A 42,468-nucleotide genomic window follows, 5' to 3' on the forward strand; every position below is an offset into this window, starting at 1 on the left:
CTCATGGAAGAAATCCAGAACCTCCGCGAAAAGGGCAAGATCAAGTGGCTCCGCCCGGATGCCAAGTCCCAGGTCACCGTGGAATACGACGAAAACGACAAGCCGGTGCGCGTCGACACCGTCGTCATCTCCACCCAGCACGACGACAAGGTGAACGGCAAGGAACTCAAGCATTCCCAGATCGAAAAGGAAATCATCGAGAAGCTCATCAAGAAGGTCATCCCGGCCAAGCTCCTCGACAAGAAGACCCGTTACCTCGTGAACCCGACCGGCAAGTTCGTTGTCGGCGGCCCGCACGGCGACTGCGGCCTCACCGGCCGTAAGATCATCGTCGACACCTACGGCGGCATGGGTCGCCATGGTGGTGGCGCATTCAGCGGCAAGGACCCCTCCAAGGTCGACCGCAGTGCAGCATACGCTGCCCGCTACGTGGCCAAGAACATCGTGGCTGCCGGCCTCGCCTATCGCTGCGAAGTCCAGCTCGCCTACGCCATCGGTTACTCCAAGCCCGTGTCCGTGCTCGTGAATACCTTCGGTACCGGCAAGATCGACGACCGCAAGATCGAAGAAATCGTCGCGAAAAACTTCGACCTCTCCCCGGCCGGCATCGAGAAGATGCTCGACCTGAGGAAGCCCGGCTACGTGCAGACCGCCGCTCTCGGCCACTTCGGCCGCACGGGTGCTCGCTTCACGTGGGAAAAGACCGACAAGGCTGATGCTTTGAAGAAAGCTGCGAAGATCTAGAAAATTTCGCGGGAATTGAACTGCGACAACAATTCAGTATAGAAAAGCGCCCGGCAGGTTATGCCGGGCGCTTTGTTAGGTAGTATGAAGAACTCATTTAACGACGACGAAGGAACGGCGGTCCACGCCGGGAGCCTTCACGCGCATCACATAGACCCCTGCGGGTAAGCTCCGCGTAATCCAAGCCGTATTGCCCATTTTCGCAGGCAAGACATCGACACGGCGAACTAACGCACCCTTCGTATTAAAGAGGCTCACGCGGTAAAGGCCCAGCACAGGGACATCAGCAATTTTTAGAACTATACGATTCGAAGATGTATCCTCCGGGGTCGAATCGCGGACAACAGAATCTTGTGGAATGGAATCGCTTGCAGCGGTATCACGAGATGCCGTATCTTGAACTACGGTGTCTCGAGTTGTCGTGTCCTGGGTTGTCGAATCTTGCTTGGCCGTATCTGCCACGGTCGTATCTTCGGTAGCGCTGTAACATTCGGCAATATTTTCAAGGTTGGCTCCGGCACCGGCTTTCACCGCAGCTTCCACTTCGCTCGCCTTGAGCATGAAACTTTCGTATTCATACGGCGGCATAAAGGATTTTCCCGTTCCCTTCGTATTGCCCGAGCAGTTCGTGAAGATGTTGTCGATAGTCTCGTTCACGCCCGTACCGTTCGCGTTGCCGGTATAAATCGGGTTCGATTCGTTGATGAACACGTTCCTTTCGGTACGGACCGTACACATGTGACCCGCCGAAACGCCCAGCACGTCCGTCCCGTTCGTGATGCTTGCGTCGCCAGTCAGGAGGTTGTTCACCACGTGCACGTTCCCGTAACGACAGCGCGGTTTGCGCTGGTTCGCAGCCTGCCACCAGTTGAACATGTAGGTCACGTTCAGCTTACCCTCGCTTACAGGCTCGTTGTCGGAACTGCCAATGAGGTTCGAAAGGTTGTGCGTGCTCTTTTTCTTGTAGCCGAAAATGCACCACGTAAACGTTACGTTGTCCGCACCCTTCACCACGTCGGCATTGCCGTCCTGGCCGTCCCAGAATTCGCAGTGGTCAATCCAGATGTTCTTCGCCTCGCCCTCGATGGTGAGGTTGTCCCACGCCTGGTCGGCATTGCTGCCCGGCCCCTGGATGACAATGTTACGCACGATGATGTTCGAAGCCTTGTTCGTGATATGGATGGGAGCCTTCAAAAGCGTCCCCGGTTTGAGACCGATAATCGTCTTGTTCGAAGCCGTAATGTTCAGGCGGCTGCCAGAAGTACCGCTCCAGCCATCCCCGAGAGTCCCATCAATATAGATGATACGCGGAGAAGAATCCTTCGCGTACTTTTGCAAGTCAGAAAAAGTCCTAACGGTATCGGGAACGGCATTTCCGCCACCCGTCACATTGAATTCGCCACCGGTACGCCCTTCACGGGTCGCCCAGCCAATCGGCTGACAGACATCCATGGCGGCAAGCGCATATACGGGTAAAAAAGAAAGCAATAATGCTAGCTTCAACTTCATATCAAACATCCTCACCTTGAATCTATATAGTTTTTGAGGATATGACATTAAAAAACGCAAAAAAGCATTTACGAATTGTCTATAAACAGCCCAAATTTACAGCGAATATGATTTAAATCACAAAAAGAGCTAGAGCGACAATCAATCCGGCAAAGAGCACGAATATGGGCAAGAGCAAAAGCATGCAGCGGAACGCAATTTTCGCATCGTAAAAGAACAGGCGACGGCGGCCCTTCTTGGTCTTTTCCATTTCGGCACGACACTCGGGGCAAATGTTCCCGACCCTATTGCGTACACGGATAGCCATGTTGCTTTGCATCGGGGACATTCCGACCTTGTCGTTAAATAACTTATTGCATTTGGAACAGGTAGCTTGCATATCGAGGAATATAGTAAATAGTGGTTACGGGGTGAGTAGGAAGTAGACAGTAGGAAGTGGTTAGGGATTAGGATCTAGAATCTAGGGGCTAGGGAGAAATATCACGGCTTCGCCGTCTTATATTGACGCACGAAGTGCGTGATTCTTTTCACTAGCCTCTATTCTCTAGTCTCTCAAAGACTCACTGCTCACCGCTCACGGCTCATGGCTCATAGCTCATAGCTCATCGCTCGTGCCTCGAGCCTGGAGCCTCCCTACTCATTTCCTCTTGGCCGCGATGAGTACGACAGAGCCAAGAATCAGAATAATGCCCGCGACAAGCCTGCCTGTGAGGATTTCGCCAAAGACAAGCACTCCGATTGCCACGGCCGTCACGGGCTCGAGCGCACCGAGAATCGCCGTGGGCGTCGACCCGATAATCTTCACCGCCTTCACCATGAATATGAGCGAAAGCACCGTCGGCACAAGGCCCAGCATGAAGCCCCAACCCCAAGAACTCGCCTGCGTAAAGAGCGGAGGCAGCCCCGAGCCGAACGTCACGGAATAGAGCAACAAAAAGACCAAGCAAAAACAAATGGCGTAAAAAGTCATCTTCACGGAGCCCATCTGCAAGTTGATACGGTTCGCCATCACCATGTAAATCGCGTACGAAAGTGACGAGGCAAACACGAGCACAAGGCCTGCGGTGCTCAGAGGCACTCCGTCATCGCCACGGTACAACAGAGCGACCCCCGACATCGAAACGGCAATGGAAACGACCATCCAGGCTTTAATCTTCTCCTTGAAGAATATCGCCATCAAAACCGAGACTTCGAGCGGATAGAGGAAGAGGAGCGTCGAGGCAAGCCCTGCATCCATGTACTTGAACGAGGCATAATACGTGAGCGAACTGACCGCAAACAAAAAACCAAAGGCGACGAGCGCCCCAAATTCCTTGAGCGTAATCTTAAAATGCGAACCTTTCGCGAGAATCACCGCAAAAAGAAGTAGCGCCGCCGTGAAAAAACGGTAAAAAAGGACGTTTTCGGGAGAATAGCCCTGGGAATAGAGGTTCAGCGCCCCCAGAGGGTTCGTGCCATAACAGATGGCGGAAAGAGCAGCAAAAATAAAGCCTTTTATCATAGTAGGAAGTCGGAAGTAGGAAGTAGGAAGTTACTGTCTACTGTCTACTTCCTACTGTCTACTAAATTAAATTGCGAACTTGGTGGCGTCGGCAAGCTGCACGCTCGCGATGCGGGAAATACCCTTGATTTCCTGCGTCACACCGTAAAGCATGTCGGCTTCGGCCATGGTACGCTTGTTATGCGTCACCACGATGAACAAGGTCTGCTTGCTGAATTCGCGGAGGAGCGCCATGAAGCGGCCCACGTTCGCATCGTCCAGCGGGCCGTCGACTTCGTCCAGCACGCAGTACGGCGAGGGCTTTTCCATGTAGATGGCAAACAGCAAGGCCGTTGCGGTCAAAGCGTGTTCACCACCGGAAAGCGCCTTGATTCCGCGCATCTTCTTGCCGGTCGGGCGGACGTTGATTTCGATGTCGGCATCCAGGATGTCCATGGGCTTGCCCATTTCGTCGAGTTTTTCGACAAGGCTCATCTTGGTTTCACCGTTCAGGAACAGTTTGCTGAACACGAACTGGAAGTTCTTCTGGATACGGGCAAACGTGTCGAGGTAGCGCTGGCGGGCAATATCGTCGAGCTTAGTGATGGTGCGGTCGAGCGAGGCGCGGGCACGGTCTAGGTCGTCGAACTGCTTCTCGACTTCTTCCAGGCGCTTCTTTTCGCCCTCGTAGTCGTCCATCACGTTGACGTTGATGGGGCCGAGTTCCTTGATCTTGCCACGGAGTTCACGGATTTCGCGGTCGGCGTCGGGCTGGCTGTATTCCACACGTTCGACACCTTCCGGGTTGTCCACGTCGACGGACCAGTCGTTGGAAATGCGTTCGCGGAGGCGGTCCACGTTGTTCTGCAGGGATTCCTGGCGACGTCCGACGTCGTTCAATTCCTTCATCCGGTCGATCATCTCGTCGCGGAGGCGGTTGCTTTCGTCTTGCCAGGCGCCAAGGTCGCCGCTCACCACGTCGTAACGTTCGCGGGCAATGTCGCGAGCCTGTTCGAGTTCGCGGAGCACGGCATCCTTTTCTTGCGCCTGGTCGGCGAGTTTCGTGCCGTCTTCCTCGAGCTTTGCAATATTGACGGTATTCTTTTCGATATCATCACGGCGGGCACGGATGGTGCTCTCGAGGAATTCTATCTGGTCGGCGATAGCGCGGAGCCTGTTCTCGTTCTGGGCAAGCCTGGAATTCTTGTCTTGAGTGGAGCGTTCCAGCTCGCGGACGTCCTCTTCCTTTTCGCGGAGCATCGTCTCGTGTTCCGCAAGCTGATCGGAGACGGCCTGGTACTGGGTTTCCACTTTTTCGACACAGGATTCGGCCTCGGCAAGTTCCGCATCCGCATTTTTTGACTCAGCGGCAGCCGAAATACGGCCCATAGCGGTGTTGCAGTCCGTTTGTAGTTGCTGGATGCGCCTTTCAAAGGCGGCCAAATCGTTACGGCGGATGCTTATGGCAGTGTCGTTTCCGCGCAAAGAGTCGCGTTTCGCCAAAATTTCGCCATTTACCGATTCAAGCATACGGGATTCTTCGTCGACAATCCCCTGCAAACGTTCAAAATCTTGTTCTTTCTGTGCGATATCGGCGACAACACCCTCCAAAAGCGCAGTCGCCTCGGCAATTTCATTCTTACGGGAAAGGGCTCCCGAAGTGGCCGCGCCAAAACTTACGAGGCCATTCGTGCGGACAATCGCGTCGGGAGCGACAAAACTCAGGTTTTCCCCGCGGAACTCCCCGGCCAACTCGATCGCGGTCTGGAGCGAATTGACTATAAAGTAACGGGAAAGGATGCCCGAAAGCCAGGCAGATACTTTGTCATCATCGCTTTTCACGAATCCGGCAAGCGAGCCGACAACACCCGGGCGTTCAATAGCTTTGCCGTAGGCAGGCGAAGGAGCAGCAACCAAGGCGAGCAGGGCCTTGCCCACGTTCTCGTTCTTTGCCGATTCCACAATATCGCCGATAGAGGCGTCGGCATGCACAACGGCCGCATCCAAAATGTCGCCCAATGCAGTTTCTACGTAAGCAGCGTATTCTGGAGCCGCTTCGATGCGTTCGGAAACAATACCGCCGATAAGGTCGGCTTTTTTCTCACAAAGCCAGCGGCTTGCGTCGGTGCCTTCGTCGGCAACGCTCTGTAAAACGTCAATTCTCGATTGCAGGCGGGCTTCTTCGTTCTTTAAACCTTGGAGCTTTTGAGTCGCCTCGGCCAGTTCAGCCCTTGCAGATTCAAGGCGTTCTTCGCGGACGGATTTTTGCTCCTCGAGGTTCTCGATTTCGCGGTTGGCTTCCTCGATTTGAGCCAAAATTCCGTTCACAGCGGCTTCGGCCTCGCCCTTTTGCGCATTGAGATTTTCAATTTCGCCCTTCCACTTCTCGATGTTGCCCTGCAACATCTGCGATTCGGCATCGAGGCGTTCGAAACGGCTACGGAGGCTGTTGGCCCGGTTATTGGCCTGCACACGCTCGTTCGCGAGCTCGCGGGACTGGCCACGCAGGTCGTCCACCTTATCGCGCATGACCTGGAGCGTTTCTTGTTCCCGTTCCAGGAGGGCGTTCATTTCTTCGACATCGTTGTCGGATTGGAGAACCTGGTTTTCCTCTTCGAGGCGGGCCTTTTCTTCGGAAATTTCGTTCAACTTGGCCTCGGAACGGGTAATTTCGTCCTGAGCCTTTTCGCTTGCCGCCACAATCGACGATATGGAGTCGCGTGTACGGCCAATGTTGTTGTTGATGTCGTTCAAGGCAATCGTCGCGGCCTGGACCTGGCGTTCCAGGTCTCGGAAGGCGTTTTCGTCTTCGCTGATAGCGAGGCGCTTTTCCTCGATTTTCGCCTGGAGTTCCGTTGCCTTGGTCTTGGCCGACTCCACTTCGTGGTTCATGCGCTTGGAGGTGGAATCCAAGGTCGCCAGACCGTCCTTGAAATCTTCGTACTTGTCCAAACTAACCGAAAGGTCCAACTCACGGAGCCGGTTGTTCAAACGTTTATACTCATTGACCTTCTCGGCCTGGGTCTCGTAAAGCCTCACGGAGCGGCGAACGCTCCTCAAGTTGTCCTCGACGCGCTCCATGTCCAGCTGGACCCTTTCCAACTGGCGGCGGGTTTCCTTGCGCTGCTGCTTGTACTTGCTCACCCCAGCGGCTTCCTCGAACAGGATGCGGCGGTCGTCTGCCTTGTCGCTCAAAACGGACTTGATCATGTCGGCGTTCATCTGCGAGTAGGTGCTGGACCCGAGGCCGGAGTCGAACAGCAATGCATGGACATCGCGCAGGCGGCATTCCTGGTTGTTAATCAGGTATTCGCCGGAACCGTCGCGATGTACGCGGCGGGTCACGATGACTTCGGAATATTCAGAATTGAGGGAACCATCACTATTATCAATAACGATGGAGACTTCGGCAAGGCTCATGGCGGCACGTTCTTCGGTACCGCTGAAAATCACATCCTGCATCTTGCTCATACGGAGCGACGCAGCTTTCTGTTCGCCCAAAACCCAGCGGATGGCATCCGTGATGTTGGACTTGCCACAGCCGTTCGGTCCCACCACGGCAGTCAGGCCTTTCGTGGGGAAGTTGATTTCGGTCCTCTGGGCGAAGGACTTGAATCCAAAAATCTTTAACTTCGTAATCTGCACAACGAGGAAAAAAATAACATTTTTTTATCAATTCAAAGTCCTTGCGGAACGCAAATGCCACCTTCCCCCCGACCCGTTCCAAGAACCTCAATTTCAGCCCACTCCTGCTCCGAACAAACTTGCAGAAAAACTTTTTTTCTATATTCGCACCATATGACACATAAGAATAGTTTCGCACGTCTCGTGCTCTTTATTGTTATCGGCCTCCTCATTGGCGGAATTTTGGGAGAATGCTTAGGTCTTCTGTTCGGCCAGCTCGGCCAACTCATGAACGCCGGCGGTTACGACAATATCGTCCGTAACTTCTTTGTTTCGTCGTTCGACCTGAATATCGGGACGGGAAAGGGCGAAACCCCGATAATGCTCGACCTCTACATGGTCAAGCTCGCCCTCGGGTTCGGCATCAAGTTTAACATCGTCAGTATCATCGGTATGATCATCTCGATCTACATCATGAAATGGTCCGGAGATAGGTAATGCAAACCATCCAAGAATTGAAGGCCCAGCTCGAAAGCGGCAGCACGACTGCCGAAAAGCTCGCACAGGCCTCGCTCGAAAAGATTGAATCCACCAAGAATCTCAACGCTTATATTTCTGTCTTGAACGAACGCGCCCTGGCCAAGGCCAAGGAAAGCGACCTCCGCCGAGCCGAAGGCAAGGCCCTCGGCCCCCTCGACGGTATTCCCGTCGCCGTGAAGGACAACATGTGTCTCGAAGGCACGCGCACCACGGCCGCCTCCAAGATTCTTGAAAACTTTGTCGCCCCCTACACCGCAACCGCCGTCGAAAAACTCGAAGCGGCAGGTGCCATCATCGTGGGCAAGACGAACATGGACGAATTCGCCATGGGTTCGAGCAACGAGACCTCTTACTTTGGCCCGGTCAAGAACCCGCTCGACGAATCCCGCGTCCCCGGCGGCTCCTCGGGCGGATCCGCCGTCGCCGTTGCATCCGGCACGGTACCCTGCGCTCTTGGTTCCGACACTGGTGGATCTATCCGCCAGCCGGCCGCATGCACCGGCGTCGTGGGCCTCAAGCCCACTTACGGCCGCGTCTCCCGCTACGGCCTGCTCGCCTACGCAAGTTCTCTGGACCAGATCGGCCCCTTCGGTTCTACCGTCGCCGACTGCGCCACGCTCCTTAACGCCATCTGCGGTATCGACCCGCACGACAACACCACCAGCACCCGCGAACCCGAAGACTTCGCCGCGAAGCTCGATGCGGGCGTGAAGGGCAAAGTCATTGGCGTCCCGAAGGAATACTTTGCCGAAGGGCTCGACCCGGAATGCAAGGCCGCCATCGACAACATGCTGAAGAAGCTCGAAGCCGAAGGCGCCACGCTCAAGGAAGTGAGCCTCCCCCACATCGGTTACGCTGTTTCCAGCTACTACATCATCGCGACCGCCGAGGCCAGTTCGAACCTCAGCCGCTACGACGGCGTGCGCTACGGCTACCGCAGCAAGGACGCCCGCAAGCTGTTCGACCTGTACGCGAAGTCCAGGAGCGAAGGTTTCGGTAAGGAAGTCCAGCGTCGCATCCTCCTTGGCAGTTACGTGCTCAGCGCCGGCTTCTACGACGCCTACTACGTGCAAGCCCAAAAGGTGCGCCGCCTCATCACCGACGACTTCAACAAGGCTTTCGAAAGCTGCGACGTGATCGCAAGCCCGACGATGCCGGGCCTGCCCCTCAAGTGTGGCATGAACGAGTCCGACCCGATGGCCGTGTACCTCTCCGACATCTACACCGTGAGCCTGAACCTTTCCGGCCTCCCGGGCGTAAGCGTGCCCTGCGGCATGGCAGGCGGGCTCCCTGTGGGCCTGCAGTGGATTGGCAAACCATTCCAGGAAACGGACCTGCTCTCCATCGCCTCCGCCACCGAACGCCTGAACAAGTAAAATCTGGCATAAAAAAATGAAGATCAAGGCTAGTTTATTCGCACTTCTGGTCGTTGCTGTCTGCGCCTTTTCGCAAGACGCAACGGCATTTGATTCCCTCATGCAGGCGTACTCCGGCGCAGGCATGACCTCTCTCGACTCGGCCACGCAAGACTCCCTCGCAAAGGATTCTACGGCCAATGACTCCACCCAGGCGGAATCCTCCTCCTCAGGCGAAGGCCTCGTCCTCTACGATGGGCAATCTTCGTCTTCTTCGGCGGTGAGGCACATCGGCGTGGACGCCCCCGTGTACAAGTATCAAGTCACAGTCGGCCTGCAATCCCCGAGCCGCGGAATTGTCTCGCTAGAATACATCTTCGCCCAGGAAATCTTCAACGTCAACGTCCACTTTACCGACTATAACAGCCATCTCCTGCAGATCGGCGTATCGGCAATCTATTATCCCATGTCGATGCGCTATTTCTACACATTCCTCACCTCCGACTGGTTCAAAGGCAAATACGATAGAGAACGCCACAAATCGGGCGGACAATACGAAGAATACACCGAAAATGTCAATTACTGGCGCGTCGTGGCAGGCATCGGCACAGAATTCCTGTTCTTGGAACACTTTGGAGCCTACCTGGAAGCTGGATTTGAGTTCTTTGCCGGCAATGGGAGCTACTACACGCACCTGAACAAGGACTACGGAACGCTTGATAACGACAATATCAAGCTACCTTACGGCTTCGGACTTCTGTTCCCATTCTAGGTCATTTTTTTCGACGTTTTTCGACAGCTTTTTTTCCGAAAAAAAATATTTTACATCAAACACCCCTTTTTTAAAAAAATGATTACGAAAAGGTATTGCAAAACGGCCTTCCGTTTTGCAATATTTGTAGACACTCAAAAATACTATTTCGCACAGACATTCAACTGGGGAAACAGATGGGGTTGGATAAAAAGAATGATTTGCCGCAAAGCGCAGACGACATAGACAACACAAATTCAAAGGAGCCGACAGAGCAGCCAGTCTACGCTCTGAACATCGCCAAAATCGAAAGCAAGGGGAACGAGCCCCATACAATTCCCTTCCCTTGGGATTGTATAAAAGACCACCTCTATCCCGAAACGAAACACCTGTGCAACATCAGGAATATGACGCTCCAAGAGCAAATATCCACCATACGGACATACATTTCAAACGTATTTGCGACTAAGAAAAGCAATAAGCGCTAACCGGTTGCCAAATAAATTTGTAATATCAAAGAAAGTGTAACGCGTTTCAAAAGGGTGTCCAGCAATGAAATTGACGATCAAGCTAATCTTCGCATTCATCCTCGTATGCGCAACGGTCGTTGCGACCGTTTTCGTCATGAAAAAAATTGAAAGCAGCGAAACGACGGGCCCCAAAATTACCAGCGAATTTATCGAGCACCAAATCAGCGAAATCTCCGAACTGGCCACCCTGCACCACCACTACAGAAAAAACGCAAATTACCAGGACGCCAAGAAACTCCTGGACTACATGCCCAACTGGAGAATCAATCAATCCATAAAAGAATTCATGCTGATATACCAGGGCGACGTCAAGCTGGGCTACGACCTGAAAGACATCAAGATCCACGTCGAGCCCATCACGAAGACAATCCTCATCTACCTCCCCGAGCCCAAGATTCTGAGCCACAGCATCAACTTCGAGAGCATCCAGGTCTTTTGGGAAAAGAAAGGCTGGCTCAACGACATCAAGTTCGAGGACTTCAAACAGTTCTTTATCGCCGAGCAGAAAAAATACGAAGAGGAAAACATCACCGAACTCAAGCGCAGAGCACGGGAACACGCCAAAAAGATCATCCGTCTCTATCTCGGTTCGGTCGTCAAATTGGCCGATCCTCCCGAAAACACCCAAAAGTCGTTCATAAAAAAATGGCTTCACCCCGACGACGGTTACCAGATCAAAGTGGACTGAACCGTCCCCAATTTCATCGTTTTTTCCAAAAACAAGCACAAATCCTGTCAAATAATATTATTTTATCTAAAAAAAGAACAGGAAAAAACTCATGAAGCATTTCCTCCTCGCCTTATTCATCATCACCGCCGCGGCCCTCATCGCCTGCAAAGAACAAAAGCAGGAACAGGCGCTCAAACCGGTTTCTGTGATGATATACAGCGAATATATCGATCCGGCCATGCTTGACGACTTCGAAAGAAAAACAGGGTACAAAATACATTTGGAACTCTACGAAGCCCAGGAGGAGATGATTGGTAAACTTCTGTCCATGGGCCCAAGCCAGTACGACGTCATCATCGCCTCCGACGTGGTCATCCAGCAGATGCTTCGTCTAGGGTTGATTACGGCAATCGATGCAGAAAAAGTGCCCAACCGCAAAAACATCGCCGTGCAGTTTTTCAACCGTCCCTACGACCCGACAAACACCTACACCATCCCCTACCTCTGGGGAACCACAGGCATCCTTTACCGCGACAAGTCGATTGACCCGGACAGCGTAAGCTATTCCATGCTGTTCAACTCGAGCAAGACCAAGGGGAATTTCAGTTTCTTGAACGAGAGCCGTTCCATGCTCGCCCTCGCCCTCCTCGCCATCGGTTTCGACGCAAACAGCACCAGCCAAACCGAAATCAACAAGGCCGTGGAACACATCCTTCAGGCAAAAAAAGACCCGCATTTCATCGGCTTCGACGGATCCGTTGGCGGCAAAGAAAAGGTGCTGTCCGGCATGAACTGGGCGGCTATCGTATTCAACGGCGACGCACAGGCTGCAATCTATGAGGACTCGACACTCCAGTTCGCCATCCCGAAGGAGGGTTCGTTCTTGTGGGTCGATGCCATGACACTCAGTTCCAACGCCCCGAACCCCGACGGAGCATACGCATTCATGAACTACATCCTCGACGTGAAAAACGGCGCACAGCTTGCCCAGTACATCAACTACGCGACCCCAAACAAGGCAAGCCTTGAAATTCTTGACTCCACGTACAAGAAAAACCGGATTATCAACCCGCCACACGAAACATTCGCAAGGATGGAATACCTGAAAGATTTGGGCGAAGCCGCCATGATGTACGACGAGGCCTGGACCACCGTCAAGACACGTTAGTCGATACTATTCGTCGGGCTTATGGGCTGGGGCGGGAACGGAGGCTCCAGCTCGATGCTTATTGGGCAGTGGTCCGAACCCATGACCGACGGATGAATTTCCGAGTTCACGATATTGGGAACAAGCCCCGCATCGACAAAGGCATAATCCAAACGCCAACCCACGTTCCTGCTGCGGGCACCGAAGCGATTGGACCACCAGGAATAAGCATCCCGTGTATCTGGATGGAGCAGGCGGAAGGAATCGACAAAGCCGTTCTCGACATACTTGTCCATCCAAGCCCTCTCGATGGGCAAGAACCCGCTCACGTTCTCGTTTTCCTTAGGACGCGCGATATCAATCTCTTTGTGGCAGGTATTGTAGTCGCCGACCGTCACCACATGTTTACCATTCTCGAGCCAATGACGGCTGTTGTCGAGGAACGCATCATAGAAACGCAACTTGTAGTCCAGGCGATCATCGCCCTGTCCACCGTTCGGGAAATAGATGGAATTGAGGACCCAGTCCGGGAAAACAAGCTGGACGACACGGCCTTCCTCGTCGAACTCCTCGATGTCGAAACCGTAGTTCACGGCATCCGGTTCTATCTGAGAAAAGACGGCGACACCGCTATAGCCTTTCTTGCGGCGGCACGGATTCCAGTAGGAATAATAGCCTTCCGGCTTCTGCAGGGACTCAGGAACCTGGTCCACGTCGGCACGGGTCTCCTGGAGGCACAGTATGTCCGGGCGAGTCGCCGCGAACCAGTCCTCGAAACCTTTCTTCACCGCCGAGCGGATTCCGTTGACATTCCAGCTGTAGATATTCATTTTAACCACAATCCATCGTTTTATCTGTAAAAGATAGCTTTTTTATTGTCAAAATCCAATTTTGGTGGTCAAAAAGCACCCTCTTGGTGAAAAAAAGGGGTTTTAGTTAAAAACAAAAGAAAAAAATATCAATTTCGGCGCTAAAGAGACTATATTTATAAGCATGAAATGTAAAATATTTTTTCTGACGGCTAGCTTCCTCCTGGTTTCCCTGATGCAGCTATCGGGATGCGCAGGATCATCCAATGGAGAGGACCTCGAAGTCCCGACCAACTTGCCTCCGATCTGCCGCGACATCGACTTTGTCTCCCAGCCAGACATGCGCGAAATGTGCGGCGTGCGCAAAGTCCACAACCGCGCGTACAAGAACATCCCGCAGCAACGCTACCTCATCAAGCCGGCAGAGACATCCATCGTCAAGACAAACGACAAGCTGGAACTCAGGTTCCAGAACGCACTTCCGCTCACGCTCGAAGGCCCGATTGTAAACGAACTTGAATTCAACCACGACAAGCGCCTCGAGAAAATCAAGAACTCTTACGATTACCACGAAATCTACACCCAGGGGAACAAGCGCCTGCGCATATTCAAGATGGGCATCCCCACCGACAGAGGCAACACTTACCACTTCTGTTTCCGCGTTCCCGAACGCAAGGGCGGCAACGAAAGGACCAGGAGCAAGGCCATGGGCAACCACATCGAAGCCATGACTTGCGAAGACTACGACATGCTGTTACAGAACCACGCAAGCAACAAGCGATAATCCAGCACCGTCAAGATATCAAGGAAAGGCCCGCTCCAAGAGCGGGCCTCCCTTTTTTCTTGCGCACTTGTTAAACATTTTTCTATTTTTGCGACCGGTAACAACGTGACATCCGAAAACAGACACATCCATAACGCATTGAAGCAGGTCAAGATCGACACGCCGTGTTCGAAGTTGTCCGGTTTTTCCATATCCGGCTTGGCCACTTACCTGCAGATGCCGGAACTTGACTTTTGCATCGACATGGGCGAATGCCCGCTCAGCGCCACCCCGATAAACCATGTGTTCCTGACGCATGCCCATGGCGACCACGCCCGCTGCCTCATGCGTCACCACAGCCTGCGCAAGATGATGGGCGTCGAACGCGACAGCGTCTACTACGTTCCCGAAAGCATTTACGAAGGGGCCAAAGCCTGGATCAAGGCGGAAGCCATGTTCGAAGGCGTCAGCGAAGCAAAATTCCGCTATCCGCAAATTGTCCCCGTATCCGCCCACAAGCGGTTCTTTCTTGAATACCGCAAGGACTTAGCGCTAGAGACTTTCGAAGTAAAGCATTCTATCCCGTCGATGGGCGGCACACTCTATTTCTACAAGAAAAAACTCAAGGACGAATTCTTCGGGAAGACTCCGGCGGAGCTCATCGAACTGCGAAAACAGAACGTCGAGATTACACGCGAGGTGTACGACCCGCTCGTAAGCTTCACGGGAGACTGCCTCGGAGAATCCCTCCTCGACAACCGGGATGTTTTCAAGTCAAAAGTACTCATCACCGAATGCACATTCCTTGACGACGGCGAAGAGCAGATGGCACACCAGAAAGGTCACACCCATATTGCCGACATCGTCCACGCACTCAACGAACTGGACAGCGACGTAAAGTGCGACATGATTATCCTCAACCATTTTTCCATGAAGTACGCAGAAAAGCACATCCGCGAAAGAATCGCCAAAGAAATCCCGGCGCAATTTTCGGACAAGGTGGTTGCGCTCATCTAGGCGGAAACAGGTACGCACAATGAACAACGAAGAAACAGTAAACGAGCTTACCGAAGAATCCTGCGAAAAACAGGTCGTCATTCCTGAATTCTATAGAGACCTGAAGCAGGACGAAAAAGACAGAGGAATCTGGCACTATGTGTTCCGCACCAACGGTGACCGCAAGCCCATCAAGACACCCGACAACCTGCCGCACAAGCTGGACTTCAACTGGACCGACATGTTCCCCGACTGCAATGGCCATGTAGAAGTGGAAATCGGCAGCGGCAAGGGCAACTTCATGACGGACTACGCCGAGCGGCACCCGGACATCTTCATCATGGGCAGCGAATGGGACTACACCTGGGCCGCATTCGCGCACGAGCGCATGAAAAAGCGCGGCGTACTGGGCAACGCGGCAATGTTGCGCGGCGACGTGTTCTACTTCTTGCGCGATGCCGTCAAGGACAATACCGTGGATGCGTTCCACATGTATTTCCCGGACCCGTGGCCCAAGGAAAGACACCACAAGAACAGGCTCCTGCGCCCCGACTTCTTGGCCGAAGTCGCACGCGTGCTCAAGCCCGGCAAACGCATTTTCTACTGGGGCACCGACCACAAGGAATACAACGAGATCGCGCTCGAAACCTTCGACGCCTTCCCCACCTGCAAAGTCGTCGTCCGCAACACGGCCGAACCCACCGAAGGGATCGAGACCGGATTCGAACGCAAGTACAAGAAGGAAGGCCGTCCCATCTACCGGAGCATTATCGAATTTTTCAAATAATTTGGGGTCAGGCCCCATATTGACATATTCTGACATCCAAATATTTATAGTTTAGTATAACCATGCTAAAACAGCTTTCGATAGACTCTTTCACACTGATTTCCAAAGCGGAAGTCCCTTTCCGTAACGGCTTTACCGCCATCACTGGCGAAACCGGAGCCGGTAAGTCCGTATTGCTGAAGGCACTCCGCCTTGTCTGCGGAGACAAGGCACAAGCTTCGCTTGTCCGTAGCGGCGAATCCAAGGCCGTGGTCGAGGCCCTGTTCGACATTTCCAAAGAACCGCAAGTCAAAAAAATCCTGGACGAACTCGAAATCGACTCCGACGACGAACTTATCATCCGTCGCGAAATCCTTGATAACGGCAAGGGCCGCGCCCGCGTGAACGGCAACGTCGTGAGCCAGTCCGACCTGCAACGCCTCGGCGAAGAACTGGTGCAGATGCACGGCCAGAGCGAACAGATCCTGCTCCGCGATACCCGGACCCATGCGCAAATGCTCGACGACTACGCCGGCAACGGCGATTTGCTGAAGGAATACGCAGTCCACTGGAATGAATGGAACCGCATCCAGGCCAAAATAGAGGAAACGGAAAAACGCGCCAAGGACCTCGCCGCACAGAAGGATTTTCTCAAGTTCCAATTCGACGAGTTGCAGAAAGCCGCCCTCAAGGATGGTGAAGAAGAAGAACTCGAAGAAAGGGTGGGCGCAGCGAGCAAGAGCGAAATCGAACGCCGTTACTTGAACGAAATCCAGGCCATGCTCGGCAACGAAAAAGGCATCCTGGACCAGGCCCGCGTATTGCAGTCGAAGATACGCGCACTGGCATCGAAACTCCCGCAGTACGATCCCCAATTGCAATCGTTCGAAGACGCGTTCGATCCGTTCGAATGTTGCTGCAAGGAACTGCTCCGGTTGAGCCCGTCGAGGACCATGAGCGAAGCCGACATCGACAAGGCGAACGCACGCATCGCCCTCATACAGAAACTCAAACGGAAATACCGCACCGACGTTCCCGGTCTCATCGCGCTCACGGCACAGCGCAAAGAGGAACTCGAATGCCTCGAGAACCTGGACGCAGACCTTGAAGAACTCGCCAAGCAGGCGACTGGCGCCCATGCCGCACTGGAGTGCGGCGCGGCAAGGCTCTCGGAGAGCCGTGCCGAGGCGGCTCGGCGGTTCGACACCGCCGTCGAAGGGTTCCTCCGCGAACTCGGCATGCCCAAGGCTTCGTTCAAGACATCCGTCACCGCCCAGCCGCTGGGCGCCACCGGTGCCGACAAGATCGAATTCCTGCTCGCCCCGAACCCCGGCGAAGGCGAAAAGTCCTTGCAGAAGGCCGTCTCGGGCGGCGAACTCAGCCGCGTCCTGCTCGCCATCAAGAGCGTCATGGCCGAACTGGACCGCGTCCCTCTCCTGATTTTCGACGAAGTCGACTCCGGCATCAGCGGCGAAGTCGGCAACAAGATTGGCGAAGCTCTCAGCAATCTGGGCCGCCACCACCAAGTCTTGACCATCACTCACCTACACCAAGTAGCGAGCCGCGCACAAAATCAGCTTGCCGTGAGCAAAAAAGAAGAGGACGGTCGCACATTTACCTCCGTGAAAGAGCTAGATTATGAGGGACGTGTACAAGAATTGGTCCGAATGCTCGGTGGCGAATCGGAAACCGTCTGGGAACACGCAAGGCAACTTCTGGAGGCGAATAAGTGACGAATAAGGCATCTGGCGTAAGGCTCCGCACCCGGATATGGAGCATCCTCAGAGCAATCGTTTTCATATGCGTGATTGTGTTCATCTGGATGGGCATGGCCAAGACGGCCACGGCCTTCGTCGGCATAGCACTTGTCATGGGCTGGGTAAACCTGTTCCAGCTCCGTTCCCAGGAAATCGAGAAACCCTACTATAGGCTTTGGCTCAACTTTATCGACGGGCTCCTGCAGTTCAGCGTCATGACAAGCATTTTTGTCCGCGAACTGATTCTCCAGGAAAATACAGAAAAGCTCCTCGGAGTCGGCTGTACATTCCTGCTCGCCCGCCTCATTGCAAACAACCTTTTCAACCTGGGCGTACTGCGCGAAGGCAAGTCGCTCCCCCGCAAGCGCCGTTGGAGCAAGTTCGCAAATATCGCCGTCACCATAACGATGGGCGTCTACCTGCTCAACCTCGAAGATTACAAGCAGATATGCATGGTGGCCTCCATCTTGCTGATGATTGCCTCCACCGTCGCTTATGCCTACTGGTACTATCGCGATCCCGCGCACCGCAAACCGCTCTCCATCGCAAGCCAGCTCACCATGAGCCGCATCGTGCTTACGCCGTTCTTCCTCTGGGTATTCTTCTACGACAACGACCTGGACTACAGCAACAACAGTCTCGTATTCAAGAGCCTCGCCCTCATCATGGTTCTCGGGTTCATGCTGACCGACTTCCTTGACGGCAAACTCGCACGCGCCATGGGCGAAGTGAGCACACTGGGCAAGTACCTCGATCCGTTCAGCGACAAGATTTCGAACATGACCATCTTCATGTGCTTCATCGCGACGGGATATGCGCCCGTGTGGATGGTCGCCCTCATCTACTTCCGTGAATCCAGCGTGGAAACGCTCAGGACGCTCGCGGCAAGCGAAGGACTCGTAATGCCCGCACGCCGGAGCGGCAAATGGAAAACGGCTTTGCAGGGAGTCGGCATCATCGCCATTCTTGTCGGAGCACTCGATCCGATGGCACATGTCATCCCCAACTATCAGGAATTCTGGAGCATTTTCCCGACTGCCGTGATGGCATCGATTACCGCGATTACAATCATCAGCGGTGTGGACTATTTTGTCGCAAGCAAGCACATCCTGAAAAAATTCGTGTAACACCGACTCACGCAGAACAACCTTACAATATGCTTAAATCGTGCGAATTTAGGCATATTTTTTTTACAATCCAACAAAAAGCCTTGCCAAAACAGGACATTTTTTCTATATATGGGTCAACCTCGACGCGGGGTGGAGCAGTTGGTAGCTCGTCGGGCTCATAACCCGAAGGTCGCAGCGTTCAAGTCCTGCCCCCGCTACTACAAAAGGACCTGGAATACTCCGGGTCCTTTTGCTTTTGTGTCCAATAATGAAGCGATTTTATTCAGCGTTCTTGACGCAACGCAGCGAATATCCCGTGGATTTCAGGTTGTTGTACACGCCCAAGAAATCCTCGTTCGCAAAGTAGAGATTCCAGTAAGGCGCACGGCCCGCCTCGGAAGCCTCAGTGGCGACCCAGAAGTTGCAATCCTGGCCTAGATAGTTGAACACTCCGTTAGAATTGCGGTAACCGCCCGGCACAGCGCCGAACCCGAACCGGTCTGTTCCCGGCGGGGCCTCGTCACTCTCTTCCCAGCCATCCTTTTTCTTCAGGCTGGTCCCGACGCCCTCTACAACGGAATCCTTGAGATCTTTCAACCTCTTGCGCAAACTGGAGTAGAGAGACTTCATCTCAGCGCTTGTCGGCACATGCCAGCCTTCAGGACAAATTCCACGACGTTCCGCCGTGAGAGAATCCTTTGCGGACTTGTTCAAGAAGGAATCGTCAAGCCCTACAGCCGTAGTCCACTTGTAAAGCCTGCCATAAGCAGAACAATTCTCCTGCTTATCCTCGTAGCACCAGCTTCCGGGTGCATTGAACTTCAGGTTTTCCGCCATCCAGAGCTGCCCACCCAAACGGACAGTGCGGTAAATACGGCCATCGCGTTTGTCGCACAAGCCCGCATTCAAAGCCTCGGCGCACAAGTCCGGTGCCACAGACGAGGACGACGGCACCGGCTTAGGAGGACGCGGTGCCATCGAAGACGAACTTGGCGGAACCTCAACACTAGTCGGCACAACGACTTCGGAAGACGACGACTCAATCTCCTCCGAAGAGGAGGTTTCAATAATCAGTTCTGACGAAGAAGATAACAGAGGCCTCGGCATTTCCTTGACATCGGAACATGCACAAAACAAAGTCGCCAAAACGGCAACAGAAAATGCGGGAATTAAGCGATAATTCTTCAATTTTTTCCTTCTTAGTTATCAAAGAATATATAAAAATCAGCCAAGATGCGCTAGATTTTCCCAAAAAAAGCCCCATTCCAAACGTTTATTATCAATATTTGAGCCCCCTCGGGATATATCTCAGCCTGGTAGAGCGTCTGCTTTGGGAGCAGAATGTCGTCAGTTCGACAAAATACGCGGTGAACGAAGGCAACCGAAAAAAATTGCTTTGATTAAAAAAATTTGAGCGAGACCAAGTGCAGGCAGGAACGAAAAGAGGCGAATACTGGAGGTATTTGCCTCTTTGAGTGACGAACCGGCACGCCGGTCGCAGCCAAATTTTTGAAAATGAATTTTTTGAGGTTGCCTAAAGTGAATAAAAGCGTATTTTGCGCGGCATCTGTAAGGATGACGCCCGAAGGGCAAAATGGAGCAAAGCGACATTTTGCAATCTGGCTACCCAAATTATAAAAACTTCCTAGAGAAACTAGAATTTCCAAGAAAAAGTTCCATTCCGGGCGTTAATTTGCTATATTTGAACCACCTCGGGGTGTAGCTCAGCCTGGTAGAGCGTCTGCTTTGGGAGCAGAATGTCGTCAGTTCGAATCTGGCTACCCCGATACAATAAATGCACCCCTCGCGGGTGCATTTATTGTATCTCAGGTAGATAGTGAGAACTGACGAAGTCAGTTCAACATTTTGCTATCTGGCTACCCCATTTACCACCATATCCAAAAAGAACGACGAAGTCAGTTCGACAAAATTCGCAATCCTCTCTCCCCTGTATCATATACCTTCCGAGTGATTCATTTAGCCTATTTTCTTTTCACTTTCCAAATTTTTTAGCGAAATTTGAGAAAGAACAAATACTTTGTATCATCAACAATGTTTTCCTCGAGAAAAAAAATTTATATATGAATCATCAGAATGGAGGTCTTGAATGAAGCCGATAACCGAATATCAAGATTACCGAAAATACTTATTGGACTACTTTGACTGGCGCAAAAGAACATCCGCATTCTCGTGGCGCGAATTTTCCAAACAGGCCGGGTTTGCATCGCCGTCGTACATCAAGCTCGTCTGCGACGGCAAGAGTTCCCTCAGCCGTGTGGGCGTGCCTCTGGTTGCGGCAGCCATGAACCTTTGCGACTACGAATGCGACTATTTCAAGTACATGGTCGACTTCACGAACGCGAAAGATGACGACAAGAAAAAAGAAGCCTTCCGCAAAATGGAAGAAATCGCGAAGGAGCAGCATGCTCGCGTTCTCAATGCAGATGCGTTCGACTATTACGAATCGGCAGTGAACTCCATCGTCCGTGAATTGGCTCCGCTGATGCCGGGAGCGCTTCCGGGCGACATCGCCAAAAAAATCAAGCATAACTTTACGGCTCAGGAAGTCCGCGACGCATTGAAACTCTTGGTCAAGCTCAACATCCTCACGACCCAGGGCAAGGATGCCTACAAGCAGACCGACAAGATCATCACCGGTTCCAGCGAATCGCTCATGCTGGCGCTGCGTTCCATGAACCGCCAGATGATCGACCTCGCCCGCGAGGCCATCGATAAAGTCAAACCGGCAGAGCGCAACATCTCGGGCGTGACCGTGGGCGTCGATGCCAAGGCGTTGAAGCGCATATCGGACGAAGTAGACCGTTGCCGCAAAAAAGCCATCGCCATTGCTGGCGAATGCGACAACGCCGACCAAGTCTACCGCCTAAACTTGCAACTTTTCCCGCTGACAGAAAAAATATAAGGAGGATCACATGAATTTCAAAAAACTTATTTCGATTTCTTTTGGTACATTGGGTATAATCGGCGCATTAAGCGCCTGTTCCAGCGACGACAACGTTGCGGGTGCCGACGAACAGCCCAACACCATGGCAACGCAATCGAGTTCTTCCCAGGAGCCCTCATCTGCAAGCCGCACAAATGACTTGTTGGCCAGTTTAAAGAAATTCAACAACAAGCCCGAGCCTGTCACGATTTCTATTTCGGAAACAGGAAAAACCATCGAAGATACCGTCAACGCCCAAGCATCTTTTGATGCAGCCTACCAAGCAATTGTAGCGGACGATTCTATCACATGGATTAACGTGGAAGAACATCAAGACGTGTGCAACTCGGACAGTTGTTACGCTCTTACAGCAATGCTGGACAGCGAAAAAATAGTGCATGGTCCCATCGGTTTCGGGAGCAGTCCCATAAACAAACAAATCGTCTGCTTAAACAACAAAAAGTTGTTGTACACTATAGGATTCGGAGATGGCTACATAGAAAAAACCTTACTAAAAGAACAAACCGACTACCCAAACGATTCCATCACCATGGATCAATTTAAAGATGAATGTAGCGAAGAAAACGGAGAATTCTATTCTGCCGTAAGCAAGGCAAAAGGTCGACCGATAGAAATCACCGAGGAAGGGACCGTTTTTGCTCCTGACGATATTGATTCCACAGGAACCTGCAGAATTGAGTTTGTAAAACACCACTGTGACCCGGAAACAGGAATCTGCGAAACCGAAGAAATCCCGGCAGACACAACCTTTGGATACAGAGATCCCTATTGGGAAAAACATGTCAAACATATTTTTGACAATTGCGTATCCGAATTAGAATCCTAGCCTAATTCTCAAATTTTTCTCAAGAATGCACCCGTTTGGGTGCATTTTTTGACCCTTTACGATAAATCACCCACGTAATCTAAAATAAATTATATTACCTTATTGTAAGAGGGATTTTATTATGAGAAAACTTTGTCTTCTTTGGTTAGCTGCATTTCTGTTGTGGTCCTGCGGTGACAGCGAAAGTACAACTAGTGCAACAAACATCATCGACATTGATAAACCCCATGTAACAAAATCTTCGTCAAGTGAAGAAGAATCCTCATCAAGTGAAATTCAGAGTTCATCCAGTTCTGAACCCGATGAGGATGAATCATGCAGTTCTAGCACAGAAGAAAATGAAGAATCTTCGTCTATTGACCAGGAGAGTTCTTCTAGTTCTAAAAAAGCAAGATCAAGTTCTTCCAAGTCTAAATCAAAGTCTTCAAGTTCTAGCAATTCAAAAACAAAATCGTCCAGTTCAAGCAACTCTATAACTAGTTCTTCTAGTGTAGCGTCCAGCAATCCCGCGCAAACATCTTCTTCATCAATATGCATAACAGAAGTTTCCCCCATTCAAATCCTGCCACTTACGGCCAAACCCAATGCAAATAAATCTGAATTCACCTTTACCGGCGGAGCCGTCATGAGCGAAACCGAAACGTGTTATGAACACGAGACTGAGGCCGAGCTGTTTTTTACAAATGTTCGTCTAGAACTTGTCCGTGTAAACGAACATGGCCAGAACGAAGTAAGTCCAATTAAACTCCAATATACGCCGCCAACATTGCCTGCGACAGTAATTAATCTTGCTGAAATGGGAGTAAAAATAAGCGATTCGGCAAAAACCCAATGCGGAAATTTCAAGTTGTTCGTTGATTTCACGGCGACGGACGACCCCAATAATCCTGAGAGGTTTCTCGGCTGGGATTCCATAGAATTCGTTCGTGAGCCCATATACTGTGAGGCGGAACCGAAATCATCCTCCAGCGCTGCTATAGACTCTGTCGTGCGAAAAGTTGAAATTAGGCAATTTAACGGTCTAATGTCCACTTCGGAAACTAGAGGATATTCGTTCAAAGAAGATGCCGAGGTCCCTATAGAGCGAGCCCAAATTCAAGTGAAACAAGGGCGAGACGGAGGACTAATGCTCTATGGCGTTAATGGTCACAAAGTCACCATGTACGACAATTTCAGAGACAGAACTACCTACAGTGATGATTGGTATAGTGGCGACCTACCCCCCTCTCCCGTCCACACGACCGATTTCAAATTTACAGAAGCTAATCTCACAGACTCAACTTATTTCGATGTGGACGCATTCTGGATAGTCATTGGCCCTGCCTTCAACAAAGAAACCGCAGAGGATTTTTACACCATTACACTGAAAACAATGGAAAGAGCAAACGAAGAAGGTGTCCGTCCGTTAAAAATTATCTACTACAAGAAATAGCGAATTACATCCATCATAATACAACAGATTGCATCTAACGGAGAATATAAAAGACACCGTTTTTGGGGTAAAAGATACGCCCCAAAATATCCAGAAAAATTTGTTTTCGTATTTTTTCACACGACTTCCCACCCCCGTTAATTTAGTTTTATGTATTTTTATGGGGAATAGTTTATCCAGGATAGTAGCAACATGAAAAAAATCGCACTCTTGGCCGGGACCTGCGCTCTGTTCATTCTTGTCGCCTGCGGCGGCGATTCCTCCACAAGTGCGTCGAAAAACGACCTGTCCGACCCCGCCGAAGCAACCGCTCCAAAAGAAACGGACCCAAAAGATTCCGGTAGCACCGTAAAAGAAGCGGCAGAAGACTCCGACATTATCAGCGACGGGGATTCCACAAATGTGTCCACAGGAAAAAGTTCTTCTTCCGTAAAAGCAGAAAACACATCTTCTGCTGAACAAACAAAGAGTTCTTCCTCCGTAAAAGCGAGAAGTTCCTCTTCTTCTGTAAAAGCAGCGAGTTCTTCGTCCGAAACGCCTGTTGGAACTTCTTCTTCCGCCAAGGAAGAGACTGTTGTTTCCTCCTCCGGCCCGTTCAATCCCTGCAGCGAGGCCCCAGCCCTTAAAGAAAACTGGAAATACTTGAACCCAGACGTTCAGTATGGCTGTTTCAAGGATTCCAGAGACAATCAATACTATGCGACCGTCAAAATCGGCAATTATACCTGGATGGCCGAAAACCTGGCATACGATTATATATATGCCCCCCGCACACAAGATTCATGGTACGGATACAGCAAAAAAGGAGCCGATGACCAGAATCACCGAGGATACCTGTATACCTGGGACCTCGCGATGGCCGATACAAACTGCCGCAGAGAAAACTTATGCAAACCACGAGGCCAAATGCGCGGCCTCTGCCCAGAAGGGTTCCACATTCCCTCTTACTGGGAATGGCAAGACCTTTTCAATGCCGTTGGCGGAGTAGACATAGCAGCCCGCGAACTCAAGTCTACAGAGGTTTGGGACAACACGGCAAAAGGTACAAACAAGTACGGTTTTAGCGTGATTCCTAACGGGCCTCGATACGGAGCAGGGTATTCCAATCCTGTTGATTTCAATACAGACTTTTGGACTTCCGAAGAAACCGGAAAGAATGTAACCATTTCCATAGTTTTTTTAAGCGACGACAAAGTCAATTCATTGGCATTTGAAAATAAGGAATACGGCTTTTCCGTTCGCTGCCTCATGGATCATCCAGAACAAGAAACGCCCCATTCTGGCATACCCCATGATCCAGATAAATTATACCAGTGCGACGAAATGCTAATGGACGACATAAATACCTGGCATTTCAAAAACGAATCACAAACTGAATTCCAGTACTTTATTGACGACCGTGATTCAATATCTGTTCGTATAAAAGACTCCTATTCAGATCACACATCTAAATCAGGCTACGCCAACAACGAGTACGATCTTTACATTATGTTCTGGGCAGCCTTGAACAGCTGTTTGCCACGCTACTAACACCGCGACCCCCTCCCCTCGCACCAGCAATACGGAATGGCTTGACAGAGCCATGCAAAAAAAGTGAAAAAATGTGCAGTGAACCTATTGACATTTGTCCAAGAGTGCACTATATTTATATACGATGTCGCAAAAAAACAACCAACTGCGAGGCTAAAGATGGATTACACAAAGAAAAAGGAACTGACAAGCCGTCAAGAAGAAATCCTGGAATACATCAAGAAGTACTCCAAAGAGAACCACATGCCGCCGACCGTGCGCGAAATCGGGAACCATTTCGAGATTTCGTCTACGAACGGTGTACGCTCCATCCTCGCCGCCCTCATCAAGAAGGGCTACATCAACCGCTCTCCGCGCCTCAGCCGCGGGATCGAAATTCTTTCGTCCGATGCTGACGCTTCGGAAAACCAGGCACCGAGCAATACCATAGAAATTCCCATCGTCGGCCGCGTGGCCGCCGGTACGCCTATTCTCGCCGTGCAGAACCTCGAAGGCACCGTCACCATCGACCGCGACTTCCTCGCCTGCCGTAGCGACGTGTTCGCCCTCCGCGTCAAGGGCGACTCCATGATCAATGCAGGCATCTTCGACGGGGACCTCATTTTCGCGCGCCAGCAGAAAAACGCAGAACAGGGCGAAATCGTCGTCGCGCAGATTGACAACGAGGCGACCGTCAAGTACTACCACCCCAGTTCCGACCACATCGAACTGCGCCCGGCCAACCCGAAATACCGCCCGATTATCGTGAACAATCGCAAGGACTTCTCCATTGCAGGTCGCGTCATCGGCGTGATGCGCAGGGTCAGCTAAGCCCTACCGGCCAAACAACGACCAGCCCGCACATTTTATACAACATAAAAAGGACCCCTGAAGGGTCCTTTTCATTTTAGACTTGTGCGAGATTTCGCCTATTCGAAATCGGCGAACTCTTCTTCGGCGTCCTTGATGTCGGCGGCATCCGGTCCTTCGCCAAACTCGCTATCATCCTCAGCCTCGTCCAGGGAGTCACCCCCCATGGCGCCCAGCTGGTATTCGACCTTGCGGGCTTCCTTGGACTGGCCCAACTTGAGGATTGCGGCGCACTCTTCGCAGTAACCCAAGTGCTTGTCTACCCAGAATTCGGGAGAGACCAGATTCTTGTTGCAGCGGGTACAAATCTGGGTTGCCGCTTCGCGGGTAAACGCGAGATTCTGTTCTTCGAGTTCCTTGAGCAAGCGCTCGGTCAGTTCTTCCTGCGTTTCTTCGGCGAGGGAAATCTTGTGACGGATAGCCGAGGTCGGCTTCATGTCGAGGTTCTTCATTTCAGAAGAAACCTTCTTCTTGTTGGCGCGTTCCTCGTTCTCATCGATTTCGAAGAAGAAAATGGACTTGTTCAGTTTTTTCCCGCCTTCGAGGAGGACGGCGTAAGGGAGCTCGACCTTTTCCTTGCCCCCCTTCTTGGCCTTCACTTCTTCGGCGACTTTCGAAGTATCTTCGACAGGAGCCTCTATTTCAGGCACATCTACTTGCGGTACTTCTTTCTTTACGACCTTGACTTCCGGCTCGGGTTTCGCGACCGGCTTGGCGGCAGGCTTTGCGACCGGCTTAGCAGCAGGCTTTGCGGCCGGCTTGGCAGCAGGCTTGACCGCCGGCTTAGCAGCGGGCTTTGCAGCAGACTTAGCAACAGGCTTTGCACTCGGCTTCGGGGCCGGTTTTGCAACCGGTTTCGCCTTCGCAGCCGGCTTGGCAACGGGCTTTGCAGCAGGCTTCTTTGCCGGAGCCTTCGGAGCGGGCTTCGAACTGGACTTTGCCACCGGCTTAGATGCAGGCTTTGCAGCCGGTTTGGCGGCAGGCTTCTTTGTTGCGGCCTTCGGTGCCGGTTTGGACGGTTTCGTCGGCTTGGCTGCGGGCTTAGCCGACTTCGGAGCAGGCTTTGCAGCAGGCTTGGACGCAGACTTCGCGGCAGGTTTGGCAGCCGGCTTCTTTGCCGGAGCCTTTGGAGCGGGCTTAGGGGCAGCCTTCTTAGCGACAGGCTTCTTTGCCGGAGCACTCTTTGCAGCGGAGTTTTTCGAAGACACTTTCTTAGAGCTCATACTTATTTCTTTTCCAGAATTTTGATGTTTATAATTCTATCAAACTGTTCAATGCGGCACACGACGTCGTGGCCCTTGGTGACACGGCCAAACACGGTATGCTTCCCGTCCAGGTGATGCTGGGCCATCTGCGTGATAAAGAACTGCGAGCCGGCCGTATTCGGGCCACGGTTCGCCATGGAGATGACGCCATATTCATGGAGCAACTTGTTCGGTTCGTCGTCAATGGTATAGCCCGGACCGCCGGTCCCGTTCGCATCGGGGTCACCGCCCTGAATCATGAAACCGTTGATAACGCGGTGGAACGTCAAGCCGTCGTAGAAACCCTTCTCCGCAAGGTCCACAAAATTGGCGACCGTATTCGGAGCTTCCTTGAAGTTCAAGTCAAGGACAATCTCGCCCTCGTCGGTGGTGATTGTCGCCTGAATTTCCTTGATTCCTGAATAATCTTTGTTAAACACCTTCCCCTCGGCAAACGCCAGGGAACATAGCCCGAAAAGGGACAGAAAGAGAATGAATTTTTTTACCACGTTCAGAACTCTCAATGTTGTGCAGCACAACGCACGGAATGTGCATCCCAAATATACAATTTTTCAAATCAAATATTGCGCCGGGCATGCGGTGGCCCTCGTCAATCGCCTATTTTTCTATATTTACCCCCAAAAAAGACTCACAACGATATTCTTATCGCACCTATGCCGCAAAACGACAACATCAGAAATTTCAGTATTATCGCCCACATTGACCACGGCAAATCAACACTTGCCGACCGCATGATCGAACTGACCAAGACCGTCTCGAAAAACGAGATGACGAACCAGCTCCTGGACGACATGGATTTGGAACGCGAACGCGGCATCACCATCAAGGCGCACGCCATCCGCATGGTGTACGAACGCGACGGCAAGGAATATATCCTGAACATGATCGACACGCCGGGGCACGTGGACTTCACGTACGAAGTGAGCCGCTCGCTCGCCGCCTGCGAGGGCGCAATCCTCGTGGTGGACGCAAGCCAGGGCATCGAAGCGCAGACGCTTTCTAACCTCTACCTCGCACTCGAAAACGACCTCGAAATTATCCCGGTGCTCAACAAGGTCGATTTGCCGGGTGCCCAACCCGACCATGTGGCACAGCTCGTAGGCGACCTGCTGGGCTACGACCCCGACAGCATCCCGCGCATTTCCGCAAAGACGGGCCTCAACGTGGAACAAGTACTCGACAAGATTGTCGACGAAATCCCCGCCCCCAAAGGCGACAGCGGCAAACCGCTCAAGGCGCTGATCTTTGACTCCGTGTACGACTCCTACCGCGGCGTCATCAACTACATCCGCATTGTGGAAGGCACGCTCAAGGCCGGCATGAAAATCAAGATGATGAAGACCGGCGCCGAGTACATGGTCACCGAAGTCGGAACCTTCAGCATGCGCCGCGACCCGCGCGACGAACTTTCCGAAGGCATGGTGGGCTACGTGCTCGCGAACGTGAAGACGATTAGCGACGTGAAAATCGGCGACACGCTCACCGACGCATCGAACCCCGCCACCGAACCGCTCCCGGGCTACAAGGATATCTTGCCGATGATCTATTCCGGCATCTACCCCATCAACCCGGAAGACTACAAGGACTTGCGCGAAGCCCTGGAAAAGCTCCGCCTGAACGACTCCGCTATCAGTTGGGAACCGGAAACCTCCGAAGCGCTCGGATTCGGCTTCCGTACAGGCTTCCTCGGGCTGTTGCACATGGAAATCGTGCAAGAACGCCTCGACCGCGAATTCAACGTGGACATCATCACCACAGTGCCGAACGTGGAATACCATGTGTACATGAGCGACGGCACGATGGTGAAAATCGAAAGTCCCTCCAAGCTCCCCGACGCAAGCCGCTACGACCACATCGAAGAACCCTACGTGAAGGCGCAAATCTTCACGCCCAAGGAATACGTGGGTGCCCTCATGACGCTCTGCGACGAGAAGCGCGGCGAGTTCGAGACCATGGAATACATCGACGAAGCGAAGGTCATCCTCAAGTACAACCTGCCACTCGCCGAAATCATGTTCGACTTCTACGACCGCCTCAAGTCGGTCAGCCGCGGCTACGCCGGCCTCGACTACGCCCCGAGCGAATACCGCAGGAACAACCTCGTAAAGCTCGACATTCTGTTGAACGGCGACCCGGTGGATGCGTTCTCCGTGATTATCCACAAGGACAAGGCGCACACCTACGCGAACGCCATCTGCGTGAAGCTCAAAGACCTCATTCCGCGCCAGCAGTTCGACGTGGCCATCCAAGGCGCAATTGGCGGAAAGATTATCAGCCGTTCTACCGTGAAGGCAGTGCGCAAGGATGTGCTTGCCAAGTGCTACGGCGGTGACATCACCCGTAAGCGCAAGCTCCTCGAAAAGCAGAAGGAAGGCAAGAAGCGCATGAAGAGCATCGGCTTGGTGGAAGTGCCGCAGAAGGCGTTCCTCGCCGTGCTTTCGCTTTCGGACAACTCCACGAACAACGGCGACTAATTTATTTTTCAAAAGCGATGGCATACCTGGACAGAAACGTGAGGCGCTTACAGTGGAGGACATCCAAGTCCCGCCTCTTTGTTGCTGTCTTCATTATGCTCGTGGCCTTCACCGGAGCACTCGCCATCCGCTACTACGCCGTCGAACCGATTCTTTTGCAAGACACAGCCATGCAGCCCCGCATCAAGAAGGGCTCGCTAATATGGGTCTGTAGGCTCCCCCAGTGCATCGACAAAGCGACTTTTGGCGAAATTGTCTGGGCCAGGCAACCGAACAACGAAACACTTGTCCGCAAGATTATCGGCTACCCCGGCGACACTATCGAAATTTCGGACAAAGGGCGCATAAAGACAAAGCAGAAGCGCTTTATGTGGCGTGGCGAAGATTCCTTTATCGAAACGCGCAAGTTCTACGTTCCCAGGCAAGGCGACACGATACTCCTCTCCACGCTCAACGACGTGGAAGAAGACTACATTCTTAGGCTGATGAACGAGCAGGGGCTCCCCATCACCATCAAGTCGACCCTTTGGCAAGGAAACCGCGAAATTTCCATTGAGCGAATAGGCTCGACCAAGCTGGGGCACCGCCTCGTGAGCTTGAAGGAGCTGGATGTGCTCCCCTGGCAAGACCGGCGACTCATCGAAATGCAAATCCGCCAAGCAGAACCCGGCAACGCACCAATTAAGATCAAGCGCCAGTTCTTCGTCGAAGGCGATTCCGTCCCGATGGACACGTTCATCGTCGCAAGCGACAACTACTACCTCGCCTGCGAACAAGGGAACCATTGCGTCGACTCGCGTGAACTCGGATTTTTCACCAAGGAAAGGATTCTCGGGCGCTACATCAAACAACCCGACATCGTAAAGCAATTTGTCCTAAAAAAAGCGCAAGAGTTTCAGAAGACATTCTTCCCCATCAAAAAGAAAGAAGCCGAGAAGATTCCTCCGAAAGAAGAACCTAAAAAGATCAAGAGCGAAGTTGAGACCATCAAGGTAGAAATCGACGAGAACGGCGAAACAAAGCCTATCCGGGATATCAAGCCCAACAACGGCCCCGAACGAGTCCAACAAATCAAAAGGCCACACGCCATCAAGGCAATCGATCCCATAAAGGAGCCCACGAAAGGGCAAAAAAAATAACCCCGGACAGCGCGAACCATCCGGGGCAAATTCCAACTAAGGTAAATTAGTCGAGCGAGTGGACCAGCAGGCCGTCGCGGAGCTTGGGTTCAAACCAAGTGCTCTTGGGCGGCATGATTTCGCCGGCATCGGCAATGTTCATCAGCTGGTCGAGCGTCGTCGGGTACATGGCGAAGGCGCAGGCACATTCACCGCTATCCACGCGCTTCACAAGTTCGCCCAGGCCACGAATGCCACCGACAAAGTCGATGCGCTTGGAAGTACGCGGGTCGTCGATATCGAAGAGCGGTTTGAGGATCAGCTTCTGCAAGAGAGCCACGTCGAGGCTATCAACCGGGCCCAGGTTCTTGAGGTATTCTGCCTTGAAGCTGCAAGCATACCACTTGCCGCCCATGTAGAAGTTCACCTGGTTCTGCTTGGCAGGGCTCTGCATGCTGTCGAGTTCGACAATATCGAACACCTTCTTCATCTCGGCCATGAGCTGTTCCGGAGTACGGCCGTTCAAGTCCTTGAGCACGCGGTTGTAGTCGAGAATCTTGAGCTGGGTGCTCGGGAAGAGGATGGCGAGGTAACGGTTGTATTCCTCGGCACCCGTATTGTTCGGGTTCTGCTGAGCGCGGTAGCTTGCGGCGCGGGCGCCGGCAGCGCTCCTGTGGTGGCCGTCGGCGATGTAGCTCACCGGCACAGCCTCGAAGGACTTGCGGATAGCTTCGATTTCGGCGTCATCGTCGATAATCCACACCGTGTGGCCAAAGCCATCGCCCTTGCTTACGAAGTCGTAGACCGGCGGACGCTTGGTCACGGCGCCGAACACGTCGAACTGGCCCTGGTCGCGGTAAGTGAGGAACACCGGACCGGTGTTGGCGTTCGTGGCGAGCACGTGACGCAGACGGTCTTCTTCCTTGTCGGCGCGGGTAAGTTCGTGCTTCTTGATGATGCCGTTGAAGTAGTCGGCGGCGGGCACGCAGCACACCAGGCCGTACTGTTCACGGCCGTTCATCGTCTGGCGGTAAACATAGAGGCAAGGCTTCTTGTCGTAGGCAATCACGCCATCGGCAATCATCTTGTCCAAGTTCTCGCGGGCATGCGCATAGACCTTCGGGTCGTAGGCGTCCACGGAGTCGGGCAACTCAAGTTCCGCACGCGTGACGCGGAGATAGGAGTGCGGGAGCCCTTCGGCCATAGCTTTGGCCTCGGCGCGATTCATCACGTCGTACGGGAGGGCGGAAATAGTTTCGGCTTCGGCCGGGTTGACCGGACGCAAGGCCTTGAACGGATAGATGTGCATCATAGGCTTCTTTCCTTTGTGGGATTCCTTAATTAAAACTTCGTCCTCAGAGATGAGGTTGTGGATGTAGCCGGTCTTGCCGTCAATCCATTTCTTCTTGCGGTAGCTCACCACGAAATACGCAATGGCAAAGAACACGAACGCCGTTGCAGCGGCCATGATGGTGATACCGATTAGGAACGCAATCAAGTGATCGGCGGCATTCACCCAGAGGTTCTCGAGAATCACAGCGCAGTTGCGTATGGACATGCGCTCGAACTCGCCCAAGAAGTCAAAGGAGATGGAGTCCGGATTGTAAATCTTGCAGCCGATGTAGTATCCGCCCGGGTAGAAAAACCCGAACTGCGTAACAGGATTCGCGACAAAATCCGCGATAACGCCAGGAACCTTGGGGAGCCTGAAAACGGCACAAAGGGCAACAGTGAGAATAATGGCAAAACCAATCGTGGGCCAAACGCCAATAAAAACACCAATAAACACGGACCACGCAACCTTGAGGGCATCTTGGCGGCGCGGGAACATACGATTATAGTAAATACGGCTGAGTCGCTTGTACTTCGACTCATTACGATCAATAGGGGTGTGCTTAAAACGAATCATTGCGTGCCAAATATAGAAAATTAGGGGCTAGAATCTAGGGGTTAGAGGCGATGAGGTCGGGGCTAAAGCCCCTTTGAGGTGTGAGGAAAGTAGGAAGTAGGAAGTAGACAGTAGACAGTAGGAAGTAGGACAAATGCGTAAGGCGAGTGCCGCGGTCAAGCTTGCTTGAACATGGCCGAGCCGAGCATTTGGTACTTGAGCTATACGAAACTTGGCAATTTATTGCCTTAGTTGAGTTATCCTCTATGAGGAGTAGCGAGAGTACAAGTAGGAAGTGGTTAGGGGTTAGGATCTAGGGAGAAATATCACGGCTTCGCCGTCTGTTACTAACGCACGAAGTGCGTGATTCTCATTCACTAGCCTCGAGCCTGGAGGCTCGAGCCTCATACCTCATCGCTCATTGCTCACTGCTCGGGCCTCGAGCCCCGAGCCTTTTTATATATTTTACAATCTATGAAGCATTTGATTTCCAAAGAGGGTTTCGAAAAACTCAAGGCCGAATGGGAACACCTCAAGTACGAGGAACGCCCCGCCATGATCAACCAAGTGCAGGCCGCCGCCGCCGAAGGCGACCGCAGCGAAAACGCAGCCTACACCTACGGCCGCATGCGCGTCCGCGAGATTGACCGCCGCCTGCGCGAACTGGACCGCATCCTGGATGGCGCAAAGATTGTCGAAAACGTCGCTCCCGAAGACGGATCCATCAAGTTCGGTGCGACAATCAAGATGGTGGACATCAAGACCAAGCGCGAAAAGACTTACAGCATCGTCGGTGAAAAGGAAATTGACCCGCTCAAAGGCCGCATCAGCATGAAGTCGCCCATCGGCGAAGCGCTGCTCGGCAAAAAGAAGGGCGAAACCGTGCAAGTACAAGCCCCCCGCGGAACGATTACTTACGAAATCCTGGAAGTTACTTATTAGAATCTAGAGAATAGGATCTAGGGGCTAGAGAAAATTTAGACGCACGAAGTGCGTGATTCTTATTCACTAGATCCTAATCTCTAGCCTCTAACCACTAGCATCATGTTCATCGATACTCACTGCCATATTGATTCCTACGAGCGGCATGCCGGCGAAAGCTTCGACGCCCTCCTCGCCCGCATCCCTAGCGACACAGACGATAAAGTTCAATTACCCGAAGCGTTCATCCACGTAGCCTGCGACCCTGCCGATTTTGATTACGCCCGCGAACTCAGCGAGAAATACCCGAACGTCTACACCGCCTACGGCATCCACCCGGAATACGTCGAAACAGAAACCGCCGAAGACGAACTGCGCATGATGGAATTTCTCAAGCACCCCAAGTGCGTCGCCTGCGGGGAATTCGGGCTTGATTACCACTATGGTGCCGAAACAAAGGCAAAGCAAGTTGAACTGTTCGAGCGACACCTGCAACTCGGCATCGAAAGCGGCAAACCCCTGGTACTACACCTGCGCGAAGCCGACGACGATGCACTCGCCGTACTCCGTAACGCCGATATCCAAGGCAAAAAAATCCATGTCCATTGCTTTACAGGTTCGCCCGAATTTTGCAAACAAATGCTCGACCTGGGTTCCAAAGGCGTCGAAATCTATGTTGGCTTTACCGGAATCATCACGTTCAAGAACGCGCAAAACGTCCGCGATGCTGCCGCTATCGTACCACCAAGCCAAATGCTCCTAGAAACGGATTCCCCCTACATGGCGCCCATCCCCTACCGTGGCAAACCATGCCATTCCGGCTATATCCCTTACATCGCGCAAGCGCTCGCCACAATAAAAAATTTGCCCGTAGAGGAACTCTACAGGCACTGTCGCGAAAACACTCGCCACTGTTACGGCATCTGAAACGCCATGGAAACCTGCGAAGGGGTCGACTCCCCTTTGTAATGCCTGCGCAAGTACGCAAGCGCCGCCTCGGAATTGAGCGGTTTGCTGAAGTAGTAACCCTGAATAAACTGGCAACCCTCGCTCCTCAAGAAGTCGAGCTGGTCGCGAGTTTCGACGCCTTCGGCAATCAGGCCCATATTCATTGAATGCGCGATGCCGATAACCATGCGTGCAAAAGAAGCGTCTTCTTCGTCGTCTGTCACGTGGTCGACAAAAGACTTATCCATCTTGAGAGTATGCACCGGGAAGCGCTTCAAATAGGCCAGGCTGCTGTAACCTGTACCGAAATCGTCTATGGAAATCTGCAAGCCCATGCTGGCGAGGGCGCGCATCATCTTGATTGTCTTCTCCGATTCACGCAAAGCCGTATATTCCGTAATTTCGAGCTTCAAGTTCTTCGGGTTCAGTTTCGTCTCTTGCAATATGCGTCGGACATCATCGACCATGTTATCAAGCGCAAACTGCTTGGCACTGAAATTGACCGACACCTGGATATTCTCGTAACCCATGTCGACCCAAATCTTGGTCTGTTCGCAAGCCATACGCAGAATCTGGGCACCCATCGGGACAATCAAACCCGTTTCTTCGGCAATAGGAATAAACTCACCCGGAGAAATCACGCCCCGTTCACTGTTGTTCCAGCGGACAAGCGCCTCGAAACCGACAATGCGGTCACCGTTGACAATATCCACAATGGGCTGGTACACCAACACGAATTCGCGAGCCTGTATAGCCCTGCGAATTTCAAATTCCAGCTTGTAGAGGTTCATCGCCTTTTCGCGGATTCCACCCGTAAAGAACTGCACCCCACCATGGTTGACGCCCTTCTTCATGTCGCGCAAGACAGCGTTCGCATTCGCCAGCAAGTCTTCTACACAATCGCCGTCCTTGTTCACCACAACAGACATCGAAACACTGATGTAGAGTTCCTTACCCTCCAATTTAAGAGGCATCTTGACCTTGGCGTGGAGATTGCGCACAATGGAAATAAGTTCCGCATTGACATCACTCCCTTGGATATTCCGGAATATCAGGGCGAACACATCCGGGCCAATTCGGGCAACGCAATCTCCCGAACGAGACGAAGCGTTGATGCGGTCGGCAACAATTCTCAAAACTTGGTCACCCACGTCGATGGAATAGGAATCGTTAATCGCGGCAAAGCTGTCGATATCCAAAAGGGCAAGGGCAAAAATATAGTCCGGACGGTCCGTAGACTTCTTGACATCCTTCGCAAGTTCATTCAAGAACTCCTGGCGGTTACTCACGCCAGTCAGCGAATCACATGTCGAAAGGAAATCATTTTCACGAACGAGGTTGCGCGAATCCTGGATAGCCGAAAGAGAACCGATTACACGAATCAGGAGCCCGGCCTCGTTGCACTGCGGACGCCCCGAAATGACAATCGCCTCGCAATTAGCCATTTTATTCAAAAGGCGCATGCGAATCGTGAAATTGCGTTTTTCATTCAGGCATTCCTGCAAAGACTTGCGGAAAGACTCCCAGTCACTTTCCAGAACACACCCCTTCACCACTTCGAACGAATCACCCAGGGCATCTATACCAAGAATTTTGCCCACCTTGTTCGACCAGAATACCTTATTCGAAGAAACATCAAATGTCCAGAACCCTTCAGAAGAAACATCAATCATCATCTGGAAAAGTCGATCTTTCTCGATGAGGTCCCGTTCGTAATTACGAATGGGTTCAAGAACGACCTCATTCACATTGACATCGCTACGGATTTTTTTCTGGGAATTAGAAGAAGGGAATCTATAAAAAACGGCAAGGTAATCCAAAAACAGAATGGATATGACATAAGGAATAACAACGACAATATTATCGGAATGTTCCACAAAGTCGGGAATAACCGCAGCAAAAAGGAAACTGGTTATCAACAGTGCGAATCGCAAAACAACATGTTCATCAAAAAGTTTCATTTATGCTCCAAATTATTGCAAAAAATATACATTCAAAAACAAAATGGGTGCAGAAATAATGTTTATAAAAAGAATACATTCTCTTTTCAAAAAACAACCAGCCAAAAAATCGCTCCAAAACGCCCAAAATCGCCCCAAAAAACGGCTTTTTTGAGCACTGCATATAAAATAACATAAATAAAGGCGATAACGCAAGTGTGAGCCAGCCCACACAACGAACAAACGAAAAACATGACGCCAATCACATTCGAAGGAAAATGGCTCCAGGCTCGGGGCACGAGGCTCGAGGCAAGTGAATGAGAATCACGCACTTCGTGCGTTAATAACAGACGGCGAAGCCGTGATATTTCTCCCTAGTCTCTATATCCTAGCCTCTAGATTCTCTAATGGAGATTGCTCCAGGCGCGAGGAATTTAATGGGAACAAAAAAGCCCCCGGCTTTGAACCGGAGGCCTTTGTGTTGTTACTCAAAACTGAGAACTGATAACTCAAAACTGAGAACTCAAAACTGAGAACTGATAACTCAGAACTATTACACCGCACCCTGCCACTTCATGGCATCGGCAACCTTGAGGAAGCCGGCGATGTTTGCACCCATCACCAGGTTGCCCTTCTGGCCGTACTTGACAGCGGCAGAGGAAGCAGCGGCGTAGATGCTCTTCATGATACCTTCGAGCTTCTTGTCCACTTCTTCGAACGTCCAGGAGAGACGTTCGGAGTTCTGAGACATTTCAAGGCCGGAGGTAGCCACGCCACCAGCGTTAGCAGCCTTGGCAGGTCCAAAGAGAACGCCAGCCTTCTGGAAGGCTTCGATAGCTTCCGGAGTAGACGGCATGTTAGCACCTTCGGCAACGGCCTTCACGCCGTTAGCGATAAGGGCCTTGGCACCTTCGAGGTCGAGTTCGTTCTGAGTTGCGCACGGAAGAGCGATGTCGCACTTGACCGTCCAAACACCCTTAGAACCTTCGTGGTATTCAGAACCCGGAACGAGCTTAGCGTATTCGCTGATACGAGCGCGCTTGTCGTTCTTGAGGTCGAGAACGACGTCGAGGTTGATGCCGTTCGGGTCGTAGATGTAGCCGTTGGAGTCGGACATGGTCACAACCTTGCCACCGAGCTGAGTAGCCTTCTGGCAAGCGAACTGGGCAACGTTACCGGAACCGGAAATCACGACGGTCTTGCCCTGGAAGGAGTCGTTAGCGAGGTCCTTGAGCATTTCGCGAGTGAAGTAGCAGAGGCCGTAACCGGTAGCTTCGGTACGAGCGAGAGAACCACCGTAGGAGAGGCCCTTACCGGTGAGAACGCCCACAAATTCGTTGCGGATGCGCTTGTACTGACCGAACATGTAACCGATTTCGCGAGCGCCAGTACCCTGGTCACCAGCCGGAACGTCCGTGTCGGCACCGACGTGCTTGCAGAGTTCAGTCATGAAAGACTGGCAGAAACGCATCACTTCGTTGTCGCTCTTGCCCTTAGGATCGAAGTCGGAACCACCCTTGCCGCCGCCCATGGGGAGCGTGGTGAGGCTGTTCTTGAAGATCTGTTCGAAGCCGAGGAACTTGAGCATGGAGAGCGTAACTTCGTTACGGAGACGGATACCGCCCTTGTAAGGACCGATAGCGGAGTTGAACTGCACGCGGTAGCCGCGGTTGACCTGAACGTTACCCTTGTCATCGAGCCAAGGCACGCGGAAGGTGATCACGCGTTCCGGTTCGACGAGACGGTCGATCACGCCGTTGGTTTCCCAAGACTTGTCCTGTTCGAGGACGGGGTCGAGGGATTCGAGGAATTCGCGGACAGCCTGGTGGAAGAGGGCCTGGTCCGGATCACGGGCGACGACCTTGTCATAGACTTTCTGAAGGTAAGCATTCTTGATTGCCATTTTATTTATCTCCGTTGAGAGTTTTGATTGTTAAAGTTTTTAACGGGTCTAAAGATAGCAAACCCGCGACAAAAAATGAAAAAACCAGCCGGAAATCTTCAATTTCTTACATTTTTGTAAGTTAGTATTTTGCAAGTTTTATAAATTGCCTTTTTTCGTTAAATTTCAAGGCATGAAATAGCAAAAACCTACATTTTTGTAAGTTTGCAAATTTACCTATCAGAAGTAAAAATCATTTTACAAAATAAAGCGGGAGATGCCCGGTCAAGCCGGGCATGACAAGGGAAGAGCCTAATTATATGACCAGCTACTTTACGCAGTCCACGAGCGTTTCGTGCAGGATGCCGTTCGAAAAGACGACCTGTTCGCTGTCAACGAACTGCATCGGGGAGCCGTCAATGTGCGTTGACTTTCCGCCAGCCTCTTCGACAATCAGCGCAATCGCCGCAATGTCCCACGGGTAGCTCATCGTCATCACAAAGCAGTCGATGCGGCCACACGCAGTAAAGCACCCCTCCACCACTGCCGAACCAAAACATTTCACGCGCTCGAACACTTCTGCCTCGCGAGCAAAGTTACGCGAATTCTGCGAATTGATCTTTTCGGGATTGCCCACGTTAAAATCGCCGTTCGAAACTATGGCGTGTACTGGGTCCGCTTCGTCGCTCACATGGATAGCCTTGCCATTCATGAAGGCACCGCCATCCTTCATCGCCGTAAACAGCTCGCCAAGCCGGGGCAGGTTCACGACCGCGACCAACGGTTTGCCCTCGAGATGGAGAGCGATGGAAATTCCCCAGAACGGAATGCCGCGGCTAAAATTGACCGTGCCGTCCACCGGGTCGATAATCCAGCAGTAGCGCGGATCCGCGCCCTCGATGACGCCCGCTTCTTCGGTGCGGATGGAATGCGTCGGGAATGCGTTACGCAATCCTTCGACAATCAGTTTCTCGCTCGCGATATCGGCGCGAGTCACAACGTCTTTCTTGGACTTGTATTTTACGTCGCCCAAGTTGTTCTGGAATTCAAGGCAAAGAGCCCCCGTCTGTTTCGCGAGAGCTTCTGCAACAGATAAAAATTGTTGATAATCGGACATATGGGTTAGCGATGAGCTATGAGCGGCGAGCCATGAGGGACTACTCACGGTCAGCTTATTCAGGGTATGCGCAGCAACGGAAGCCAATTGACGACGACCTGTAGAACGAGGATGCCTCTCTATAAACCACTTTCTCGCCCGTGAAGAAGACCTTCTCGACATGATCAGGCACATACACCAAGCCGTTGGAGATGGTTTTCAGCCATTCGTCGCCACCATTCTTGTATTCCGCATAAGGCACATAATCGACACCGATGGAGTTCCCGTTGGAATCCTGCACATCGAAGAACTGCAGAGAATCCTTGAAATCCTTCTTGGTCAGCTTTGCATACAATGTGCGCGAAGTATCCACTTCGAATACCGTATCCACCTTGGTCCCTTCGCGGTAAAGGTAAACAGGATCTACCGTATAGCCAACACGTGTGAAGAACGGGAAGCTACGGCTTGTACACCTAGAAATGGATTCACGGTCTGAACCAACGAAAACTTTATAGCTAGCGCCTTTGACTACAGCCGCAGTATCCTCGGAACGGCCCATCACCCATTCCTGATAATGCCCAGGCATATCATGGACACCCATCGGGTTTACGCAATGGCGATTGCGCTTGGATACATCAGCCGAAGCGAGAGAATCCTCTGTACCGACATTGCACATTTTATAAAGGTATTCCACGGCATCGGACGCAGAATCCTCTATCACACCATAGTCAAGGCGACCGCCAGACAAACAAACCAGTTCCCAATCGCGCTCGTTGCACAGGGAAACCTTAAAACCATCTGCAGATACTGCCTCGCAGGCCGCGACAGCCTCGGAGTGGAGCACGTTGCGAACAAATTCTCCAGAATCGTTCTGATGCTCATATTTTTCCATGCAGAACTTATTCGTATCAGAAAAAGAAACAGGAACGAATCCTTCGGGGCATTCTATTTCTTGAGCCAAAGCTCCCGGAGAAACATAGAGGGTATCAATCAACGCATGGGAATAATAACCAGACGCATCCCTTGAACGTATGCGTAGAATAATCGTATCACCCGGAGCGACCCAACGAATTGTATCGACGACAAATCGACCGCCGTCGACGACAACCATTTCGCCATCGTCCCAATCATATTCTTTAATATAATGCTCACTGGAGCCACCCGCAAAGGTGACCGAATCCCAAGTCCCACTGGAAGGATTGTATTGTCTAATTTCATAAGACGCTACAGTATCGTAGCAATCATAAATCAAGCACTCTCTCGGGAACTCCAGTACAGAATCAACCTTGATTCCATGATCTTTTATAACCGGATCGACAGAACGGCTCCAGAAAATGCGCATACGGTTATTGCTATCCAATTGCACAAAGCCAGACCCAGGGTACAGCGAATCTTCTATTGTGAAGATCGATGTTGGCATAAGCGGCGCAATGGAATCTGTCGTGAGAATTGCTTTAGTCACTTCTTTCGAATTATTCCCCGAAGAATCCCACGAAGTAATTCCAATGGAATAATGGGATTCCGCACGGAGCCCCTTGATTGTGAGCCTAAACCAGTTAGCAGAATCGTTCTCCGAATCATAGCCTTTCCCGTCAAGGACGACAAGACGGAGCTTATTCTTATCCTTTGAAGAATGCGATGCAGAATCGACGATGATGCTGTCGTGGTAAAAATCAATCCTCGCATGGCGGATGGTATCCGAGAATGCGCCTTCTATAGAAATTTTAGCTTTCCGCAAGTCCTCTTCTGTATTTTCCGACGAAATGACAACGTTGTAGCCGACAATCGGTCCGGATATTTCAGCCGGAGTATAGAAGTCCGTCTGATCCGTCGGGCGAGACCATTCGAACCAGGCACCCGTAGTCCAGATTGAATCGTGAATGGCGACAAGCGAAGGTTCCTGAGTATCGCCCAAAAGGAGAAACACTCTCTGGACAGCCCCCGGATCCCCCTTGGAATACTTGCAGAATAGGGCAACCTGGAGACTGTCGTAGCCTTCCTTGAGGTAATCCTTGACCTTTTCGGTCAAGTCAATCGTGTCGTAATCCTTGCCCTTCTTGCTATCGTATTCTATAACCGAATCGGCCTTATCGCGTTGCGAAGCAGAAACCGACCTAGACGTATCGTCAACAACGGTCGTATCGAGCCACAAGAGGATAGACTCAAGCCTATCGGTCTTGATCGGGTAACGGAAACTGATCCGGAAACATGTATCTACAGAATTGGCCTTAACACCACAAGACCGAGTGACGCTCATTTCCATGACTTCGCGATCAAACGGGTAATCCGTACCATCATCGTCATCGGAACAAGCAAAAAACATGGACGCCAGCAGCGGGAGCATCAAAAATTTGAAAAAACGCATAATCATCGTAGCTTAATTTAGCAAAAAACCGGACGCTAGAGGCGTCCGGCTTTCAAATTCAAACGAAGTAAAAGTTAGTTGGCTTCGTCCGGATAGACGGAGACCTTCTGACGCTTCGCATCGAGGCGTTCAAACTTCACCTTGCCATCAACGAGGGAGAACAGGGTAAAGTCCTTGCCCATACCGACGTTGGTGCCCTTGTGGAAGTGAGAACCGCGCTGACGAACGATGATGTTGCCAGCCTTGACGGTTTCGCCCGCGTACTTCTTGACACCAAGATACTTGGCGTTACTGTCGCGGCCGTTACGTACTGAACCTTGACCTTTCTTATGTGCCATGGATTAAGCCTCCTTAGCCTTGCGGAGAGAGTTCTTCTTGACCTTGGCCGGCTTGGCGATGCCCTGAGCGATCTTTTCCTT

General features: G+C 51.9%; 37 protein-coding genes, 2 tRNA genes and 1 pseudogene. 23 read left to right on the forward strand and 17 right to left on the reverse strand.

Going from position 1 to position 42,468, the window contains the following annotated elements:
* A partial coding sequence (gene metK, locus Q0Y46_RS11485) for a methionine adenosyltransferase (protein ID WP_297947507.1) occupies positions 1 to 744 on the forward strand: 744 nt, incomplete at its 5' end.
* A 93-nt stretch (positions 745 to 837) separates the two neighbouring features.
* On the opposite strand, the gene Q0Y46_RS11490 is transcribed toward metK, so the two are convergent.
* From Q0Y46_RS11490 to smc, 4 genes are all read right to left on the reverse strand, one after another.
* Positions 838 to 2,253, reverse strand: a complete 1,416-nt coding sequence (locus tag Q0Y46_RS11490) for a hypothetical protein (RefSeq protein WP_297947509.1) — start codon at positions 2,251 to 2,253, stop codon at positions 838 to 840.
* Positions 2,254 to 2,365: 112 nt separating this feature from the next.
* Positions 2,366 to 2,632, reverse strand: a complete 267-nt coding sequence (locus Q0Y46_RS11495; protein WP_297947511.1) for a hypothetical protein — start codon at positions 2,630 to 2,632, stop codon at positions 2,366 to 2,368.
* Positions 2,633 to 2,890: 258 nt separating this feature from the next.
* Positions 2,891 to 3,754 (reverse strand): DMT family transporter, encoded by an 864-nt coding sequence (locus Q0Y46_RS11500; protein WP_297947513.1) that lies wholly within the window; start codon positions 3,752 to 3,754, stop codon positions 2,891 to 2,893.
* 66 nt (positions 3,755 to 3,820) lie between these two features.
* The gene (gene smc / locus Q0Y46_RS11505; protein ID WP_297947514.1) at positions 3,821 to 7,378 is read right to left on the reverse strand and encodes a chromosome segregation protein SMC; all 3,558 of its coding nucleotides are present in this window, start codon (positions 7,376 to 7,378) and stop codon (positions 3,821 to 3,823) included.
* Positions 7,379 to 7,531: 153 nt separating this feature from the next.
* Here smc and Q0Y46_RS11510 point away from each other — a divergent pair, with 153 nt between their 5' ends.
* The 6 genes from Q0Y46_RS11510 to Q0Y46_RS11535 all read left to right on the forward strand — a co-directional run bounded on the left by Q0Y46_RS11510 (position 7,532) and on the right by Q0Y46_RS11535 (position 12,371).
* Positions 7,532 to 7,855 (forward strand): DUF4321 domain-containing protein, encoded by a 324-nt coding sequence (locus Q0Y46_RS11510; RefSeq protein ID WP_295684080.1) that lies wholly within the window; start codon positions 7,532 to 7,534, stop codon positions 7,853 to 7,855.
* Positions 7,855 to 9,273, forward strand: coding sequence for an Asp-tRNA(Asn)/Glu-tRNA(Gln) amidotransferase subunit GatA (gene gatA, locus Q0Y46_RS11515; protein WP_297947516.1), 1,419 nt, complete (start codon positions 7,855 to 7,857; stop codon positions 9,271 to 9,273). The genes Q0Y46_RS11510 and gatA overlap by 1 nt, the downstream gene beginning before the upstream one ends.
* Positions 9,274 to 9,289: 16 nt before the next feature.
* Positions 9,290 to 10,024 carry a hypothetical protein gene (locus Q0Y46_RS11520; protein WP_295684086.1) on the forward strand — a complete coding sequence of 245 codons (735 nt, stop codon included), beginning with the start codon at positions 9,290 to 9,292 and terminating at the stop codon, positions 10,022 to 10,024.
* A gap of 176 nt (positions 10,025 to 10,200) precedes the next feature.
* A complete protein-coding gene (locus Q0Y46_RS11525) occupies positions 10,201 to 10,491 on the forward strand; it encodes a hypothetical protein (RefSeq protein WP_295684088.1) in 291 nt (96 codons plus the stop codon).
* A 64-nt stretch (positions 10,492 to 10,555) separates the two neighbouring features.
* Positions 10,556 to 11,221, forward strand: coding sequence for a DUF4230 domain-containing protein (locus Q0Y46_RS11530; RefSeq protein ID WP_295684091.1), 666 nt, complete (start codon positions 10,556 to 10,558; stop codon positions 11,219 to 11,221).
* A gap of 91 nt (positions 11,222 to 11,312) precedes the next feature.
* Complete coding sequence (locus tag Q0Y46_RS11535) at positions 11,313 to 12,371, forward strand: spermidine/putrescine ABC transporter substrate-binding protein (RefSeq protein WP_297947519.1); 1,059 nt, start codon at positions 11,313 to 11,315, stop codon at positions 12,369 to 12,371.
* Here the strand turns inward: Q0Y46_RS11535 and Q0Y46_RS11540 are convergent.
* A complete protein-coding gene (locus Q0Y46_RS11540; RefSeq protein ID WP_295684096.1) occupies positions 12,368 to 13,180 on the reverse strand; it encodes an exodeoxyribonuclease III in 813 nt (270 codons plus the stop codon). The two genes, Q0Y46_RS11535 and Q0Y46_RS11540, sit on opposite strands and share 4 nt — an antisense overlap.
* A 163-nt stretch (positions 13,181 to 13,343) precedes the next feature.
* Here Q0Y46_RS11540 and Q0Y46_RS11545 point away from each other — a divergent pair, with 163 nt between their 5' ends.
* The 6 genes from Q0Y46_RS11545 to Q0Y46_RS11570 all read left to right on the forward strand — a co-directional run bounded on the left by Q0Y46_RS11545 (position 13,344) and on the right by Q0Y46_RS11570 (position 18,768).
* The gene (locus tag Q0Y46_RS11545) at positions 13,344 to 13,943 is read left to right on the forward strand and encodes a hypothetical protein (RefSeq protein ID WP_295684099.1); all 600 of its coding nucleotides are present in this window, start codon (positions 13,344 to 13,346) and stop codon (positions 13,941 to 13,943) included.
* 105 nt (positions 13,944 to 14,048) lie between these two features.
* A complete protein-coding gene (locus Q0Y46_RS11550) occupies positions 14,049 to 14,939 on the forward strand; it encodes an MBL fold metallo-hydrolase (protein ID WP_297947522.1) in 891 nt (296 codons plus the stop codon).
* A gap of 19 nt (positions 14,940 to 14,958) precedes the next feature.
* Complete coding sequence (locus Q0Y46_RS11555; RefSeq protein WP_297947524.1) at positions 14,959 to 15,705, forward strand: tRNA (guanine-N7)-methyltransferase; 747 nt, start codon at positions 14,959 to 14,961, stop codon at positions 15,703 to 15,705.
* A 62-nt stretch (positions 15,706 to 15,767) separates the two neighbouring features.
* Entirely contained in the window at positions 15,768 to 17,417 is a 1,650-nt protein-coding gene (gene recN, locus Q0Y46_RS11560) for a DNA repair protein RecN (RefSeq protein WP_297947525.1), read from the forward strand.
* Positions 17,414 to 18,568, forward strand: coding sequence for a CDP-alcohol phosphatidyltransferase family protein (locus Q0Y46_RS11565; protein ID WP_297947527.1), 1,155 nt, complete (start codon positions 17,414 to 17,416; stop codon positions 18,566 to 18,568). The genes recN and Q0Y46_RS11565 overlap by 4 nt, the downstream gene beginning before the upstream one ends.
* Before the next feature lie 126 nt (positions 18,569 to 18,694).
* Positions 18,695 to 18,768, forward strand: a tRNA-Met gene (locus Q0Y46_RS11570).
* Between the two features lie 61 nt (positions 18,769 to 18,829).
* Here Q0Y46_RS11570 and Q0Y46_RS11575 read toward each other — a convergent pair.
* Positions 18,830 to 19,738, reverse strand: coding sequence for a fibrobacter succinogenes major paralogous domain-containing protein (locus tag Q0Y46_RS11575; protein WP_297947529.1), 909 nt, complete (start codon positions 19,736 to 19,738; stop codon positions 18,830 to 18,832).
* Positions 19,739 to 19,950: 212 nt separating this feature from the next.
* Positions 19,951 to 20,217: a hypothetical protein gene (locus Q0Y46_RS11580; RefSeq protein WP_297947531.1), complete on the reverse strand. Its 267-nt coding sequence runs from the start codon at positions 20,215 to 20,217 to the stop codon at positions 19,951 to 19,953.
* Positions 20,218 to 20,263: 46 nt separating this feature from the next.
* Here Q0Y46_RS11580 and Q0Y46_RS11585 point away from each other — a divergent pair.
* The 3 genes from Q0Y46_RS11585 to Q0Y46_RS11595 all read left to right on the forward strand — a co-directional run bounded on the left by Q0Y46_RS11585 (position 20,264) and on the right by Q0Y46_RS11595 (position 22,341).
* Positions 20,264 to 20,337 (forward strand) — tRNA-Pro (locus Q0Y46_RS11585).
* 320 nt (positions 20,338 to 20,657) lie between these two features.
* A complete protein-coding gene (locus Q0Y46_RS11590) occupies positions 20,658 to 21,473 on the forward strand; it encodes a TIGR02147 family protein (RefSeq protein ID WP_295684120.1) in 816 nt (271 codons plus the stop codon).
* 10 nt (positions 21,474 to 21,483) lie between these two features.
* Entirely contained in the window at positions 21,484 to 22,341 is an 858-nt protein-coding gene (locus Q0Y46_RS11595) for a hypothetical protein (RefSeq protein ID WP_297947533.1), read from the forward strand.
* Positions 22,342 to 22,617: 276 nt separating this feature from the next.
* Here the strand turns inward: Q0Y46_RS11595 and Q0Y46_RS11600 are convergent, their stop codons facing one another.
* Positions 22,618 to 22,878, reverse strand: a complete 261-nt coding sequence (locus Q0Y46_RS11600) for a hypothetical protein (RefSeq protein WP_297947535.1) — start codon at positions 22,876 to 22,878, stop codon at positions 22,618 to 22,620.
* Positions 22,879 to 22,966: 88 nt separating this feature from the next.
* On the opposite strand from Q0Y46_RS11600, the gene Q0Y46_RS11605 reads away from it, so the two are divergent.
* The 3 genes from Q0Y46_RS11605 to lexA all read left to right on the forward strand — a co-directional run bounded on the left by Q0Y46_RS11605 (position 22,967) and on the right by lexA (position 26,113).
* Positions 22,967 to 23,773 carry a hypothetical protein gene (locus tag Q0Y46_RS11605; RefSeq protein ID WP_297947537.1) on the forward strand — a complete coding sequence of 269 codons (807 nt, stop codon included), beginning with the start codon at positions 22,967 to 22,969 and terminating at the stop codon, positions 23,771 to 23,773.
* 192 nt (positions 23,774 to 23,965) lie between these two features.
* On the forward strand, positions 23,966 to 25,303 hold the full coding sequence (locus tag Q0Y46_RS11610) for an FISUMP domain-containing protein (protein ID WP_297947539.1): 1,338 nt from the start codon (positions 23,966 to 23,968) through the stop codon (positions 25,301 to 25,303).
* Positions 25,304 to 25,462: 159 nt separating this feature from the next.
* On the forward strand, positions 25,463 to 26,113 hold the full coding sequence (lexA, locus tag Q0Y46_RS11615) for a transcriptional repressor LexA (RefSeq protein ID WP_297947541.1): 651 nt from the start codon (positions 25,463 to 25,465) through the stop codon (positions 26,111 to 26,113).
* Positions 26,114 to 26,211: 98 nt separating this feature from the next.
* Here lexA and Q0Y46_RS11620 read toward each other — a convergent pair whose 3' ends face one another.
* Both Q0Y46_RS11620 and Q0Y46_RS11625 read right to left on the reverse strand, forming a co-directional pair.
* Positions 26,212 to 27,375, reverse strand: coding sequence for a hypothetical protein (locus Q0Y46_RS11620; RefSeq protein ID WP_295684134.1), 1,164 nt, complete (start codon positions 27,373 to 27,375; stop codon positions 26,212 to 26,214).
* A 2-nt stretch (positions 27,376 to 27,377) separates the two neighbouring features.
* Complete coding sequence (locus Q0Y46_RS11625; RefSeq protein WP_295684137.1) at positions 27,378 to 27,836, reverse strand: peptidylprolyl isomerase; 459 nt, start codon at positions 27,834 to 27,836, stop codon at positions 27,378 to 27,380.
* A gap of 234 nt (positions 27,837 to 28,070) precedes the next feature.
* Here Q0Y46_RS11625 and lepA point away from each other — a divergent pair, with 234 nt between their 5' ends.
* Both lepA and Q0Y46_RS11635 read left to right on the forward strand, forming a co-directional pair.
* Positions 28,071 to 29,891 carry a translation elongation factor 4 gene (lepA, locus tag Q0Y46_RS11630; protein ID WP_297947544.1) on the forward strand — a complete coding sequence of 607 codons (1,821 nt, stop codon included), beginning with the start codon at positions 28,071 to 28,073 and terminating at the stop codon, positions 29,889 to 29,891.
* Between the two features lie 17 nt (positions 29,892 to 29,908).
* Positions 29,909 to 31,030, forward strand: coding sequence for a S26 family signal peptidase (locus tag Q0Y46_RS11635; protein WP_297947547.1), 1,122 nt, complete (start codon positions 29,909 to 29,911; stop codon positions 31,028 to 31,030).
* A gap of 46 nt (positions 31,031 to 31,076) precedes the next feature.
* Here the strand turns inward: Q0Y46_RS11635 and Q0Y46_RS11640 are convergent, their stop codons facing one another.
* Positions 31,077 to 32,321: a DUF1015 family protein gene (locus Q0Y46_RS11640; protein ID WP_366522527.1), complete on the reverse strand. Its 1,245-nt coding sequence runs from the start codon at positions 32,319 to 32,321 to the stop codon at positions 31,077 to 31,079.
* 99 nt (positions 32,322 to 32,420) lie between these two features.
* A pseudogene (locus tag Q0Y46_RS14960) lies at positions 32,421 to 32,918 on the reverse strand (DUF2062 domain-containing protein); the annotation flags it as partial.
* A gap of 453 nt (positions 32,919 to 33,371) precedes the next feature.
* Between Q0Y46_RS14960 and greA the strand changes: the two are divergent.
* Complete coding sequence (gene greA, locus Q0Y46_RS11645; protein ID WP_295685330.1) at positions 33,372 to 33,839, forward strand: transcription elongation factor GreA; 468 nt, start codon at positions 33,372 to 33,374, stop codon at positions 33,837 to 33,839.
* A 102-nt stretch (positions 33,840 to 33,941) separates the two neighbouring features.
* Positions 33,942 to 34,745, forward strand: a complete 804-nt coding sequence (locus Q0Y46_RS11650; protein ID WP_297947550.1) for a TatD family hydrolase — start codon at positions 33,942 to 33,944, stop codon at positions 34,743 to 34,745.
* Here the strand turns inward: Q0Y46_RS11650 and Q0Y46_RS11655 are convergent.
* The 5 genes from Q0Y46_RS11655 to rpmA form a co-directional block, all read right to left on the reverse strand.
* Positions 34,733 to 36,727 carry a bifunctional diguanylate cyclase/phosphodiesterase gene (locus Q0Y46_RS11655; protein ID WP_295685326.1) on the reverse strand — a complete coding sequence of 665 codons (1,995 nt, stop codon included), beginning with the start codon at positions 36,725 to 36,727 and terminating at the stop codon, positions 34,733 to 34,735. The genes Q0Y46_RS11650 and Q0Y46_RS11655 overlap by 13 nt on opposite strands.
* Positions 36,728 to 37,259: 532 nt before the next feature.
* Positions 37,260 to 38,609, reverse strand: coding sequence for an NADP-specific glutamate dehydrogenase (gdhA, locus tag Q0Y46_RS11660; protein ID WP_297947552.1), 1,350 nt, complete (start codon positions 38,607 to 38,609; stop codon positions 37,260 to 37,262).
* Positions 38,610 to 38,916: 307 nt separating this feature from the next.
* Positions 38,917 to 39,705, reverse strand: a complete 789-nt coding sequence (locus tag Q0Y46_RS11665) for an inositol monophosphatase family protein (protein WP_297947554.1) — start codon at positions 39,703 to 39,705, stop codon at positions 38,917 to 38,919.
* A gap of 55 nt (positions 39,706 to 39,760) precedes the next feature.
* Positions 39,761 to 42,055 carry a hypothetical protein gene (locus tag Q0Y46_RS11670; protein WP_297947556.1) on the reverse strand — a complete coding sequence of 765 codons (2,295 nt, stop codon included), beginning with the start codon at positions 42,053 to 42,055 and terminating at the stop codon, positions 39,761 to 39,763.
* A gap of 68 nt (positions 42,056 to 42,123) precedes the next feature.
* On the reverse strand, positions 42,124 to 42,387 hold the full coding sequence (gene rpmA, locus Q0Y46_RS11675) for a 50S ribosomal protein L27 (protein WP_297947558.1): 264 nt from the start codon (positions 42,385 to 42,387) through the stop codon (positions 42,124 to 42,126).
* Positions 42,388 to 42,468 lie beyond the last annotated feature (81 nt).

This window comes from uncultured Fibrobacter sp. (genome assembly GCF_947305105.1).
GTDB lineage: Bacteria > Fibrobacterota > Fibrobacteria > Fibrobacterales > Fibrobacteraceae > Fibrobacter.

Coding starts and splice junctions, on each gene's coding strand:
- Q0Y46_RS11490 (WP_297947509.1), bottom strand. CDS start 2,253: ATGAAGTTGAAGCTAGCATTATTGCTTTCTTTTTTACCCGTATATGCG.
- Q0Y46_RS11495 (WP_297947511.1), bottom strand. CDS start 2,632: ATGCAAGCTACCTGTTCCAAATGCAATAAGTTATTTAACGACAAGGTC.
- Q0Y46_RS11500 (WP_297947513.1), bottom strand. CDS start 3,754: ATGATAAAAGGCTTTATTTTTGCTGCTCTTTCCGCCATCTGTTATGGC.
- Q0Y46_RS11510 (WP_295684080.1), top strand. CDS start 7,532: ATGACACATAAGAATAGTTTCGCACGTCTCGTGCTCTTTATTGTTATC.
- gatA (WP_297947516.1), top strand. CDS start 7,855: ATGCAAACCATCCAAGAATTGAAGGCCCAGCTCGAAAGCGGCAGCACG.
- Q0Y46_RS11520 (WP_295684086.1), top strand. CDS start 9,290: ATGAAGATCAAGGCTAGTTTATTCGCACTTCTGGTCGTTGCTGTCTGC.
- Q0Y46_RS11525 (WP_295684088.1), top strand. CDS start 10,201: ATGGGGTTGGATAAAAAGAATGATTTGCCGCAAAGCGCAGACGACATA.
- Q0Y46_RS11530 (WP_295684091.1), top strand. CDS start 10,556: ATGAAATTGACGATCAAGCTAATCTTCGCATTCATCCTCGTATGCGCA.
- Q0Y46_RS11535 (WP_297947519.1), top strand. CDS start 11,313: ATGAAGCATTTCCTCCTCGCCTTATTCATCATCACCGCCGCGGCCCTC.
- Q0Y46_RS11540 (WP_295684096.1), bottom strand. CDS start 13,180: ATGAATATCTACAGCTGGAATGTCAACGGAATCCGCTCGGCGGTGAAG.
- Q0Y46_RS11545 (WP_295684099.1), top strand. CDS start 13,344: ATGAAATGTAAAATATTTTTTCTGACGGCTAGCTTCCTCCTGGTTTCC.
- Q0Y46_RS11555 (WP_297947524.1), top strand. CDS start 14,959: ATGAACAACGAAGAAACAGTAAACGAGCTTACCGAAGAATCCTGCGAA.
- recN (WP_297947525.1), top strand. CDS start 15,768: ATGCTAAAACAGCTTTCGATAGACTCTTTCACACTGATTTCCAAAGCG.
- Q0Y46_RS11590 (WP_295684120.1), top strand. CDS start 20,658: ATGAAGCCGATAACCGAATATCAAGATTACCGAAAATACTTATTGGAC.
- Q0Y46_RS11595 (WP_297947533.1), top strand. CDS start 21,484: ATGAATTTCAAAAAACTTATTTCGATTTCTTTTGGTACATTGGGTATA.
- Q0Y46_RS11600 (WP_297947535.1), bottom strand. CDS start 22,878: ATGCATATTGATGAAGAAGATGTTTGCGCGGGATTGCTGGACGCTACA.
- Q0Y46_RS11605 (WP_297947537.1), top strand. CDS start 22,967: ATGAGCGAAACCGAAACGTGTTATGAACACGAGACTGAGGCCGAGCTG.
- Q0Y46_RS11610 (WP_297947539.1), top strand. CDS start 23,966: ATGAAAAAAATCGCACTCTTGGCCGGGACCTGCGCTCTGTTCATTCTT.
- lexA (WP_297947541.1), top strand. CDS start 25,463: ATGGATTACACAAAGAAAAAGGAACTGACAAGCCGTCAAGAAGAAATC.
- Q0Y46_RS11620 (WP_295684134.1), bottom strand. CDS start 27,375: ATGAGCTCTAAGAAAGTGTCTTCGAAAAACTCCGCTGCAAAGAGTGCT.
- lepA (WP_297947544.1), top strand. CDS start 28,071: ATGCCGCAAAACGACAACATCAGAAATTTCAGTATTATCGCCCACATT.
- Q0Y46_RS11635 (WP_297947547.1), top strand. CDS start 29,909: ATGGCATACCTGGACAGAAACGTGAGGCGCTTACAGTGGAGGACATCC.
- Q0Y46_RS11640 (WP_366522527.1), bottom strand. CDS start 32,321: ATGATGCACATCTATCCGTTCAAGGCCTTGCGTCCGGTCAACCCGGCC.
- greA (WP_295685330.1), top strand. CDS start 33,372: ATGAAGCATTTGATTTCCAAAGAGGGTTTCGAAAAACTCAAGGCCGAA.
- Q0Y46_RS11650 (WP_297947550.1), top strand. CDS start 33,942: ATGTTCATCGATACTCACTGCCATATTGATTCCTACGAGCGGCATGCC.
- Q0Y46_RS11655 (WP_295685326.1), bottom strand. CDS start 36,727: ATGAAACTTTTTGATGAACATGTTGTTTTGCGATTCGCACTGTTGATA.
- gdhA (WP_297947552.1), bottom strand. CDS start 38,609: ATGGCAATCAAGAATGCTTACCTTCAGAAAGTCTATGACAAGGTCGTC.
- Q0Y46_RS11665 (WP_297947554.1), bottom strand. CDS start 39,705: ATGTCCGATTATCAACAATTTTTATCTGTTGCAGAAGCTCTCGCGAAA.
- Q0Y46_RS11670 (WP_297947556.1), bottom strand. CDS start 42,055: ATGATTATGCGTTTTTTCAAATTTTTGATGCTCCCGCTGCTGGCGTCC.
- rpmA (WP_297947558.1), bottom strand. CDS start 42,387: ATGGCACATAAGAAAGGTCAAGGTTCAGTACGTAACGGCCGCGACAGT.